This is a genomic window from Saccharopolyspora sp. NPDC045839 (assembly GCF_056431645.1).
On record NZ_JBWKKH010000010.1, the window covers coordinates 109,693 to 166,673 of the forward strand.

49 protein-coding genes, 1 pseudogene and 2 riboswitches (1 of these 52 running past the window's edge) are annotated in these 56,981 nt (G+C 71.7%); of the genes and pseudogenes, 22 read left to right on the forward strand and 28 right to left on the reverse strand.

Annotated features, from left to right (window positions below):
- Positions 1-133: 133 nt before the first annotated feature.
- The 7 genes from AC07EQ_RS16700 to AC07EQ_RS16730 form a co-directional block, all read right to left on the reverse strand.
- The gene (locus AC07EQ_RS16700; protein ID WP_478388823.1) at positions 134-988 is read right to left on the reverse strand and encodes an FAD binding domain-containing protein; all 855 of its coding nucleotides are present in this window, start codon (positions 986-988) and stop codon (positions 134-136) included.
- Complete coding sequence (locus AC07EQ_RS16705) at positions 985-3,417, reverse strand: xanthine dehydrogenase family protein molybdopterin-binding subunit (protein ID WP_478388824.1); 2,433 nt, start codon at positions 3,415-3,417, stop codon at positions 985-987. Before AC07EQ_RS16705 ends, AC07EQ_RS16700 begins: the two co-directional genes overlap by 4 nt.
- Positions 3,414-3,980, reverse strand: a complete 567-nt coding sequence (locus AC07EQ_RS16710; RefSeq protein WP_452616925.1) for a (2Fe-2S)-binding protein — start codon at positions 3,978-3,980, stop codon at positions 3,414-3,416. Before AC07EQ_RS16710 ends, AC07EQ_RS16705 begins: the two co-directional genes overlap by 4 nt.
- A 398-nt stretch (positions 3,981-4,378) precedes the next feature.
- Positions 4,379-5,497: an XdhC family protein gene (locus AC07EQ_RS16715; protein ID WP_478388825.1), complete on the reverse strand. Its 1,119-nt coding sequence runs from the start codon at positions 5,495-5,497 to the stop codon at positions 4,379-4,381.
- 95 nt (positions 5,498-5,592) lie between these two features.
- On the reverse strand, positions 5,593-6,741 hold the full coding sequence (locus AC07EQ_RS16720) for a vWA domain-containing protein (protein WP_358580582.1): 1,149 nt from the start codon (positions 6,739-6,741) through the stop codon (positions 5,593-5,595).
- 83 nt (positions 6,742-6,824) lie between these two features.
- The gene (locus tag AC07EQ_RS16725; RefSeq protein WP_478388826.1) at positions 6,825-7,712 is read right to left on the reverse strand and encodes an AAA family ATPase; all 888 of its coding nucleotides are present in this window, start codon (positions 7,710-7,712) and stop codon (positions 6,825-6,827) included.
- A gap of 45 nt (positions 7,713-7,757) precedes the next feature.
- Positions 7,758-8,336, reverse strand: a complete 579-nt coding sequence (locus tag AC07EQ_RS16730) for a TetR/AcrR family transcriptional regulator (RefSeq protein WP_478388827.1) — start codon at positions 8,334-8,336, stop codon at positions 7,758-7,760.
- A 61-nt stretch (positions 8,337-8,397) separates the two neighbouring features.
- Here AC07EQ_RS16730 and AC07EQ_RS16735 point away from each other — a divergent pair, with 61 nt between their 5' ends.
- The 3 genes from AC07EQ_RS16735 to AC07EQ_RS16745 all read left to right on the forward strand — a co-directional run bounded on the left by AC07EQ_RS16735 (position 8,398) and on the right by AC07EQ_RS16745 (position 9,822).
- Positions 8,398-8,910: an SRPBCC family protein gene (locus AC07EQ_RS16735; protein ID WP_478388828.1), complete on the forward strand. Its 513-nt coding sequence runs from the start codon at positions 8,398-8,400 to the stop codon at positions 8,908-8,910.
- A gap of 29 nt (positions 8,911-8,939) precedes the next feature.
- Positions 8,940-9,497 (forward strand): suppressor of fused domain protein, encoded by a 558-nt coding sequence (locus tag AC07EQ_RS16740; protein WP_478388829.1) that lies wholly within the window; start codon positions 8,940-8,942, stop codon positions 9,495-9,497.
- A gap of 88 nt (positions 9,498-9,585) precedes the next feature.
- Positions 9,586-9,822, forward strand: coding sequence for a PspC domain-containing protein (locus tag AC07EQ_RS16745; RefSeq protein ID WP_132487160.1), 237 nt, complete (start codon positions 9,586-9,588; stop codon positions 9,820-9,822).
- A gap of 299 nt (positions 9,823-10,121) precedes the next feature.
- Here the strand turns inward: AC07EQ_RS16745 and AC07EQ_RS16750 are convergent, their stop codons facing one another.
- The 6 genes from AC07EQ_RS16750 to AC07EQ_RS16775 all read right to left on the reverse strand — a co-directional run bounded on the left by AC07EQ_RS16750 (position 10,122) and on the right by AC07EQ_RS16775 (position 17,623).
- A complete protein-coding gene (locus AC07EQ_RS16750) occupies positions 10,122-12,122 on the reverse strand; it encodes a beta-N-acetylhexosaminidase family protein (RefSeq protein ID WP_478388830.1) in 2,001 nt (666 codons plus the stop codon).
- Positions 12,123-12,279: 157 nt separating this feature from the next.
- Positions 12,280-12,939, reverse strand: a complete 660-nt coding sequence (locus AC07EQ_RS16755) for a copper homeostasis protein CutC (RefSeq protein ID WP_478388831.1) — start codon at positions 12,937-12,939, stop codon at positions 12,280-12,282.
- Positions 12,940-13,188: 249 nt separating this feature from the next.
- A complete protein-coding gene (gene groL, locus AC07EQ_RS16760; RefSeq protein WP_093268687.1) occupies positions 13,189-14,817 on the reverse strand; it encodes a chaperonin GroEL in 1,629 nt (542 codons plus the stop codon).
- A gap of 221 nt (positions 14,818-15,038) precedes the next feature.
- Complete coding sequence (locus tag AC07EQ_RS16765) at positions 15,039-16,262, reverse strand: serine/threonine-protein kinase (protein WP_478388832.1); 1,224 nt, start codon at positions 16,260-16,262, stop codon at positions 15,039-15,041.
- 203 nt (positions 16,263-16,465) lie between these two features.
- A complete protein-coding gene (locus AC07EQ_RS16770; RefSeq protein WP_132623257.1) occupies positions 16,466-16,669 on the reverse strand; it encodes a cold-shock protein in 204 nt (67 codons plus the stop codon).
- A 270-nt stretch (positions 16,670-16,939) separates the two neighbouring features.
- Positions 16,940-17,623 (reverse strand): TIGR00266 family protein, encoded by a 684-nt coding sequence (locus AC07EQ_RS16775; RefSeq protein ID WP_358580603.1) that lies wholly within the window; start codon positions 17,621-17,623, stop codon positions 16,940-16,942.
- 87 nt (positions 17,624-17,710) lie between these two features.
- On the opposite strand from AC07EQ_RS16775, the gene moeA reads away from it, so the two are divergent.
- From moeA to AC07EQ_RS16800, 5 genes are all read left to right on the forward strand, one after another.
- Positions 17,711-18,955: a molybdopterin molybdotransferase MoeA gene (moeA, locus tag AC07EQ_RS16780; protein WP_478388833.1), complete on the forward strand. Its 1,245-nt coding sequence runs from the start codon at positions 17,711-17,713 to the stop codon at positions 18,953-18,955.
- 100 nt (positions 18,956-19,055) lie between these two features.
- Positions 19,056-21,023 (forward strand): M48 family metallopeptidase, encoded by a 1,968-nt coding sequence (locus AC07EQ_RS16785; RefSeq protein ID WP_478388834.1) that lies wholly within the window; start codon positions 19,056-19,058, stop codon positions 21,021-21,023.
- Positions 21,024-21,524: 501 nt separating this feature from the next.
- Entirely contained in the window at positions 21,525-22,247 is a 723-nt protein-coding gene (locus AC07EQ_RS16790; RefSeq protein WP_478388835.1) for a phosphatidylserine decarboxylase, read from the forward strand.
- Complete coding sequence (gene pssA, locus AC07EQ_RS16795; RefSeq protein ID WP_478388836.1) at positions 22,244-23,185, forward strand: CDP-diacylglycerol--serine O-phosphatidyltransferase; 942 nt, start codon at positions 22,244-22,246, stop codon at positions 23,183-23,185. Before AC07EQ_RS16790 ends, pssA begins: the two co-directional genes overlap by 4 nt.
- Positions 23,186-23,571: 386 nt before the next feature.
- On the forward strand, positions 23,572-25,770 hold the full coding sequence (locus AC07EQ_RS16800) for an AAA family ATPase (protein ID WP_478388837.1): 2,199 nt from the start codon (positions 23,572-23,574) through the stop codon (positions 25,768-25,770).
- Between the two features lie 61 nt (positions 25,771-25,831).
- Here the strand turns inward: AC07EQ_RS16800 and AC07EQ_RS16805 are convergent, their stop codons facing one another.
- The gene (locus AC07EQ_RS16805) at positions 25,832-26,473 is read right to left on the reverse strand and encodes a LytR C-terminal domain-containing protein (RefSeq protein ID WP_478388838.1); all 642 of its coding nucleotides are present in this window, start codon (positions 26,471-26,473) and stop codon (positions 25,832-25,834) included.
- Positions 26,473-26,922 carry a DUF3263 domain-containing protein gene (locus tag AC07EQ_RS16810; protein WP_478388839.1) on the reverse strand — a complete coding sequence of 150 codons (450 nt, stop codon included), beginning with the start codon at positions 26,920-26,922 and terminating at the stop codon, positions 26,473-26,475. Before AC07EQ_RS16810 ends, AC07EQ_RS16805 begins: the two co-directional genes overlap by 1 nt.
- Before the next feature lie 172 nt (positions 26,923-27,094).
- Here AC07EQ_RS16810 and AC07EQ_RS16815 point away from each other — a divergent pair, with 172 nt between their 5' ends.
- Positions 27,095-27,676, forward strand: a complete 582-nt coding sequence (locus tag AC07EQ_RS16815; RefSeq protein WP_358566931.1) for a peptide deformylase — start codon at positions 27,095-27,097, stop codon at positions 27,674-27,676.
- A 3-nt stretch (positions 27,677-27,679) separates the two neighbouring features.
- Here the strand turns inward: AC07EQ_RS16815 and AC07EQ_RS16820 are convergent, their stop codons facing one another.
- Positions 27,680-28,336: a Uma2 family endonuclease gene (locus tag AC07EQ_RS16820; protein ID WP_478388840.1), complete on the reverse strand. Its 657-nt coding sequence runs from the start codon at positions 28,334-28,336 to the stop codon at positions 27,680-27,682.
- 86 nt (positions 28,337-28,422) lie between these two features.
- Positions 28,423-28,544, forward strand: a riboswitch (TPP riboswitch).
- Here AC07EQ_RS16820 and thiC point away from each other — a divergent pair.
- The 5 genes from thiC (at position 28,532) to AC07EQ_RS16845 (ending at position 34,589) form a co-directional block, all read left to right on the forward strand.
- The gene (thiC, locus tag AC07EQ_RS16825; protein ID WP_478388841.1) at positions 28,532-30,181 is read left to right on the forward strand and encodes a phosphomethylpyrimidine synthase ThiC; all 1,650 of its coding nucleotides are present in this window, start codon (positions 28,532-28,534) and stop codon (positions 30,179-30,181) included. Its footprint overlaps the riboswitch before it by 13 nt.
- A 160-nt stretch (positions 30,182-30,341) precedes the next feature.
- Positions 30,342-31,208, forward strand: coding sequence for a bifunctional hydroxymethylpyrimidine kinase/phosphomethylpyrimidine kinase (gene thiD / locus AC07EQ_RS16830; RefSeq protein WP_478388842.1), 867 nt, complete (start codon positions 30,342-30,344; stop codon positions 31,206-31,208).
- Between the two features lie 173 nt (positions 31,209-31,381).
- Complete coding sequence (locus tag AC07EQ_RS16835; protein ID WP_478388843.1) at positions 31,382-33,367, forward strand: FUSC family protein; 1,986 nt, start codon at positions 31,382-31,384, stop codon at positions 33,365-33,367.
- A gap of 261 nt (positions 33,368-33,628) precedes the next feature.
- The gene (locus tag AC07EQ_RS16840; protein WP_478388844.1) at positions 33,629-34,081 is read left to right on the forward strand and encodes a hypothetical protein; all 453 of its coding nucleotides are present in this window, start codon (positions 33,629-33,631) and stop codon (positions 34,079-34,081) included.
- The gene (locus tag AC07EQ_RS16845) at positions 34,068-34,589 is read left to right on the forward strand and encodes a DUF3995 domain-containing protein (protein ID WP_478388845.1); all 522 of its coding nucleotides are present in this window, start codon (positions 34,068-34,070) and stop codon (positions 34,587-34,589) included. Before AC07EQ_RS16840 ends, AC07EQ_RS16845 begins: the two co-directional genes overlap by 14 nt.
- Before the next feature lie 21 nt (positions 34,590-34,610).
- Here AC07EQ_RS16845 and thiG read toward each other — a convergent pair whose 3' ends face one another.
- The 3 genes and pseudogenes from thiG to thiO all read right to left on the reverse strand — a co-directional run.
- A complete protein-coding gene (gene thiG, locus AC07EQ_RS16850) occupies positions 34,611-35,375 on the reverse strand; it encodes a thiazole synthase (RefSeq protein WP_478388846.1) in 765 nt (254 codons plus the stop codon).
- 92 nt (positions 35,376-35,467) lie between these two features.
- The gene (gene thiS / locus AC07EQ_RS16855; protein WP_358566952.1) at positions 35,468-35,668 is read right to left on the reverse strand and encodes a sulfur carrier protein ThiS; all 201 of its coding nucleotides are present in this window, start codon (positions 35,666-35,668) and stop codon (positions 35,468-35,470) included.
- A pseudogene (thiO, locus tag AC07EQ_RS16860) lies at positions 35,656-36,786 on the reverse strand (glycine oxidase ThiO); the annotation flags it as partial. The pseudogene thiO and the gene thiS, both read right to left, overlap by 13 nt.
- A riboswitch (TPP riboswitch) is annotated at positions 36,774-36,879 on the reverse strand. Its footprint overlaps the pseudogene before it by 13 nt.
- A 343-nt stretch (positions 36,880-37,222) precedes the next feature.
- On the opposite strand from thiO, the gene thiE reads away from it, so the two are divergent.
- Entirely contained in the window at positions 37,223-37,894 is a 672-nt protein-coding gene (gene thiE, locus AC07EQ_RS16865; RefSeq protein WP_397527495.1) for a thiamine phosphate synthase, read from the forward strand.
- A 54-nt stretch (positions 37,895-37,948) separates the two neighbouring features.
- On the opposite strand, the gene AC07EQ_RS16870 is transcribed toward thiE, so the two are convergent.
- The 3 genes from AC07EQ_RS16870 to AC07EQ_RS16880 form a co-directional block, all read right to left on the reverse strand.
- A complete protein-coding gene (locus AC07EQ_RS16870) occupies positions 37,949-39,076 on the reverse strand; it encodes a S1 family peptidase (protein WP_478388847.1) in 1,128 nt (375 codons plus the stop codon).
- A 159-nt stretch (positions 39,077-39,235) separates the two neighbouring features.
- Positions 39,236-40,168: a hypothetical protein gene (locus AC07EQ_RS16875; RefSeq protein ID WP_478388848.1), complete on the reverse strand. Its 933-nt coding sequence runs from the start codon at positions 40,166-40,168 to the stop codon at positions 39,236-39,238.
- Between the two features lie 174 nt (positions 40,169-40,342).
- Positions 40,343-41,098, reverse strand: a complete 756-nt coding sequence (locus tag AC07EQ_RS16880) for a GntR family transcriptional regulator (RefSeq protein ID WP_093268739.1) — start codon at positions 41,096-41,098, stop codon at positions 40,343-40,345.
- Positions 41,099-41,421: 323 nt separating this feature from the next.
- Here AC07EQ_RS16880 and AC07EQ_RS16885 point away from each other — a divergent pair, with 323 nt between their 5' ends.
- From AC07EQ_RS16885 to AC07EQ_RS16905, 5 genes are all read left to right on the forward strand, one after another.
- On the forward strand, positions 41,422-42,690 hold the full coding sequence (locus AC07EQ_RS16885) for a sugar ABC transporter substrate-binding protein (RefSeq protein WP_478388934.1): 1,269 nt from the start codon (positions 41,422-41,424) through the stop codon (positions 42,688-42,690).
- Positions 42,691-42,692: 2 nt separating this feature from the next.
- A complete protein-coding gene (locus AC07EQ_RS16890) occupies positions 42,693-43,658 on the forward strand; it encodes a carbohydrate ABC transporter permease (protein WP_478388849.1) in 966 nt (321 codons plus the stop codon).
- A complete protein-coding gene (locus tag AC07EQ_RS16895; protein WP_132487115.1) occupies positions 43,655-44,476 on the forward strand; it encodes a carbohydrate ABC transporter permease in 822 nt (273 codons plus the stop codon). The genes AC07EQ_RS16890 and AC07EQ_RS16895 overlap by 4 nt, the downstream gene beginning before the upstream one ends.
- 31 nt (positions 44,477-44,507) lie before the next feature.
- A complete protein-coding gene (locus tag AC07EQ_RS16900; protein WP_478388850.1) occupies positions 44,508-45,557 on the forward strand; it encodes an SIS domain-containing protein in 1,050 nt (349 codons plus the stop codon).
- Between the two features lie 201 nt (positions 45,558-45,758).
- A complete protein-coding gene (locus tag AC07EQ_RS16905; protein WP_478388851.1) occupies positions 45,759-46,316 on the forward strand; it encodes a hypothetical protein in 558 nt (185 codons plus the stop codon).
- A 129-nt stretch (positions 46,317-46,445) separates the two neighbouring features.
- Here the strand turns inward: AC07EQ_RS16905 and AC07EQ_RS16910 are convergent, their stop codons facing one another.
- Positions 46,446-47,288 (reverse strand): amidohydrolase family protein, encoded by an 843-nt coding sequence (locus AC07EQ_RS16910; RefSeq protein ID WP_478388852.1) that lies wholly within the window; start codon positions 47,286-47,288, stop codon positions 46,446-46,448.
- 217 nt (positions 47,289-47,505) lie between these two features.
- On the opposite strand from AC07EQ_RS16910, the gene AC07EQ_RS16915 reads away from it, so the two are divergent.
- The gene (locus tag AC07EQ_RS16915) at positions 47,506-48,486 is read left to right on the forward strand and encodes an N-acetylglucosamine kinase (protein ID WP_478388853.1); all 981 of its coding nucleotides are present in this window, start codon (positions 47,506-47,508) and stop codon (positions 48,484-48,486) included.
- Between the two features lie 172 nt (positions 48,487-48,658).
- Here AC07EQ_RS16915 and dapA read toward each other — a convergent pair whose 3' ends face one another.
- From dapA to AC07EQ_RS16935, 4 genes are all read right to left on the reverse strand, one after another.
- On the reverse strand, positions 48,659-49,501 hold the full coding sequence (gene dapA / locus AC07EQ_RS16920; RefSeq protein WP_478388854.1) for a 4-hydroxy-tetrahydrodipicolinate synthase: 843 nt from the start codon (positions 49,499-49,501) through the stop codon (positions 48,659-48,661).
- 29 nt (positions 49,502-49,530) lie between these two features.
- Positions 49,531-50,193: a DUF3159 domain-containing protein gene (locus tag AC07EQ_RS16925; protein ID WP_478388855.1), complete on the reverse strand. Its 663-nt coding sequence runs from the start codon at positions 50,191-50,193 to the stop codon at positions 49,531-49,533.
- A gap of 71 nt (positions 50,194-50,264) precedes the next feature.
- Positions 50,265-51,005 (reverse strand): ESX secretion-associated protein EspG, encoded by a 741-nt coding sequence (locus AC07EQ_RS16930; protein WP_478388856.1) that lies wholly within the window; start codon positions 51,003-51,005, stop codon positions 50,265-50,267.
- 112 nt (positions 51,006-51,117) lie between these two features.
- Positions 51,118-53,178, reverse strand: a complete 2,061-nt coding sequence (locus AC07EQ_RS16935; protein WP_478388857.1) for a hypothetical protein — start codon at positions 53,176-53,178, stop codon at positions 51,118-51,120.
- Between the two features lie 492 nt (positions 53,179-53,670).
- Here AC07EQ_RS16935 and AC07EQ_RS16940 point away from each other — a divergent pair, with 492 nt between their 5' ends.
- Positions 53,671-54,474 (forward strand): SGNH/GDSL hydrolase family protein, encoded by an 804-nt coding sequence (locus AC07EQ_RS16940; RefSeq protein WP_478388858.1) that lies wholly within the window; start codon positions 53,671-53,673, stop codon positions 54,472-54,474.
- A gap of 389 nt (positions 54,475-54,863) precedes the next feature.
- Here AC07EQ_RS16940 and AC07EQ_RS16945 read toward each other — a convergent pair whose 3' ends face one another.
- Positions 54,864-56,981, reverse strand: partial view of an AfsR/SARP family transcriptional regulator gene (locus AC07EQ_RS16945; protein ID WP_478388859.1) — the 3' portion only. 717 nt of this gene lie beyond the right edge of the window; 2,118 of the gene's 2,835 nt are visible here — the last part of the coding sequence; the start codon falls outside the window, past its right edge; the stop codon is at positions 54,864-54,866.

A 56,981-nucleotide genomic window follows, 5' to 3' on the forward strand; every position in this document is an offset into this window, starting at 1 on the left:
TCCGCTACCCCGTTGGAATCATCGGGCCCCACCACCACGCGGTCGCGGCGGTTTGGGGAGAAATCGCCGTTCCCCACGCCTGGCGGGTGGCGGTTTCGCGCGAAATCGCCACCCGCTCGGTCCGCGCGACCGCCTAGCCGCCCGCCGCGGCGAGCACCGCGCGGCCGGTGAGCACCTCGGCGAGGTGCTCGCGGTAGTCGACGTCGGCGCTGGCGTCGGCCGCCGGGCTGGTGCCCTCGGTGGCGTGCCGGGCCGCCGCCCGGACCGCCTCAGCCGTGGCCGGCTGACCGACCAGCGCCTGCTCGACGCCGCGTGCCCGGACCGGCGTCGGGCCCATGTTGGTCAGCCCGATGCGGGCCTCGGCGATCGTCCCGCCGGACACCCGCACCGCGGCGGCCACGCCGACGATCGACCAGGCCTGGGCGACGCGGTTGAACTTCTCGTAGTGCGCGCTCCACCCCGTCCACTTCGGCATCCGCACCTCCACCAGCACCTCGTCCGGTTCCAGCGCGGTGGTGAAGTAGTCGACGAAGAACTCCGCCGCCGGCACCACGCGCCGTCCGGACGGCCCGGCCAGCACCATCTCGGCGTCCAGCACCAGCGCCGGGGCCGGCAGGTCCCCGGCCGGGTCGGCGTGCGCCAGCGAGCCGCCGAAGGTGCCGCGGTGGCGCACCTGCGGGTCGGCGACGGTGCGGGTGGTCAGCGCGAGCAGCTTCGCGTGCTGCTGCACCAGCGGATCGCGCAGCACGTCGTGGTGCGTGGTCATCGCGCCGATCACCAGCGCGTCGCCGTCCTCGCGCACGCCGCGCAGCTCGGCGATGCGGCCGAGGTCGACGACCGTTCCCGGGTCGGCCAGCCGCATCCGCAGCACCGCCAGCAGGCTCTGCCCACCGGCCAGCACCTTGGCGTCCTCCCCGGCCGCCGCGAGCGCGGCAACCGCTTCCTCCACAGTGGAGGGTGCGACGTATTCGAACTGCGCGGGAATCACCGGTTTCCTCCCTGTGCGTCCATCGAGCCGAGCCCGCCGCCGGCTTCCGGCGCGGTGGCGCCGCTTTCGCGGGCACCGGTCACGGCCCGCCACACCCGCTGCGGCGAGCACGGCATCTCCACGTCGTTCACACCCATCGGCCGCAGCGCGTCCACGATCGCGTTCACCACCGCCGGGGTCGAGGCGATGGTGCCCGCCTCGCCGACGCCCTTGACGCCCAGCGCGTTGGACGTCGCGCGGGTTTCGGTGCGGTCGGTGACGAACTCCGGCAGGTCGGCCGCCGACGGGATCAGGTAGTCGGCCAGCGTCCCGGTGGTCAGCGTGCCGGTCTCGTCGTAGACGGCCTCCTCGTACAGCGCCTGCGCGATGCCCTGGGCGAGCCCGCCGTGCACCTGGCCCTCGACGATCAGCGGGTTGATCACGCTGCCGATGTCGTCGACGCACACGTACTTGCGGATCTCGACCCGCCCGGTCTCGGTGTCCACTTCGGTCGCGCACAGGTGGGTGCCGTGCGGGAACGAGAAGTTCTCCGGATCGAACGTCGCTTCGGCGTCCAGGTTCGGTTCCACGCCGTCCGGCAGGTCGTGCGCGGCGAAGGCGGCGAGCGCGACCTCGGCCAGCGCGGTGCCCCGGTCGGTGCCGCGGACGCCGAACCGCCCGGAGGCGAACTCGACGTCGTCCTCGGCGCATTCCAGCAGGTGCGCCGCGATCTTCCTGGCCTTCTCGACGACCTTGTCCGCGGCGCTGACGACCGCCATGCCGCCGACGGTCAGCGACCGCGACCCGTAGGTGTCCATACCCTTGGGCGCGACCTGGGTGTCGCCGTGCAGCACCTCGACGTCCTCGAACGCGACGCCGAGCCGGTCGGCCACGATCTGGCTCCACGCCGTCTCGTGCCCCTGCCCGTGCGGCGAGGAACCCGTGACGACCTCCACCTTCCCGGTCGGCAGCACCCGGATCGAAGCGTGCTCCCAGCCGCCCGCGCCGTAGGACAGCGAGCCCAGCACCCGCGACGGCGCCAGCCCGCACATCTCGGTGAACGTCGAGATGCCGATGCCCAGCTGGACGGGATCGCCGGAGCGCCGCCGCTCCTCCTGCTCCGCGCGCAGGGCCTGGTAGCCGAACAGCTCCATCGCCTTGTCGGTGGCGGCCTCGTAGTTGCCGGAGTCGTAGGTCAGCCCGGCGACCGTGTCGTACGGGAACTCCTCGTGCGCGATCCAGTTCTTGCGCCGCAGCTCCATCGGGTCCATGCCGAGCTCGTTGGCGAGCTCGTCCACCATCCGCTCGATCGCGAACGTCGCCTCCGGCCGCCCGGCGCCGCGGTAGGCGTCGGTCGGCGTCTTGTTGGTGAACACGTTGGTGCAGGTGAAGTGGTAGGCGGGGATCTTGTAGATCGAGTTGAACATGAACGCGCCGAGGATCGGGATGCCCGGCGTCACCAGCCGCAGGTAGGCGCCCATGTCGGCGAGCAGCTCCACCTTCAGCCCGGTGATCCTGCCGTCGCGGGTCGCCGACATCGACAGCTTCTGGATCTGGTCGCGGCCGTGGTGCGCGGAAACCATCGTCTCGGAACGGGATTCGGTCCACTTCACCGGCCGCCCCAGCCTGCGGGCGAGCACGAAGGTGATGAACTCCTCCGGCGTCACCTGGAGCTTGCCGCCGAACCCGCCGCCCACGTCCGGCGCGATGACCCGGATCTTCTGCTCCGGCACGCCGAGCGACATCGCCAGCATCAGCCGCAGGATGTGCGGCACCTGGGTGGCCGACCACATGGTGATCTGCTCGCCGGTGGGGTCGACGACCACCGAACGCGGCTCCATGAACGCGGGGATCAACCGCTGCTGCCGGAAGGTGCGGTCGATGCGGACCTCCGCGCCGCTCAGCGCCTGCTCGACGTCGCCGCCGGTGCCGGCCTCGGCCGAGTCGAACGTCCAGGTCGCGTTGCGGTTGGTACCCAGGTCGTCGTGCACCAGTGGCGAGTCCGCCTGCAGCGCCGATTCCATGTCGAGCACGACCGGCAGTTCGTCGTAGTCGACGTCGATGGCGTCCAGCGCGTCGCGCGCTTCGGCCGCGCTGCGCGCCGCCACCACCGCCACGGCTTCACCGGCGAAGCGCACCTCGTCCACGGCGATCGGGGGTGCCGCCGGGGCCTTCATGTCCTCGGTGATCGGCCATGCGCACGGCAGGCTGCCCTGCTCGTCGGCGATGTCCCGGCCGGTGATCACCGCCTGCACTCCCGGCATCCGGCGCGCCTCATCGGTGTTGATGGACGTGATCCGGGCGTGCGCGACGGGACTGCGCAGGATCGCCAGGTGCAGCGTGCCCGTCGGCGCCAGGTTGTCGGTCCAGCGGGTGCGGCCGGTGATCAGCCGCGCGTCCTCCTTGCGCTTGCGGGCGCGCCCGAGTTCGGGCTCCAGGACCGATGTCATGACTGCCGACCTCCCTTCACCTTCGTCTCGACCTGCTCGTCGGCGGGCGTTCGCGGCACCGGGGTGTCTTCGGTGTGCTCGACGGCCGGACCGGCGCCGGGCTGCATGCGCTGCGACGCGTCGCGGACCGCGCGGACGATGTTCTGGTACCCGGTGCAGCGGCAGAGGTTGCCCTCCATGCCTTCCCGGATCTGCTGGTCGTCGGGGTCGTTCACCTCGGCGAGCAGGTCGAGCGCCTGCATGATCATCCCGGGGGTGCAGAACCCGCACTGGAGGGCGTGGTTGTCGTGGAACGCCTGCTGCACGGGGTGCAGCCGGCCGTCCTGGGCGAGGCCCTCGACGGTCGTGACGTCGTGCCCGTCGGCCTGCACCGCAAGCACCGAGCACGATTTCACGCTGTGTCCGTCCATGTGGACGGTGCACGCGCCGCAGTTGCTGGTGTCGCAACCGACGACGGTGCCTACCTTGCCGAGACGTTCGCGGAGGTACTGGACGAGCAGCATGCGCGGCTCGACCTCATCGGTGTAGTGGGTGCCGTCGACGTTGACGGTGATGCGCGGCATTTGGGCGGCCTCCTCGGAGGAACTGGCCCGCGGTGCGCGGACGGTCGGGAACGGACTGGTCCGCCTGGGTGACGGAGGTCACTCCGAGAGCCTGCTACGCCGATCGAACACGAGCAAGCGCTGAAAGCGTTGTCCCGACCTCGCGTTCCGCAACGGGGCAGGGCGACCGCGACTCCTAACGGCCACGGCTCCAACGAGGGCCCCACACAGCCCCACCTGCCACCTGGCCCAGCACGGCCCCCGCCTCGCCCAGCACGGCCCCCACCGCGCCCCGAGGGCCGGTCCGTCCGCAATTTCAATGGAAATCGAAGGTCCGATTTCCATTGAAATTGCGGAAGTTGTCCACAGCCGGAGGAGGTTGTCCACAGCCGTCGGCGTGTCGTGGCGTCGAACACGCCTTACGAGTGGTGGTGGATCGGTCCCTCGACGTCGGAGAGCCGCACCCCGCGGCCGCCCCAGCGCAGCGCGATCAGCTCGGCCGCGATCGACACCGCCGTCTCCTCCGGGGTCCGCGCGCCCAGGTCCAGGCCGATCGGCGAGGACAGCTTCGCCAGCTCCGCCTCGCTGAGGCCCTGCTCGCGGAGCCGCCGCAGCCGGTCCTCGTGGGTGCGGCGGGAGCCCATCGCGCCGACGTAGCCGAGGCCCTGCCGCAGCGCCGCCTCCAGCACCGGCACGTCGAACTTCGGGTCGTGGGTGAGCACCATGACCGCGGTCCGCTCGTCGATCCGCCCGGCCTCCGCCTCGGCCGCCAGGTAGCGGTGCGGCCAGTCGACCACCACGTCGTCCACGCCCGGGAACCGGCTGTGCGTGGCGAACACCGGCCGCGCGTCGCAGACCGTGACCCGGTAGCCGAGGAAGGCGCCCATCCGGGCCATCGCGGCGGCGAAGTCGATCGCGCCGAACACCAGCATCCGCGGCGGCGGCTCGAAGGAGTTCACGAACACCCGCAGCCCCTCGCCGCGCCGCTGCCCCTCCGGGCCGTACTCGATGACGCCGCTGCGGCCGCTGGCCAGCATGCCGCGCGCGTCGTCGACGACCGCGTCGTCGATCCGCGTCGACCCGAGGCTGCCGCTGGTGCGCTCGCGCCACACCAGCAGGTGCGAGCCGACCTTCGACTCCTCGGGGTGCTCCAGGACGGTCGCGACGGCGACCGGCTCCTCCGCGCGGACCGAGGAGGCGACGGAGTCGAGCTCCGGGAAGGTCTCGCGGTCCACCCGCTCCACGAAGACGTCGAGGATCCCGCCGCAGGTCAAGCCGACCGCGAACGCATCGTCGTCGCTGACGCCGTAGCGCCGCAGGACCGGATCGGCGCCTTCCAGGACGCCGGTGGCCTCCTCGTAGACCGCGCCCTCGACGCAGCCGCCGGAAACGCTGCCGACCGCCTCGCCGCCGGCAGTCACCAGCATCGACGCCCCAGGCGGCCGCGGGGCCGACCGGAACGTCGCGACCACGGTGCCCAACCCGACGGCCTCGCCCGACTCCCACCGCTTGGTCAACTCGTCCAGCACGTCACGCACAGCGCACCTCCGCTTTCTCAGCGCCTCCCGGCGCCGCACACCTTCCACCGGGCCCCGGGGCAGGACGAACGGCCTGCTCACCTCGCCGGGCCCGGTCAGCTCTGCCCGAAAACCGCACTTCGCTCCTCCGGCGCCGGCCCCGGCTGGGACAACCGGCGCACCCACGACCACACGTCCTCCAGCGAGCGCAGGCTGTGCCCCGCCACCATCCGGTCAACGTGCGGCAGGGCCGCGACAATCCCGGACTGCACCGGTTGGTACCCGTCGTGCCCCGCGTGCGGGTTGGCCCAGACCACCGCCCGCGCCAGGCGCCGCAACCGACGCATCTGCTCACCCAGCTCCGCCGAGTCGCCGCGCTCCCAACCGTCGGAGAACAGCACGACGACGGAACCCCGCGCGATGCCCCGCTGCCCCCACCGGTCCAGGAAGACCCGCAACGTCTCGCCGAGCCTGGTGCCCCCGGAGAAATCCGGCACGGCACGGGAAGCCGCCAGCAGAGCGGCCTCCGGATCGCGCTGCCGGAGCTGCCTGCTCACCCGGGTCATGCGGGTGCCCAGCGTGAAAACCTCGGTGCTGGCGGGCGAACGCCGCACCACGACGTGCGCGAATCGCATCAGCGCATCGGCGTACGGGCTCATCGAACCCGAGACGTCGATCAGCAGCACCACCCGGCGCGGCCGCCGAGAACGCTTCTGGCGGCGCAACCGCAACGGCTCGCCGCCGGAGCGCAGCAGCTCGCGGAGCGTCGCGCGCGAACTGAGCGCGCCGCGCTTGCTGCGGCGATGCCGCAGCGCGGGCCGCGTCGGCGGCTCGGGCCGCAGCACCGCGAGCATGCGCCGCAGGTGCTCGCGCTCCGCCGTACCGAGCTCCGCGAGGTCGCGACGGCGGAGCACCTCCGCGTCGCTGGCGGCGGCGGCAAGCGGCTTGTCCGCGTCGCCGTCCTGGTCGCCGCCATCGGCCGCGGAGAGCGCAGCGATCCGCGCCGGACGCGGCAGCGGACGGCCCGGCGACTCGGCGGACAGCGCAGCGCCGCCGAACCAGCTGCCGAAGGCAGCGTCGTAGCGGGGCACATCGTCCGGCTCGGAGCACAGCGTCAGCCGGCCGGCCCAGTAGACCGCGGAGCGGTCGAGGCCGACGTGCTCGGTGGCGGCTAGGAAGGCTTGGACCCGGGTGGGGCCGCAGGCCATCCCGGAGTGCCGCAGGGCGCGGGCGAAGCCGACCAGACCGGTCGCGGTGTGCTCCATCGCCCCCTCCTCGACGTTCGGGTCCGGTGGTCCGCAATTTCCATTGAAATCGAAGGTTCGATTTCAATGGAAATTGCGGACGGTCACGGCGCCACGATGCCCGCGGCGCGGACCCGTTCGGCGTCCTCGCGGTACTTCAGCACCGCTCCCAGCGTGGTCGCGGCGGTCTCCGTGTCCAGTTCGTCCTGGTCGAGCGCCTGCAGCGCCTGCGCCCAGTCCAGCGCCTCCGCCACCCCCGGCGGCTTCAACAGCTCCATCTGCCGCATCCACTGCACCGCCGCGGCCACCTGCTCCGCCAGCCGGGCGTCCAGCCCCGGCAGGCGGCGCCGCAGGATCGCGACCTCCCGCTCCAGGCCCGGGTGCTCCAGCCAGTGGTAGAGGCAGCGGCGCTTCAGCGCGTCGTGCACCTCGCGGGTCCGGTTGGACGTCAGGATCACGATCGGCGGCTGCTGCGCCCGCACCACTCCGAACTCCGGAATGGTCACCGCGTATTCCGACAGCACCTCCAGCAGGAACGCCTCGAACTCGTCGTCGGCGCGGTCGATCTCGTCGACCAGCAGCACGCAAGGCGACTCCTGCAACGCGCGCAGCAGCGGCCTCGCCAGCAGGAACCTCGGGGTGTACAGCGAGGATTCGGCGGCGTCGGCGTCCAGCTCGCCGCCGGAGGCCGCCTCCAGCGTGCGCAGGTGCAGCAGCTGGCGCGGGAAGTCCCAGTCGTAGAGGGCCTGCGCGGCGTCGATGCCCTCGTGGCACTGCAACCGGATCAGGTCGACCCCGAGCGCCGCGGCCAACGCCTGCGCCAGCGCCGTCTTGCCGGTGCCGGGCTCGCCCTCGCACAGCAGCGGGCGACGCATCCGCATCGCCAGGAACGCCGCCGTCGCGATGCCCTCGTCGGGCAGGTACCCGGTGTCGTCCAGCGCCGTCGCGACCTCGGCCGGGGACTTCATGTCGAGCGCGTCATCCACCGCCATGCCGCCGAGCGTATGCGAACCACCTGTCCCAAGGCGATCATCCGATCATCCGGCGAGCAGGTCCCGAACCGCCTCGCCCACTGTGCCAACCTCCAAGGCGGGGATCGGCTCGCCGCGCACCAGGTACCGCCGGACCACGGCGTAGGGCAGATCGACCACCGCGAGCCGGACGCGGGACCGCCCGCGCTCGTCGGTCTTCCCGAGCCGCCGAGCCAGGTCGGTCAGGGCCTCCTCCAGCTGCGCATTGCCCGCGGCCAAGCGTTGGCGGGCCTCCTCGGGCCACTCCGCCAGGCCGAAGTCCCCAGGCCCGGCGAGCAGCACCCTCGCCTCGTCCGGGTGCTCGCGGCACCACTCGACGGCGTGGCGCGCCATCGCGACGGCGGCGTCCTGCGGCGAGCCGTCGAGCGCCGCGAAGACGCCTTCCTGGAACCGGGTCACCGTGCGCAGCCACAGCGCCGACAGCAGCGCGGTCCGGTCCGGGAAGCGGTGGTAGACCGAGCCGCTCGGGGCACCCGCCGCCCGCGCGACCGCGGCCATCGTCACTCCTCGGGGTCCGGTTTCGGCGGCGAGTGCGACGGCGGCGTCGAGGAGTCGGTCGGCATCGTGCCGGGCGGGCCTTCCCATGAATTGGAGGATATGCTCCAATAACGTTGTAGAGAGAACCCTCTAAAAAAGGAGGACCGCGATGGCCATCCGGAATCTGCACATCAGGCGGCTGCCGGTCGACGAGGACACCACCGGAGCGCTGATCGACTCGCTGGCGAGCCCGCACGACGAGCTGTGGGCGCACGACACCTGGCCGCCGATGCGTTTCGACCGCCCGCTGGAGATGGGCGCCGAGGGCGGGCACGGTCCGATCCGCTACCGGATCGTCGGCTACACGCCCGGCCGCTGGATCCGGTTCCGCTTCACCGCACCGCGCGGCTTCGACGGTTTCCACGAGTTCACCGTGCACCGCGAAGGCGACCGCACCGTGCTGCACAACCTGCTGTCCATGCACGCCCGCGGCCTGGCCCGGATCACCTGGCCACTACTGTGGCGCCCGCTGCACGACGCAGCGCTGGAGGACGTCCTCGACCGCGCCGAGCAAGCGACCACCGGCACGGTGCGGAAGCCGGCCCGCTGGTCGTGGTGGGTGCGCCTGCTGCGCGCGCTGATCTCGGCACGGACCCGCCGAGCGCCGAACGGCACGATCTAGGATCGCCTGGGTTTCCGAAGGGGTGACGCATGAGCCGGTTCAGCGGGTTCCCCGCACACGTTGAGACGCACATCGGCCGGGTCCGCGGCGCCGACAGCCGGCTGGCGGACGGGCGCGATCGGGGCTACCACCTCGTCTACTGCGACCACCCGGACGGCGCGCACGTCTCGGTGCTGACCAGCGGCCTGCGCGACCGCACGGCGGGCGCGCCGCTGCCCCAGGAGCTCATCTGCACGTTGCAGTCGGAGCAGGAGATCCACGCGCGGCACCTGACGGGCGTGATCGCCGAGCTGCTGACCGAGAGCAACAGCCGGGTCGGCTACGGCGCGCTCATCATGAACGACCGGATCCTGTTGCCGGACACCGAGATCTGCGGCGCGCTCGCCGCCCCGCACCCCTACCTCGGCGACTCGTTCGACGTCCTGCTCGACGAGGCGGGCGAACCGGTCCTCCAGCTGATCACGCTGGTCCCGATCACCCGCGAGGAGGGCCAGCTGGTGGCCCGCTACGGCCGGGACGCGCTGTACGACTGCTGGGAACGGGAGAACTCCAACCTGCTCGACATCCACCGCCCCTCGGCCGCCTGACGCCCCAGGGGTCGGCGGCCGGGGAATCCGGGTCGGGTCGGGGTCGTACCCCGAGGCCCCCGGCCCCTCCGGGGCCCAAGCTGGAGGCATGACCGAGAACTTCGCCACCACCGGCAGCACCCAGACCACCACCGAGTCCCCGGTCCGGAAGTTCCGCCGCAGCCGGGAGGACGCCATGATCGCCGGGGTCTGCGCCGGCGCCGCCAAGGGGCTCAACGTGGACGCCACGATCCTCCGCGTCCTGCTGGTCGCCGCCACGCTGCTCGGCTTCGGCGCCGGCATCGTCATCTACCTCGTCTGCTGGGTACTCGTCCCCCAGGAGTGACGACCGGTTTCAATGAGGTTTTTCCAACCTCAATTTGCGTGGCGGTGCGGGTGGCGGAACCTCAGAGGCTTCCTGGACTGTGGGTGCCCCTCCTGATGTATGTCCAATACACGGCGGAGGGGCCGTCCTCGCCAGGAAACCTCTGAGAACCCGCGGCGGTGCCAGTTGCGAGGGTGGGCTATGCGCCTGCGGCGCATGCGACACCCCATCCGGCGTGCGGCTTTGCTACCCGCGGCTGCGGGCCGACCAGGATGAAAAAGGCTCAATTGAAACTCACGGTTTCAATTGAAACTGCAGCGTCAGCGGATGCCTGGGGCCTGTTCGATGAACGTGTCGAGCACCCCGTCGGCGACCAGCACTTGCCCCTGGGGCAGGACCTCGCCGGGCAGGGTGCGGATCTGCTTGGCCTGGTCGGCGAACTGCCGCGCCGCGGTGAAGTGCTCGAAGGTGCTCGCCTCGTCGCCGTTCGCCCGCGCCCGCAGACCGTCCACAGTGGCCACCAGCGCGTCGCCCCACAGCTCGGTGGCCGTCAGCCACGGCTTCGCGTCGGCGACGAAGTCCGCAGGCACACCCCGCCCGATCTGCTCCGGCGCACCCGCGATCGCCTGCGCGTAGCCGCGCAGCGCTTCCACCGCGCCCGCGCGGTCGCCGCGCTCCCAGCCGTCGCGGAACTCCTGGATCCGCCGCGCCAGCTCCGGCGCCGGCGGCAACCACGGCCGCCCGCTGGCCAGCGGCGCCATGTGCTCCAGGTCGAAGAACACCATCAGCGCGTCGACGGTCGCCTGGTCGGCGACCAGCCCCGGCTCGCCGGCCGCGCGCTTGCCCGCCAGGTGCTCGGCCGCCGCCCGCCAGGCCCGCTGCGGGTCGAAAGCCGCGTCGTTCCAAGCGAAATCGGCCGCACCGAGCTCCACGACCTTGCTCGCCGCCGCCAGGTTCATCGGGTTGGACACATCGCCCACGAGCTGCCCGCTCAGCCCGCGCTCGCGCTTCTCGTACGGTCCGAGCAGCAGCCGCCCGACGGAGCCCTCGAAGTCGTTGACCGGGTAGTTGTCCCACAGGAAGAGCTTGCGGCCCCAGACCTTCTCGGCCTGCTGCGCGTCGGAAACGGTGATCTGGCGCGGAATCACGCCGTCGCCGGTCCACATCACCAGCACGCGCGGGTCCAGCGCCGTGCGGATCGCCGTCTTGTAGGCCGAATCCTCCACGTCGGAGTACTCGGTCGGCACGAACTGCAGCGGCGCCACGCCGGGATGGGTGTCGACGAACTCGCGCTGCACGCGGTTCAGCAGCTCCGCCTGCGCCTGCCCGGCCGCGCCCTCGGACGGCTTGCCGTACTTCGCCTGGTCGCCCGCGCAGTTCCAGCGGGTGTAGGAGATGTCGTCCAGCGGCACGGAGAAGTCGCGCACGCCCTCGTCGTACACCGTCTGCAGCTTCGCCAGCAGCGCGCGGACGTCCGCGTCGTCGCTGTAGCAGATCGAGGTGCCCGGGGAGAGCGCGAAGGTGAACTTCACGTGGTGCGCCGCGGCCTGCTGGATCAGCTCCTTCACCCGGGCCAGGTCGTCGGCCGGGTACGCCTCGCGCCACTTCTCCCGGTGGTACGGGTCGTCCTTGGGCGCGTAGATGTAGGTGTTCATCTTGACGTCGCCGTAGAAGGCCAGCTGGTCCATGCGCTCGGCGTGCGTCCAAGGTGGACCGTAGAAGCCTTCGACGGTGCCGCGCAACGGCATCGCCGGGTGGTCCACGATGCCGACCCCGGCGAGGCGGCCCGGCGAGGCGATCTGCCGCAGCGTCTGCACGCCGTAGTAGGCGCCGGCCGCGTCGGAAGCGCCGATGAAGACGACCGGGGTGCCGCCGCCACGGCCGGCCAGCACGTAGCCCTCGGGCGGCAGCGGCGCGGGCGCGGCGAAGCCCAGCTCCTGCAGGCCCTTCACCACCGACGGCGAGGTGCGCTCACCGATGCGGATGCTCAGCGTGGCCCCCTCGGGCGGCGGACCGGGTTCGCGCACCACGACGTCGCTCGCCCCGGCGAGCCGCAGCACCTGGGCCGCGAGGTCGCGGGTGGGCTGGTCGACGAGCGGATCGACGATCACGTCGACCTTGCCCTGCACCGGGATGTCGTCGCCGAGCCGCTGCATCTCCTGCGGCTGCGGGGTGACCTGCGGCAGCCCGGTCGCGGGCAGCGACTGCGGCGGCGGCGCTGTCGGCGTCGGCTCCTGCGGCGTGGTGTTCGTGCAGGCCGCCAGCACCGCGCACATGAGCGTCGCGACCACGGCGGACCACCGGACGTTTCGACCGAGCATGACTCCTACCTCACCTGGACTGCCACCGGTCCACAGGACATCACACGCCGCTTCCGGCCGCCGCCGCGCCCGGGAGCCCCGTGATCATTCGCACTGCAAGCAACGAACAATATCAACGGCGCTCGTCGCACCCGGCCGATCGCGGTGGCGCTGCTGCTCAGGATAGGAGCTCGCGCCAGCTCCGGACCCGCTCCACCTGCACCGATCCGCCCTCGCGGGCGCCGGTGCCGATGTGGAAGGCGCGGGCCCCGGCGGCCCGCAGGTCGACGACGTGCTCCTGGCGCAGGCCGCCGCCGACGAGCAGCGCCACGCCGTCGGCGTCCTGCCGTTCGGCGCGTTCTCGCAGGTGGGAAAGGCCCTCGTCGACGCCGCCGGGGGCGCCTGCGGTGAGCACGGTGTCCGGGCCGAGCGACACCGCTTGGTCCCAGGCGAGCCGGTAGTCGGCGGCGTGGTCGACCGCGCGGTGGAAGGTCCACGGGCACCCGTCGAGCTCGGCGACCACCTCGCGGGTGGCGCCCACGTCCACCTGCCCGTACGCGTCGAGGAACCCGAGCACGAACTCCCGCGCCCCGGCCTCCCGCAGCTCACCCACTCGCCGCCGCAGCGCCCCGGCATCGGCGGCGAAGTCGGCTTGGTCGCGCGCCATGACCCGCACCGGCAGATCGGTGGCCGCGAGCACGCTGCGCACGGTCGACGGCTCCGGCGTGAGCCCGTCGGCGGCCAGGTCCCGCACCAGCTCCAGCCGGTCGGCACCACCGGCCTGGGCGGCCTCGGCCTCGGCGGCGTCCAGCACGATCACTTCCAGCAGCGCTCCCACACCCGCACCGTAACCGGGCGGCGGGGGCCCAGCGAGGCCCGCCTGCGCCACCGGCCCGGAGCCGCTGCTCGAGCGCTCGTGCTGCGCCGGCGGCCCCACGGCAGCTGCGCCGTTTTCGCGCGAAACCGGCGTTTCCCAGGCACGCGGGGCGCCGGTTTCGCGCGAAAACGCCGGGTTCACCCACCCGGGAACGACCGAAGGGCCGCCCCCAGCGGGGACGGCCCTTCGAAAAAGCGGCAGCAGCGTGGATCAGAAGTCCATGCCGCCCATGCCACCGGTCGGGTCCGGAGCGCCGGCCTTCTCCTTCTCCGGCTTGTCCGCGACCACGGCTTCGGTGGTCAGGAACAGCGCGGCGATGGAAGCGGCGTTCTGCAGCGCCGAACGGGTGACCTTGGCCGGGTCGAGGACGCCGGCCTGGACCAGGTCCTCGTACTCGCCGGTCGCGGCGTTGAGGCCGTGGCCGGAGGTGAGGCCCTTCACCTTCTCCGCGACGACGCCGCCCTCGAGGCCGGCGTTGATGGCGATCTGCTTCAGCGGCGCCTCGACAGCGATCTTCACGCTGTTGGCACCGGTCGCCTCGTCACCGGTCAGGTTGAGACCGTCGAAGGCAGCCTGCGCGGCCTGCAGCAGCGCGACGCCGCCACCGGCGACGATGCCCTCCTCGACCGCGGCCTTGGCGTTGCGGACCGCGTCCTCGATGCGGTGCTTGCGCTCCTTGAGCTCGACCTCGGTCGCCGCACCGGCCTTGATGACGGCCACGCCGCCGGCCAGCTTGGCCAGCCGCTCCTGCAGCTTCTCGCGGTCGTAGTCGGAGTCCGAGCGCTCGATCTCGGCGCGGATCTCGTTGACCCGCCCGGCGATCTGCTCGTCGTCGCCGGCACCCTCGACGATGGTGGTCTCGTCCTTGGTGACCACGATCTTGCGGGCGCGGCCCAGCAGGTTCAGGTCCGCGTTCTCCAGCTTGAGGCCGACCTCTTCGCTGATGACCTGGCCGCCGGTCAGGATCGCCATGTCCTGCAGCATCGCCTTGCGGCGGTCACCGAAGCCGGGGGCCTTGACGGCGACCGACTTGAAGGTGCCGCGGATCTTGTTGACGACCAGCGTGGCCAGGGCCTCGCCCTCGACGTCCTCGGAGATGATCAGCAGCGGCTTGTTGGCCTGCATGACCTTCTCGAGCAGCGGGAGCATGTCCTTGACGTTCGAGACCTTGGAGCTCAGCAGCAGGATGTACGGGTCCTCCAGGACCGCCTCCATCCGCTCCGAGTCGGTGACGAAGTAGGGCGAGATGTAGCCCTTGTCGAAGCGCATGCCCTCGGTGAGCTCCAGCTCCAGGCCGAAGGTGTTGCTCTCCTCGACGGTGATGACGCCTTCCTTGCCGACCTTGTCCATCGCCTCGGCGATGAGCTCGCCGATCTGACGGTCGCCGGCCGAGATCGCGGCCGTGGCGGCGATCTGGTCCTTGGTCTCGATCTCCTTGGCGTTCTTGAGCAGCTGCTCGGCGATCGCCTCGGTGGCCTTCTCGATGCCGCGCTTCAGGGCGATCGGGTTGGCGCCGGCCGCGACGTTGCGCAGGCCCTCGCGCACCAGCGCCTGGGCCAGGACGGTGGCGGTGGTGGTGCCGTCACCCGCGACGTCGTCGGTCTTCTTGGCGACCTCCTTGACCAGCTCGGCCCCGATCTTCTCCCACGGGTCTTCGAGCTCGATCTCCTTGGCGATGGAGACACCATCATTGGTGATCGTCGGCGCGCCCCACTTCTTCTCGAGCACGACGTTGCGGCCCTTCGGCCCGAGCGTCACCTTGACGGCGTCAGCGAGGGTGTTCATGCCGCGCTCAAGACCGCGGCGGGCGTCCTCGTCGAACGCGATCATCTTGGCCATTGCGGTGTGGTCCTCCACCTGTCTGGACGCCGCGGTGGTGGGTGCACCCCACGGCAGGACTCGTGCTCGGCCAGGCTCGGTGCCCGCGACGGACGACCGTGCGGCGGCGCCGTCGGGTGGCACCGCCGGAGACGGCCTCACCGTCCCGACCTGGCACTCAACCTCGCTGAGTGCCAATACCGTGTTTAGCACTCTCACCAGTCGAGTGCAAGCGAGGCGCGTCAGCGGGTGGGCACCGACGTGGGCAGGTCGCTGTTGTTGTACGAGGAAGTTTCCGTCGCAGTCGGGTCGCTGCCGCCGCCGGAACCACCGAGCGAGGTGGCCATCACAACGAAGATGACCACGATCACCACCAGCGCGACGCCGGCCAGCACCGGCACGATCCACTTCGCCGAGCTGCCGGACTTGGTCGCGAACGCCGCCGAGCCTGCCGGGATCGGCGGCCGCAGCCGCACGGGGTCGTTGCCGGGCGGCGGCAGCGGGCGCGGCGGCTGCTGCTGGTAGGGCGGGTAGCCGGGCGGCGCGGGCGGCGCGTACTGAACCGGCATCGGCCCGGACATCGGGGCCACGGGCGGGGCCACCTGGCGGGGCGGCGGTGGGGTCTCGCCGCCGGCTGCCGGGCCGAGCGCGGCGCGAGCCGCCGCGATCAGCTCCTTGCAGTTCGTGAAGCGCTGGTCGCCCTTCTTCGCCATGCCGCGGCGCAGCACCTCGTCGATGCTGCCGGGCAGCACCACCAGCGACGTCGCCGGCGGCGGCTCCGCGCCCAGGTGGCCCTGGATCACCTCCTGGACCTGCCCCTGGAACGGCGGCCGCCCGGTCAGGCAGGCGAACAGCATGCAGGTCAGCGCGTACTGGTCGGTGCGGCCGTCCACCGGTTCGCCGCGCAGGTGCTCGGGCGCCGCGTAGGTCGGCGAGCCCAGGAAGTCGCCGCTGGCGGTGCGGTGTCCGGTCGCGCCGCGCCTGGTGAGGCCGAAGTCGGCGAGGTAGACGTGCTCGTTGACGGACTCGCGCGAGGTCACCAGCACGTTGGCCGGCTTCAGGTCGAGGTGCACCAGGCCGCGCTCGTGCAGCATGTCCAGCGCCTCGGAGACCTGGGAGAGCAGCTCCAGGGCTCGCTTGGGCGAGATCGGCCCGTCCTTGATCAGGCTGGCCAGGTCGGACCCGTCGACCAGCCGCATCGCGATGTAGAGCATGCCGTCGACCTCGCCGAAGTCGTACAGCGGCACGATGTTGGCGTGGTCGATGGCCGAGGTGTTGCGGGCCTCGTCGACGAACCGCTCGCGGAACTCCGCGTCACCGGTGATGTGCTCGCCCATGATCTTGAGCGCGACCTTGCGCCCGAGCCGGGTATCGGTGGCGCGGTACATCACGCTCATCCCGCCGCGGCCGAGCACTCCGTCGATCTTGTAATGGCCGAGGCGCTGCCCGGTGAGGTCTGCCGACACGCGGAGCAGCCTAACGTTTCGGGATCACGCACGTCCCCGGGTTCGGCAACACCGTGATGACATCGATTCCGCACGCGCCGCGGCCCGGCTCCCGCGGACGGGAACCGGGCCGCGCTGACGTTCTCGACGCCGTGACATGCAATGTTCTTCATGAAGCGGCGGCAGCCGCTTGCGACGCTGAGCAAGCTGTTTCAGCTGCTTCTTCAGACCTTGCGGACACCGTCTGCTTGGGTGCGGCCGTCGCGTCCCGCTTTCACTTCGAATTCGACCCGATCCCCTTCGGAAAGGGTTCGGAAACCAGACATGTCGATCGCGGAGTAATGGACGAAAACATCAGATCCACCGTCTGTCGCAATGAATCCGTAGCCCTTCTCCGAGTTGAACCATTTGACCGTGCCGACCGCCACGGCGTCCTCCTCTAAAAAGTGATGCACGGCACCCAAAGCGCCGCTGGAGCAACGGCAACGCTACCCCAGAAAGCAGGTCTCGTCGCGGGTTCGGCAATGCAACTTTTCCGTTAAACGCTGGGCCGAACGGGTGTCGTTGATGGCCACGTTCAGTTATCGGAGTGGAGTTGACTCGGGAATTCGTCCGAATGCATGAGCCCATTTGCGCTCTCGGCGAAATTCGCGCCACCAGTTTGAAGCGACGGCTATGCGCACCCGCGCAACTCGCGCTCAGGAACGAGCGCCGAGCCCATTTGCCTGCAACCAGGTGACGAGTCCTCGCGGATTGCGGGTTTGGGTCAGCACCTGGCCGGGACCGGCGAAATCGAACACCAGGCCCTCACCGCTCTTGAGCGACTGGGCGACGCCCTGGTTCATCTGCCGCAGCCGGCTCTGCACCGTGTCGGCGTAGGCCACGACGTGCCCGGTGTCGATCGTGACGTACTCGCCGGGCTGGAGCGTCACCACGTCCAGCGCGCCGTAGCAGGAGACCACCACCGGGCCCTGGCCGCCGACGTGGGTCATGAAGCCGCCCTCGCCGCCGAAGAGGTTCTGGAAACCGCCCCACTGCGTCTCGACCTGCACGGTGCTCGCGGACGCGAGCCAGCAGCCCTTCGTCACGCACCAGCCGACCCGGCCGTCGAGCTCCAGCACGTTCAGGTCGCCCGGCAGGTTCGGCGCCACGTCCACCCAGCCGCCCTGCTGCGGGGCCGTGTAGGTGGACACGAAGAAGGACTCGCCGCCGAGCGCGGCGCGGGCCAGCGACTTCAGGAAGCCGCCCTGGGCGCGCGCCTCGACGGTCACGCCGAAGCTGGTGGCGAGCATCGCACCGGACTCGACCTGCACCGGCTCGCCCGGGGCGAGCATCAGCCGGGCCACCCCGAACGACGGCGTGTGACGGGTGCGAACCTGCACGGTTACCTCCTAGACGAGCCCGGGGACGAGTTTGCCACGTTGATCGGTGCGACTATTCGCACGCCGGTGGGGACAACAGGGGTGTCGATGACCGATGATCTGGGCGTGTCGCACGGAACCGGAACACCCGCTCTGACCGCGGTCGCAGATCACCAGTCGAAGATCGCCGCCCTGCTCGCCCCGACGCCGGTGCTGGTCAAGCCGCTGGCGGACTGCCTCGGGCTGGCCCTCGCCGCGGACCTGACCGCGCCGATCTCGCTGCCGCCGTTCGACAACTCCGCGATGGACGGCTACGCCGTCCGCTCCGTCGACCTGGCCGGCGCGACGCCGGAGCAGCCGGTGCTGCTGCCGGTCCACGAGGACATCCCGGCCGGCCGGGTGGACGTGCCGCCGCTGCAGCCGGGCACCGCGCACCGCATCATGACCGGCGCCCAGATGCCGCCGGGCGCGGACGCGGTGATCCCGGTGGAGCGCACCGACGGCGGCACCGAGCAGGTGCGGATGTTCTCCGCCGTGCAGCCGGGGGCGCACGTGCGGCGCGCGGGCGAGGACGTCACGGCGGGCGCCACCGTGCTGACGACGGGCACCGCGCTGGCGCCGTCGCAGCTGGGCGTCGCGGCCGCCGTCGGGGCCGCGGAGCTGCCCGTGCACCGGCCGGTCCGGGTGCTGGTGCTGTCCACCGGGTCGGAGCTGGTCGCGCCCGGCACCGCACTGCAGCCGGGGCAGATCTACGAGTCCAACGGCCTGATGCTGGCCGCCGCGGTGCGCGAAGCCGGCGGCGAGGCGACGCTGCTGCGGTTCGTGCCGGACGACGTCGATGCCTTCCACGCCGCGCTCGCCCCGCACCTGGCCGACACGGATCTGCTGATCACCTCCGGCGGCGTCAGCGCCGGAGCCTACGAGGTCGTCAAGGACGCGCTCACCGGCACCGGCGTCGAGTTCACCAAGGTCGCGATGCAGCCCGGGATGCCGCAGGGCTGCGGCCGGTACCGGGACGGCGTCGCCGTGGTGACGCTGCCGGGCAACCCGGTCAGCGCGATGGTGTCGTTCGAGGTGTTCGTGCGGCCCGCGCTGCGCGCCGCGGCCGGGCACCTGACCACCCGCCGCCCGGTGCGGCAGGCGACGCTGGCCGAGCCGCTGTCCGCGCCCGCGGGCAAGCGCCAGTACCGCCGGGGCCGGTTCGACCCGGCCACCGGCGGCGTGACGCTGCAGGGCGCGCCCGGCTCACACCTGCTGGCGGGCCTGGCCAAGGCGAACTGCCTGCTGGAGATCCCCGAGGACGTGACCGAACTCGCCGCCGAGTCCACAGTGGACGTCATGCTGCTCGACTAGCACCGCCCGGGAAGCTCGGAAGATCATCTGGTTGACGGATGGCACCGGCGTCCCCAAGACTGCACCACCATTACCGACCACCCCTCCGGAGTTCTGCACCGTGCGTGGCCCCTGGCGCGCCGCCCTGGCGCTGGCGTTGCACATCGGCTTCTTCCTCGCGCCGATCGCGCTGGTCCTCGGGCTGCTCGCGATCTCGGCGTTCACCTTCCGATACGACCAGTCCAGCGGGGTGAAGGCCGCGCTCGCGGCGGTCGCCGTCGGCGCGCTCTTCGCGATCGGGCTGCGCGCCGTGCTGCGCAGCCGGGTGCGGCCGCGCGGCGTGCGGCTGGACCGATCGGAGCAGCCGCAGATCTGGCGGATGGCGGAGTCGATCTCCGCCGATGCGGCCGCCCCGCTGCCCGACGAAATCCGCATCACCTCCGACCCGGCCGCGAACATCCGCGAGGACACCGCGCTGCTGGGCCTGCGCACCCGGACCCGCTACCTGGAACTCGGGCTGCCGCTGCTGGCCGCGCTCAACGTCAGCGAGCTGCGGGCCGTGGTGGCGCACGAACTCGGCAGGCTGACCGGGCGCAACAAGCTGACGGTCACCGCCTACCGGGCGTCGGCGAGCGTCGAGCGCACCGTCGACAGGCTCACCGGCGGCCCGGTCAAGTGGCTGTTCACCGGCTACGCCCGGCTGTTCACCGCGATCGCGGCCACCACCGGCCACGACCTGGAGCTCGCCGCCGACGCCATCGCGGTCCGGGAGGCGGGCACCCGAGCGGCGGCCACCGCGCTGCGGAAGCGGATCGCCATCGAGCTCGGCTGGCAGGAGTACGCCGACGAGTACCTCAGCATGGCCAAGGCCGTCGGCCACACCCCGGACGTGCTGCTGGGCTTCCGCAACTTCATGGAGCACCCGACCCGCAAACCGGAGCTCGCCGAGCGGGTCAAGAAGGCCATCGCCGAGGGCGAGGACGGCAGCCGCACCCACCTGCCGGCGCGCCGGCGCATCGAAGCGATGAAGCGGATCAAGGTCACCGGCCGCGACGCCGACGACCGGCCCGCGTTCGCGTTGCTGCGCAACCCGCGCAAGAGCGTGCCGGACCTCGAAGACCGCCTGATGGTCGACGGCCTCAAGCGCCGGCTGGGCTGGCCGGAGTTGGCCCGGCTGGCCGGCGCCGCGCACGTCGCCGAGCGGGCCGCGCTGCTGAGTTCCGCCACGGCGCAGAGCGGACTGCCGGTGGAGCCGACGATCGCGGGCATCCTGCCCGCCATCCACCGCGGCCAGGGCCACGACCTGGTGAACCCGGTGCTCAACCCCGGCCTGTGCCCGGAACGCATCGACGAGGCCGTCGTCGACACGCTCACCGAGCTGCTCGGCTGCGCCGTGGTGGACGCGCTGATCTGCGCCCGGCGGGCGCACCACGAGCTGGACTGGGGCGGCCCGTCGACGGTGCGGCTGGCCAACGGGCAGCCGCTGGACCCGGACCGGCTGGTCCGCCCGGCGGTGGCCGATCCCCGGCTGATCCCGGGCCTGCACCGGGCGCTGGTCGACCTCGGGGTGCCGATGACCCACGCGCGCCGCCCCGCCGCCGAGCCCGAGCCCGCGCTGGCCGGGATCGTCAGCCCGGTGCAGTGCCCCGGCGGCAACTACGACCTGCTGGTCACCGATCGCGGCCTGGTGCTGCTGCCCAGCTCCGCCAGCACCACGAAGCGCCTGCTGGCCGGCACGCTCGCCCGGTTCCGCAAGGCGGAGCAGGAGCAGCTCGCCGAGCTGGCCGCCACGCCGATCGGCGAGCTCCGGGAGCGGCCCGGCGCGCAGTGGGTGGACAGCCGGGACGTGGCCCGCGCGCGGCTGGACCAGGACCGCGCGGGCTGGTCGCTGTCGCTGGAGCTGTACCTGGACGAGTACGCGGTGTCCGAGCTGGACGACATCGGCGTGCGCGACGGCGAGGACGGCGTGTCCGAGCTGGTGCTGCGCAGCACGGCCGACGGCGTGGAGCACGGCGACCCGTACCGGGGCCTCGGCGAGCTGATGGGGGCGCGGATGAACCTCGACGAACCCGCCTACACGAATGAGTGAAAGCGAGCGGGGTTCTGATGACTCTTCGTCATGTAACGGCGCCGTGGGGTCCTCCAAAAGCGGCTACGGACATTTTGTGAACTCAATTACACTGGAAACCGCGTAACGAACCGTCGCCCATATACATCTCTTAGACGTCCGCACAAACCCACTACCGCTTGCCAGTGGGGAGCGGACACACCGAGGACCGTGCGCCGTCGGGGGGTGCACGGACCACACCGGGGAGGCCGTCCGACGTCTACGGGGAGACGTCGAACGGCCTCCTCGCTTTCTCTCACCCGACCGGGTTACCTGGGCGGCGCGTTGGCGGTAGCATCCCGGGATCGGATAGACGCAGGTCAGCAGAGTAGTTCTTGATCAACTACGCCCCCTGGCGTCGGTTGACGTGAGGCGTCCGCGATGCTGTACCGACGACGGCACCGGTCGGCGCTCGGCGTTCGCGCCGGGAACCCGGCCGAACCGCCGCACCATAGACCGCCGACGCAGGGGCGTAGCACCTCGATGAGCACCGCCGAAGAACCGAAGAAGAACCTGCTGGCGCACCTCGCCGCGCTGGCCCGCGACACCATCCCGCCGATGCACCCGGCAGGCCGGCCGTTCGTGCTCGGCGCCGCCATCGCGACCCTCCTGCTGCGCCGCCGCTGGCGCCCGGCGGGCGTGCTCGGTGGCATCGTCACCGCTTGGTGCGCGTGGTTCTTCCGCGAGCCCGCCCGCACGACGCCCAGCCGCGAGGGGCTCGCCGTCGCGCCCGCCGACGGCACGATCTCGCACATCGAGCCCGCGGTGCCGCCGGCCGAGCTCGGCCTCGGCGACGAGCCGATGACCCGCATCAGCGCGTTCCTGACGATCTTCGACGTGCACGTCCAGCGGATCCCGCTGAGCGGCAAGGTCGAGACCATCGCCTACCGGCCGGGCAAGTTCCTCTCCGCCGACCTGGACAAGGCCAGCGAGGACAACGAGCGCAACTCGATGGTCATCCGCGCCGACGACGGCTCCCAGGTCGCCGTGGTGCAGATCGCCGGCCTCGTGGCCCGCCGCATCGTCTGCTCCGTCTCCGAGGGCGACGTGCTGCAGGCCGGCAGCACCTACGGGCTGATCCGGTTCGGCTCCCGGGTGGACCTCTACGTGCCCACCGGCAGCCGGATCCTGGTCGAGCCCGGCCAGCGCACCATCGGCGGGGAGACCGCCCTCGCCGAGCTGCCTCGGGGGACGCATTCCTCATGAGCATGCACAGCGCCCCCGGCATCCGGCTGCTGCCCAACGCGATCACCGTGCTGGCGATGTGCGCCGGGCTGTCGGCGGTCCAGTTCGCGCTCAACGGCCAGCTCACCGGCGCGGTCGCGGCCGTCGCCGTAGCGGCGGTGCTCGACGGCCTGGACGGGCGGATCGCGCGGCTGCTCGACGCCACCTCCAAGATGGGCGCCGAACTGGACTCGCTGTCGGACGCGATGTCCTTCGGCGTCGCCCCGGCGCTGACGCTGTACGCCTGGCAGCTGCAGGACAACCGCGTCGGCTGGGTGGTCTCGCTGATCTTCGCGGTGTGCATGGTGCTCCGGCTGGCGCGGTTCAACACGCTGCTCGACGACGCCGAGCAGCCGCCGTACGCCAAGGAGTTCTTCGTCGGGGTGCCCGCCCCGGCGGCCGGGCTGCTCGGGCTGCTCCCGATCGTCCTGACGGCGCACTTCGGCTACCCGGGCTGGTGGGCGAACCAGAACGTGGTGATGGTCTGGATGGTGCTGGTCGCGGCGCTGATGGTCAGCCGGGTGCCGACGCTGTCGCTGAAGACCGTGAAGGTGCCGCCGAGGGCGGCGGCGCCGCTGCTGGTGCTGGTGGCGCTGCTGGCGGCGGGAATAATCATGTTCCCGCTGATCTCGCTGGCGATCGCCATGGTGATCTACCTCCTGCACATCCCGTACGCGGTCTACCGGCACAACTGGCTGGCCAAGCACCCGGAGGCGTGGAGCGCACCGCCGCGAGAGCGGCGCGCGATCCGTCGGCGCACCCAACGCCGGCTCGGCCTGCGCCCACCGCTGCGCCGCAGCGTGGCGGGCGCCGCCAGGCGCGTCCGCCTACCGCGACGCCACAGCCACCCGGACGGACCCCGCCGCAGCTGGCGACGCCTGGAGTTGCGGCGCAGCCGCAACGACGGCCCCCGCCGCTAACGGCCCACGCCCAAAGGCACGGCCAGGGCCGCCCGCCGCCGGAGGCACGGCCAGGGCGCGGTGAGGCTTGGCCAGGGCGCGGTGAGGCTTGGCCAGGGCGCAGTGAGGCTTGGCCAGGGCGCAGTGAGGCTTGGCCAGGGCACGGCGCGCGGGGCCCCTCCCGGCGGGGTTCCGCAATTTCAATGGAAATCGAAGGTCCGATTTCCATTGAAATTGCGGAAGTTGTCCACAGGCACCCCCGGGTTGTCCACAGCCTGCGGCGTGTCGGGGACATGACACACCGGTGGACCCGCAGTTTCCATTGAAACTGCGGGTCCACGTTCGTCCGGGCCCTGCGCCGGGCGTTGAAGGCGTCGGTGCCGGTTCCGCGCGGTTAAGCTCGCGGCGTGCCGTCGATAACGCTGACCGCTCGACTCTCCCCGTCCGCCAAGGACACCCGGCGCGGCGTCGTTCGCCTGCATCCCGAGGTGCTCGACGCCCTGGGGTTGCGGCCGTGGAACGCCGTGCAGCTGACCGGCGCCCGGGTCACCGTGGCGCTGGCCGCCGCGGCCGCGCCCGGCAGCCCGACCGGGGTGCTGCTGCTCGACGACGTGGCGTTGATGAACCTCGGCCTCACCGAAGGCGCCGAGGTGGGCGTCGCGCCCGTGCAGGTCGCCGCCGCGAAGCGGGTGAGCATCGCGGGTTCGCAGCTCGCCCGCGCCACCGTCGCGCCCGAGACCGTGCGGATGGCGTTGACCGGCAAGGTCTTCGGAACCGGCGACACCGTGTCGCTGCTGCCCCAGGACGTCGCGCCCGCGACCACCGCGAACGCCGGCGAGGTGCGCCGGAAGCTCTCCACCGCCATCGGCATGACCTGGACCAACGAGCTGATCACCATCGCCGCCACCGAACCGCCCGGCGCGGTGGCCGTGCAACCGTCCACAGTGGTCGAATGGCGGGACGGCGCCGCAGCGGCGGACTCCCCCGCCGCACCGGCCGCGCCGCAACCGGCGCCGGTCGAACCGGCCGAGCACGCGGTCCCGGTCGCCGACCTGGTCGGCTCCCGCGACACCGCGAAGCGGCTCACCGAATGGCTGCGGCTGGCCTTCGAGCAGCCCGGGCTGCTGCGCCGCCTCGGCGCCGAACCGCACCTCGGCGCGCTGCTCAGCGGCCCGGCCGGCGTCGGCAAGGCCACCCTCGCCCGCGCCGTGACGAGCGCGATCGGCGCGGAGCTCGTCGAAGTCGCGGCGCCCAGCGTCGCGGCGCTCGAACCGCGCACCGCCGCCCAACGCCTCCAGGACGCGATCAACCGGGCCACCAGCGCAACCGGCAACTGCGTGCTGCTGCTGACCGACGTCGAGAGCCTTCTGCCTGGCACCGAACCGCCGCCGCTGGCGACCGTGGCGCTCGACGCGATCCGCGGCGCGATCGGCACCGACGGGCTCGCCGTGGTCGTCACCAGCTCACAGCCGCAGGCGATCGACCCCAGGCTGCGGGAGCCGGGCCTGGTGGACCGGGAGCTCACCCTCGGCCTGCCCGACGACACCACCCGCGCGGATCTGCTGCGCGTGCTGCTGCGCAACGCGCCGCTGGCCGAGGACGTGCAGCTCGCCGAGGTCGCCGAGCGCGCCCCGGGGTTCGTCGTCGCCGACCTGGTGGCGCTGTGCCGGGAAGCGGCGGTCGGCGCGGCGTTGCGGCACCAGGACGACACCGCCGATCCCCGCATCCGGCAGCAGGACCTCCTCGACGCGCTGGCCTCGGTCCGCCCCATCTCGATGTCCACATCGGACAACCTGCAGACCGGCGGGCTGACGCTGGACGACGTCGGCGACATGACCGAGGTGAAGCAGGCCCTCACCGAGACGGTGCTCTGGCCTCTGCAGTACCCGGATTCGTTCACCCGGCTCGGCGTCGAGCCGCCGCGCGGCGTGCTGCTGTACGGGCCGCCGGGCTGCGGCAAGACGTTCCTGGTGCGGGCCCTGGCCGGCAGCGGGCGGCTGAACGTGCTCGTCGTCAAGGGCGCGGAGCTGATGGACAAGTGGGTCGGCGAGTCCGAGCGGGCGGTCCGCGAGCTGTTCCTGCGGGCCGCCAACGCGGCCCCGACGCTGGTGTTCCTCGACGAGGTGGACGCGCTGGCGCCGCGCCGCGGCCAGTCCTCGGACTCCGGCGTGGCGGACCGGGTGGTCGCGGCGCTGCTGACGGAGCTCGACGGCGTGGAACCGATGCGCGACGTGGTCGTCCTCGGCGCGACGAACCGCCCCGAGCTGGTCGATCCGGCCCTGCTCCGCCCCGGTCGCCTGGAGCGCCTCGTCTACGTCCCGCCGCCGGACGCGGAGGCCCGCGAGGCGATCCTGCGCGCGGCGGCGAAGAACACCCCCTTGGCGTCCGATGTGGACCTTGCCGCCCTGGCCGCCGAGCTGGGCGGCTACTCCGCCGCCGACTGCGCGGCCCTGATCCGCGAAGCGGCCCTGACGGCGATGCGCGAATCCCTTTCCGCGGCGGAGGTTTCGGCCGCGCACCTCGCGACGGCCCGGAAGGCCGTCCGGCCCTCCCTCGACCCGGCCCAGCTCGCGTCCCTGGAGGCCTACGCCACCCATCGCTCCTGACCGCGCGACTTCGCGTCACCCAGGGCAGCGCGATTCGCGCCGTCCCGGGTGACGCGGCGGGTCACTTGGCGGCTACCGCGCCCTTGTAGTCGTTGGTGATGATGGCGATCAGGCCCGGCGTGGCGTCCTGGATGCCGTCGAAGCGGGCCTCGGCGCGCGCCCCGAAGTGGGCCGCCATGTCCTTCGCCTGCTGCTCCTCGACCGTGCCCGGCCGGAAGTAGATCGTCGTGGTGGGGATGCGCCCCGCCGAGTAGTTGCCGACCTCCGGAACCTCGTAGCCGGTGCCCCGGAAGTCCTCCGCGGCGCGGTGTGCCAGCCCGCCGATCGTGCTGTTGTTGTAGACGCGCACCAGGATCTTGCCCGTCGCGTTGCCGGAACCGACCGGCACGTCCTGGTTCTGGTTGCCCTGCGGCGGCACAGGCGGCGGAGTGTCCTGTGTGGCCGGTGGCGGCGCGACCGGCGGTGCGACCGGCGTCGTGCCGGCGGGCGGCACCGCGGAGGAATCGGCGGGCGGGTTCTGCGCCAGCGAGGTGACCGGCGGGTTGTTGCCCGGTTCCGGGGGCAGCGGTCGGGCCGTGTTCGACGTGTTACCGCCGGAAACCAGCGTGGTGATGCCGATGACGCCCGCGATCGCACCGACGCCGATCAGCCCGAAGCCGATGATCTTGGCCTTGGCCGGTCCGGTGGGTTCCCCTGAAGCCATCAGTGCAACTCGATTCCCAGTCGTTGGGCGGCCCGTGCGCGCTGCCGTCCCGCCCGTGCCTTGCGCAGCCGCTTGATCAGCATAGGGTCTGCCCGCTCGGCGACCGGACTGTCCAGCAACGCGTTCAGCAGTTGGTAGTACCGCGAGGGCGACATGTCGAACAGCTCGCGGACCGCGAGCTCCTTCTTCACACCTTCCCGCTTCCACCACTGCGACTCGAAGGCCAGGATGCCCCGCTCCCGGACGGTGAGCTCGCCGTCCGGCGGTAAGGGCTGGGGCGGCACCGGCGGCGGCTCGACGATCCGCTCGATCGGCTGGGTGATCGGCTCGGCGAGGCGCAACCGCCGACCGGGTGCGGGATCGGATTCCGGCTTCCGCTGTTGCAGGCGCGCCAGCTGCTCGCACTGACGAGCGATCTCCTGCGCGGTCAGCATTTGGGCGGCGTCCATCTGGCTCCTCGCCTCGCGATTCGGGACTTCCCGCGTTCGCTGGAATCACACAGCTGTGATTCCTCCTCAATTACACCATGCCCGGAATCCCGGCGGGAGCGGATCACACCGGCGAGTACCGGGCCCGGAACACCCCGACGCCCCGACTGCCCAAACCGCTAAAGTCCCGCTCATGGCTGTTCACCCGATCTGCGTCGTCGGCGACCCGGTGCTGCACAACCCCACCCGCCCGGTGGAGCACTTCGACGACGAGCTGCGCACCCTCGTCGAGGACATGTTCGAGACGATGGCCGCCGCCAACGGGGTCGGGCTCGCGGCCAACCAGATCGGCGTCGACCTGCGGGTGTTCGTCTACGACTGCCCCGACGACGAGGGCGTCCAGCACCGCGGCGTAGTGGTCAACCCTGAGCTGACCACGTCCGAGATCCCGCAGACCATGCCGGATCCGGACGACGACTGGGAGGGCTGCCTGTCGGTGCCCGGCGAGTCCTACCCGACCGGCCGGGCGAGCCGGGCGAAGGTCACCGGGTCCGATGTGGACGGAAAGCCGATCGAGGTCGAGGGGACGGGTTTCTTCGCCCGCTGCCTGCAGCACGAGACCGACCACCTGGACGGCCACCTCTACCTGGACCGCCTGATGGGCCGCCACGCGCGGGCGGCGAAGAAGATGGTCCGCCGCAACGGCTGGGGAATCCCGGGCCTGACCTGGGACCCGGCGGAATCCGGCGACCCCTTCGCCGAAGACGAAGACTGAACCTCAGAAATCCCCGGTTTCAAGCGTCAAGTTGAACGGATCGGGCAACTCGACAGGTTTACCGAAAGGCACGCAGGACATCTCTCGATAACTGCCGGACTCAGGGTTGGAGTAAAGCAATACCGATGGCCCACCAGACCGGAATCGGTCGATCAGGAGATAGAGCGGCACACCACCAAGTGCGTACCCCCTGAGCTTCGTTTCCCGATCTGTCTTGGCATTACTCCACGATGTGATCTCGACAGCGAGCAGCAGTTGATCCGCTACAACAGGATCACCCGGCGGATCTGCATCCAACACTTCACGTGAGACCACCGCGAGATCAGGTTCGTAGGTTTCACCGGTTGCCGGGATCACGACCCCCAGCGCCGTAGCCAACTCCCACTCATCCAGGATCACCCGGGCCAACGCCTTGATTACACGGGAATTGACCTTGTTGTGCGGCTTTCCGGGCGGCGGCGTCATCACGATCACTCCTTCGATGATCTCCGCGCGCCAGCCCTTGCCCGGCAGCTGCACATTCCGCCAGGCTTCCACCAGCTCGTGCCACGTCGAGGGCTCGAGCGCCGGGGCAGCAGTCAAAGCGCGATCACCTCCTGTATCGATGTCATCACGCACCGTACTCACCACCCCTGACAACGTCGCGATCGCCCTGGTCATGAGCCTAACGGCAAACCAGCCTGCCGTCATCGGGGTGAATCGGGGTTGGCAGGCCGCGGTCTCCCGGCTAGCCTCGGGCAGCGACAAATCAACACCGCGGGAGCTCGCACCAAGAGCGGGCTGAGAGGGCGGCTGGAGAACTCCGGGGCCGCCGACCGCATGAACCTGACCGGGTAATGCCGGCGTAGGGAGTGGATGGCAGTGGCCGACGTGCGTCCGAACGCGTCCGAAAGCGGAACCCAGATCACCACCGGGCCGATCAGCGGCTCGCGAAAGGTGTTCCGGAACACCGAATCCGGCCTGCAAGTGCCATTCCGCCGCATCGAGTTGACCAACGGCGAGCACCTCGACGTGTACGACACCTCCGGGCCGTACACCGACGAGAACGCCATCGTCGACGTCCATAGTGGACTTCATCGGATGCGGGCGGGGTGGACCGACGGGCGGGAGCACCGGACCCAGCTCGGCTGGGCCAGGGCCGGCGTGATCACGCGGGAGATGGAGTACATCGCCGTCCGCGAGGGCGTGTCGCCCGAGCTGGTCCGCGACGAGGTGGCCGCGGGCCGGGCCGTGATCCCGGCCAACCGCTGCCATCCGGAGAGCGAGCCGATGATCATCGGCAAGAAGTTCCTGGTGAAGGTCAACGCCAACATCGGCAACTCCGCGGTGACCTCCTCGGTCGAGGAGGAGGTGGAGAAGATGGTGTGGGCGACCCGCTGGGGCGGCGACACCGTCATGGACCTGTCCACCGGCAAGCGGATCCACGAGACCCGCGAGCGGATCCTGCGCAACTCGCCGGTGCCGATCGGCACCGTGCCGATCTACCAGGCGCTGGAGAAGGTCAACGGCGATCCGGCCGCGCTGACCTGGGAGATCTACCGCGACACTGTCATCGAGCAGTGCGAGCAGGGCGTGGACTACATGACCGTGCACGCCGGCGTGCTGCTGCGCTACGTGCCGCTGACCGCGAACCGGGTCACCGGCATCGTGTCCCGCGGCGGCTCGATCATGGCCGCGTGGTGCCTGGCGCACCACCGCGAGAGCTTCCTCTACACGCACTTCAGCGAGCTCTGCGAGATCCTGCGCGACTACGACGTCACGTTCTCCCTCGGCGACGGCCTGCGGCCGGGCTCCATCGCGGACGCCAACGACCGCGCGCAGTTCGCCGAACTGGAGACCCTCGGCGAGCTCACGCACATCGCCCGCGAGCACGACGTGCAGGTGATGATCGAGGGCCCCGGCCACGTCCCGATGCACAAGATCGTCGAGAACGTGCGCCTGGAGGAAGAGCTCTGCGGCGAGGCGCCGTTCTACACGCTCGGGCCGCTGACCACCGACATCGCCCCCGCCTACGACCACATCACGTCCGGGATCGGCGCGGCGATGATCGCCCAGGCAGGCACCGCGATGCTCTGCTACGTCACGCCCAAGGAGCACCTGGGGCTGCCGAACCGGGACGACGTCAAGACCGGCGTGATCACCTACAAGATCGCCGCGCACGCCGCCGACCTGGCCAAGGGGCACCCGCGGGCGCAGGAGCGGGACGACGCGCTGTCCAAGGCGCGGTTCGAGTTCCGCTGGACCGACCAGTTCAACCTCTCGCTGGACCCGGACACCGCGCGGGCCTTCCACGACGAGACGCTGCCCGCCGAACCGGCCAAGACGGCGCACTTCTGCTCCATGTGCGGGCCGAAGTTCTGCTCGATGAAGATCACCCAGGACGTCCGGAAGTTCGCCGCGGAACGCGGCCTGACCAGCGTCGAGGCGATCGAGGCCGGGATGCAGGAGAAGTCGGACGAGTTCGCCGGGGCCGGCGGCAAGGTCTACCTCCCGCTGGCCGACTGACCCCGGGCAGGTCGTCAACATCCTCCGGCGTGTCGTGGCCCGACACGCCGGAGGACCGCAATTTCCATTGAAATCGAAGGTCCAATTTCCATTGAAATCGCGTTCCCGGCCGGTCCGCGCCTTGGAAGACCGGTAGGAGCGGGGCCGTAACATGAAGTGGATGCACGAGATCTCGGCCGGGCACGAACGCCGGCCCGCGAACAACACCGCTCCCCCGACCGCGCTGACCATCGCCGGGTCGGACTCCGGCGGCAGCGCCGGGATGCACGCGGACCTGCGCACCTTCTTCGCCTGCGGCGTGCACGGCATGACCGCGGTCACCGCCGTGACGGTGCAGAACACCGTCGGCGTCACCGGGCTGGTCGAGATCCCGCCGGAGACCGTCGCCGCGCAGGTCGACGCGGTCGCCTCGGACATCGGCGTGGATGCGGCCAAGACCGGGGTGCTCGCCTCGGCCGCCACCATCGAGGCCGTGCTGGACGTCTGCGACGAGCACGGCATCGGCCGCGGCGGTCGCACGCCGTTCGTCGTGGACCCGGTCGCCGCTTCCCGCAGCGGCGAGCCGCTGCTGCGCCCGGACGCGTTGGACGCCCTGCGCCACGAGGCCTTCCCGCGCGCGACGCTGGTCACGCCGAACCTCGACGAGGTGCGGCTGCTGACCGGCATCGACGCGCGCACCCGCGCGGACCTGCTGGACGCCGCGAAGGCCGTCTTCGACTTCGGCCCGCAGTGGGTGCTGATCAAGAGCGGCCACCTGGCCGACGACCCGGAGTGCATCGACCTGCTCTTCGACGGCAACGAGGCGATCCCGCTGCCCGGCCCCCGCTACGCGACGGTGCACACCCACGGCGCCGGCGACGTGTTCGCGTCGGCGATCACGGCCGCCCTGGCGAAGGGCGCTTCGATGCCGGACGCGGTGCGCAGCGGCAAGCGGTTCGTCACGCGCAGCGTCTCTGACGCCTACCCGCTCGGCGCCGGGGTCGGGCCGGTGTCGACGTTCTGGCGCATCAGCCCCCGGTCCATCTGAACCCCCCAATCAGGCCCCTAATAGAGTGATTTTCGTCCCGGATCTGTAACCCGAATGGCGTGCCCGATCGACACAGGGGTTGAGAAGCGCGTATTTCCCGAGATCGTGGGCCAGCGGCGGCCCGCGGTCTGTTGCGCGCTGCGCGCATGACGATGACAGGGGTTTGCAACAGCGTGGCTAAATCGGTGTGGACGCGAGTGCGGGGACTGCTGGCCACCGAGGCCGGGGCGCCGGATCCCCGGCAGCGCCAGTACGCGGTGCTGGTGCTCGTCGCCGTGGTGGCCGGCACCGCCATCGGCTGGATCTTCGGCCTGCAGACCCCGGCGCTGATCGCCGGCCTGACCGCGGTGCTCGCGCTGATCGCCACCGGCGGCCAGTCGCTGCGCTCGGACCTGCAGCGGTTCGTCTGGTTCACCCCGGCGCTGGTGCTCGTGATGACCGTCGGCCCGCTGCTGAGCAGCATCCCGGTGCTCGCCGGGCTCGCGGTGGCGGTGGTGGTCTTCGGCGCCGGCATGCTGCCCGCGCTGGGCGAGCACTACCGCATCGGCGGGCAGACCTTCGCCGCGGCGACGCTGGTGTCCACCACCACCGGCATCGGTTCCGACCAGCCGGTGCTGGTGCTGCTGGCGGCGAGCGCCGCGGGCGCGGCGTTCGCGCTGGTGCTGCGGGTGATCATCGGCCTCGGCGATCCGACCAGGGCCACCCGCGTGGCGGTCGCCCGCACGCTGCTCGAACCCGGGCCGGGCGTGGTCGAATCCGCCGCCGCCGCGTGGCGAGCCGACGGGTCCAGCACCTGGCTCGGTCAGGTGCTCGCCGGGGCTGCCCGCTTCCGCGCGGCTCGGGAGACCCTGCTCGCGCAGGCCCAGCAGAGCGACCGGGCCGAAGCCGCGCGCCTGGAGCAGATCATCGCGGAGGCCGATAAGGTCGCCGCCGAGCTCGCCCGGGCGGTGCGCTCCCGCGCCTGCACCGGACTGCCCGCGGCGGCCCGCCGCGACCCGGCGCTGGCGGTCGTGGCACGCGGCGGACGGCAGGACCTGCCGGACGCGGTGCAGGGCCTCAACCAGGGGCTGGACCGGATCCGAGGTGCCGTGGTGCGGCGCGTCGAAACGCCGCTGCCGCCGTCGGCTCCCGGCGCGCGCCGCGAACGCGTGCTGGGCGCGATCCGCGCGCACCTCTCGTTCCGCTCGTCGCTGTTCCGGCACGCGCTGCGCTGCACCCTCGCCGTCGCATTCGGCATGGTGATCGTCCTGCTGCTTCGCGACCCTTCGGCGTCGAGCCTGCTGCTCGCGCTCTACGTGGTGCTGCAGCCCGCGGCCCGCGACAGCATGACCGGCGCGCTGGAGCGCACCGGCGGCGCGGTGCTGGGTGTGACCGCGCTGGCCGTGCTGATCACCCTGCTGCCGGGGGCGTTCTTGCTGGTGCCGCTGGTGATCGGCGGCATGCTGCTGAGCATGCCGCGGCTGCGCACCGACTACCAGGCGCTGCTCGGTTGCCTGATCGTCGTGACCGTCGTCGACCAGGCGATGCGGCTGGACCGGCCGCTGGTGAACGTGGGGATCAGCTTCGCGGCGAACACGGCGGTCGGCGCGGCGATCGCGCTGAGCGTCGGCTACGTCAGCTACCTGGTGCTGCCCAGCAGCATCCTGCCCGATGTGCGCGGCGCGGTGCGGTCGACGGTGTGGGCGGTGTCCGAGCTGCTGCGCAGCGTGCGGGCGGCCGGGCAGGGCGTCGATCTGCCCGCGGCGTTGCAGGCCGCGAACGTGCTCGCCCTGCGGCGCACCCAGGACCTGCTGGGCATGCCCGCGCTGCTCGACGGCACCGGCGAGGAGACCGACGACGACCGGGCGACGCGCGCGGCGGCGATCGCGCTCGACGCGTTGCGCCAGGATGTCGCGACGCTCGCGTTCCGGCCGGAGTCCGAGCAGGCGATCGCGGTGCCGGCGCTGCGCGCGGTGGACGACCTGCTGGGCGGCAAGCCGACGGCGAAGATCCCGGACGTGCCCGAGAGCAGCGCCCCGGCGACGGAGCTGCTGGCGAGCTCGCTGGTGGAGAACGCCCTGCACGCCCGCCAGGCGATCGACCGGACCTTCGGTTACGACAACCCGTGGAAGAGCTACACGATCAGCTTCGTCCGCACCGAACGCCTCCACATCCGCTGACTCCGGCGAGCACCGAAGCTCGGCAGGCGCACGGTGCGGCGTTTTCGCGCGAAACCGTCACTTGCAGGCGTGGCAAACGCCGTTTTCGCGCGAAAACGGCGCAGGAACAAGTTCCCGAACAGCCCGCAGAAACGTTCCTCAGGGCCGGGCCGGCAGCGTTGCCGGCAGCCCGGCGCGCTGCCGGTGACTCCCTCCTGCGGGGGAGGAATCTCCAGCCGCAGCGGGAGTTCTTCGCAGCGGGACGTGCTTATCGTCGCTCGCATGGTTGATTCTGATGTGCCGCGGCGCTGGCCTGGTTCAGCGGTGGCGGTGCTGCTCTTCGGCTATGCCGCGGGGAAGGCCGTCTTCGCGTCGCAGGGCCGACTCGGATTCCCGGGCGGGCCGACCGTGCCGGAGGCCGTCCGCGAGGGCTACTTCATGGATGCCGCCGGTGCGCAGTGGCTGGCCAGCGCGACCGGGATCGTGGGCGCCTGCGTGGCCCTCGCGACGGTGACACCGCTGGGACGTCGCGTGCCCAGGTCGTTGATGCTGCTGGTGCTGACCGGGATGCTGCTGGCCGTCGGCGCCGGCGCGGCGATCATGATCGTGGACGGCTTCATCGGCATCGGGGTGGGCTGGCAGTGGCACCACGGGGTCCTCGGGATCGTCGTGATCGGGCTGCTCGTGGCGATGATCCGGTCCTACGCGAAGGCGACGCAGCATGTCGTGGGCTGACCGGACGCGGGCCGGCGCGTACGGGGCGGCGGCCTGCGCCGCGGCCTACGGGTCGATGAAGCTCGCGCAGGCGCTGGGGGCCAATGCGCTGGCCGACAAGGACCCGCTGCGGCCGGACCTGCGCGAACGGATGCTCGCCCGCGATCCGCTGTTCGTGGCGAGCCACTGGGTGCTGGCCGCTGCCGCGGTGGTCGGCATCATCGTCGCGCTGGCGACCACCCGGCCCTGGCGCGCACCCCTCCCGCGCCGGCTGTTGCTGACGATCGCCTGGACGCTCGGGATCCTCATGATCGTCCGGTCGATCGGGCCGCTGGGCATCGGCTTCGTCTCGGACACGTTGGTGCTCACCGGGATCGACGTGCCGCCGCCCGAGCACGCCGCTCTGGCCCACGACCTGGCGCTCTGGGACCTGCTGCTGTGGTCGCCGTTCTTCCTGCTCTGGGGCGTGTGCTGGACGTTGGCCGGCTGGCGGCTGGGCAGGGACCGCCCGGCCCCGACGGTCCGCTGAGGACTCGTCGGGGCGGTCGGCTCACTCCAGGGGACGGCCGGGGCTGGATGCCTGCGCCCAGAAGCGCTTGGGGATCCGGCCCGCCAGGGCCGCGAGGCGGCCGCCCTCGACCGCCGCCCGCATCGCGGCCGCCATGCGCTCCGGGTCCTGGGCCCGGGTGACCGCCGTGGCCAGCAGCACCGCCGAGCAGCCGAGCTCCATCGCCAGCGCCGCGTCCGAGGCCGTGCCGATGCCCGCGTCCAGCACGATCGGCACCGACGCGCGGGAGACGATCATCTCGATGTTGTGCGGGTTCCGGATGCCCAGGCCGGTGCCGATCGGCGAGCCGAGCGGCATCACCGCGGCGCAGCCGGTCTCCTCCAGCTTCAGCGCCAGCACCGGGTCGTCGTTGGTGTAGGCCAGCACCACGAAGCCCTGGTCGACCAGTTGTTCCGCGGCGTCGAGCAGCTCCACCGGGTCGGGCAGCAGGGTGTCCTCGTCGGCGACGACCTCCAGCTTGACCCAGTTCGTATCCAGCGCCTCCCGCGCCAGCTGCGCGGTCAGCACGGCCTCCGCCGCGGTCCGGCAGCCCGCCGTGTTCGGCAGCGCTTCGATGCCGAGCTTGCGCAGCAGGTCGAGCACCCCGGTGCCGCCGCCGGCGTCGGCGCGGCGCATCGCCACGGTCGTCAGCTCGGTTCCGGACGCGATCAGCGCGCGCTCCAGGACCGCGAGGTTCGTCGCCCCTCCGGTCCCGGTGATCAGCCGCGAACCGAACTCGCGGCCGGCGATCACCAACGGGTCGTCCATGACTCTCCTAACAACGGGTCCACCGAATCCGGGTAGCACGGGATCCGGTGTGCTTCTGTTGCCCCGCAAGGGGGTTCGGGCCGGAGGGGGCGTCAGCCGCCCTGCACTGCGGTGAGGACCTCGATCGCGGCATCGGGGCGCAGCGCGGTGCCCGGCCACAGGGCGCGCGGCACCACGGCGCCGTCCAGCGCCACGGCCACGCCACGCTCGGGCACCCCGAACTCCCGCAGCACCGCCGCGAGCGTTGCGTCGGCGGCGACCTGCCGGGTCTCCCCGTTGATCACGACGTGCACTGCTGTCCTCCCCATCGGCTCGGATCGGCGGCCTTGATCTCGACGGCGGGCTCCTCGTCGCGCAGCAGCGCGAGCACCGCCTCGACCGTCACCGGGGCGAGCAGGAAGCCGCCGCGGTGGTGCCCGGTGGCCGCCAGGACACCGGGTTCCAGCCAGCCGAGCACCGGCAGGTTGTCGTCGGTGCTCGGGCGCAGCCCGGCCGCGGCCTCGACCAGCCGGTATTCGGCGATGCCCGGCATCAGCCGCTCGGCGTCGGCGATCAGGTCCCGCACCCCGCCCACGGTGACCTCGGTGTCGAACCCCACCTCGTACTGGGTGGCGCCGAGCACCAGGCCGCCGTCGTCGCGCGGCACCAGGTAGGTCTGCCGGCCGCGCACCGGGCCGCGGATCGTGCGGCTCGGCGGCGGCAGCGCCGTGGTTCGCGCGCGCAGGCGGAGGATTTCGCCCTTCACCGGCCGAATCCGGTCCCGCAGCGCGGGATGCAGCGCGCCCGAATGCACGCCCGCCGAGATCACCGCGACATCGCAGTCCACAGTGGAATCTTCGAGCTCCACCGCGCCGGGCCGGACGTTCTTCGCGTTCGCCGCGACGAACTCGACGCCCGCCGCGGTCGCGGCCGCGCGCAACGCGGCCAGCGCGAGGCGGTTGTCGACCGCTAGATCGCCCGGCACTTCGAGCCCGCCGCGCACCGCCGGACCCAGCGACGGTTCGAGCCGCCGCACCTCCCGGCCGGTCAGGCGGGTGACGGCGCGGCCGAGCCGCGCGAGGTAGTCGACCAGGTTGTCGAGCTCCGCGCGGTCCGCGCTGTCGACGCCCACGACCAGGGTTCCCTCGCGGCGCAGCCCCGAAGGCAGGCCCGAGGCCCGGGCGAGTTCGTCGGCGAACTCGGGCCAGAGCCGCAGCGATGCCGCGCCCAGTTCCAGCAGTTCCTCTTCGCCGGGCCACGCCTCGGCGAGTGGCGCCAGCATCCCGCCGGCCACGTTCGACGCCCCGGACGCCGGTTCGGCGTCGACGAGTTGCACGCGATGCCCGGCGGCGGCTGCGCGCCACGCCACGGACATGCCGATCACGCCGCCGCCCACGACGACGACGCGTTTGTTCCGTTCTTCAGACACTCCACGCTCCCTGCGCCGGCATGACCCGGATCAGGTTCGACGGTCGGGGCCAACGCCCCCTCTCAGCCCGGCACCCGGGCTCCCGTGCTCACCAGCAACCACCGTACCCGTCGAGGATCGCCACGTCGTTACCTGTCTTGAACTCACTTTGCGTAGCGGTGCAGGTAGCGGCCCCCCTGCGGGAATTGCTGTCGCCGCCTGGACTGTGGGAGCCCCGACTTGCGTATGACCAATACGCGGCGCTGGGGCTGTCCTCGCCAGACGACGCCTGAGAACCCGCGGCGGTGCGAGTTGCGAGGGTGGGCTAAGCGGCTGGCGCCGCTTCAAAGACAGGCGGTCGAGCAACTTTCACAAATTTCGGGCGCCGAATGGGAACGCGCGCCCGTGCCCGCGTTCACGCGGTCCGGCGGCGGCGTCGCGGGAGGCTACCCTGTGGGGCATGCCTGGATTGGACGGCTTCGGCATCCGCGCTCGCCTCGACGAGGCGCGGCTGTACCTGTGCACCGACGCGCGCGCCGAGCGCGGTGATCTCGCGGAGTTCGCGGACGCCGCCTTGGCCGGCGGCGTCGACATCATCCAGCTGCGGGACAAGAACCCGAACGGCGCCCCGCTGGAGGCCCGCCACGAGCTGGCGGCGCTGGAGGTGCTGGCCGAGGCGTGCCTGCGGCACGGCGCGCTGCTCGCGGTCAACGACCGCGCCGATGTCGCGATGGCCGCCGAGGCCGACATCCTGCACCTCGGGCAGGACGACCTGCCGGTGGAGATCGCCCGGCGCATCGTCGGCGAGCACGTCGCGATCGGCCGGTCGACGCACGACGTGGTGCAGGCGGACGCCGCCGCGATCGAGCCCGGCGTGGACTACTTCTGCACCGGCCCGGTGTGGACGACGCCGACCAAGCCGGGCCGCTCGGCGGCCGGGCTGGAGCTGGTGGAGCACGCCGCGGAGCACCGCGGCCACGGCAGGCCGTGGTTCGCGATCGGCGGCATCGGCCCGGACAACCTGGACCAGGCCCTCAAGGCCGGCGCGGAGCGGGTCGTCGTGGTCCGCGCGATCACGGAGGCCGAGGACCCGCGCGCCGCGGCCCGCGAGCTCCGCGACCGCCTGCCGTAACGCTCGGACGCGACGCAGCCCCCGGCCGGGTGCCGGGGGCCGGTCTGGTGGCGCTTACTGGGTGAGCAGGGTCAAGCCGTAGGCCTGCAGGATCTCGTTCACCGGCTGGAAGTAGGTCGTGCCGCCGGAGCTGCAGTTGCCCGAACCGCCGGAGGTCACGCCCTGGGCCTGGCTACCGGACAGCCAGGAGCCGCCCGAGTCGCCGGGCTCGGCGCAGACGTTGGTGCGGGTCAGGCCGGTCACCGTGCCCTGCGGGTACTGCACGGTCTGGTTCTTGGCCTGCACCGAACCGCAGTGCCAGCCAGTGGTGGAGCCGGAGCGGCAGATGGACGCGCCCACGGCGGACTCGGTGGAGCCCGCGACGCCGACGGTGCTGCCGTCGTACCGGTTCACCAGCGGGCGCGGGGTGTCGGCGGAGCCGACCCGGACCCAGCCGTAGTCGTTGCCCGGGAACTCCGAGCCCTCGAACCGGCCGGTGGGCTGCGAGGTGGAGTCGCCGACGTTGCCGCAGTGCCCGGCGGTCACGAATCCGCCCTGCACCGAGAATCCGACGGAGCAGCGGGAGCCACTGCCGATGTAGTAGGCGTTGCCGCCGATGACATCGGCGTAGGTGCGGGGGTTCTCCAGCGATTCGGTGACGCGCACCGCATCCGTGAGGACTCCGGAGGTGTGCACGAACCGCGCCGCGTCGGGGGCGGTGCCCGGCCTGGTGGTGACGACGACGGAGTTCACCTTGCCGTCGACGTACCAGCCGGAGACGCCCTTCGGGGCGACCGCGCTGCGCAGGTTGAGGCCTTCGACGACCCCGTTGAGCTGCTCGATGCTGTAGATGACGAGCTTCGGCTCGGCGCCGGCCGCGCGCACCTCGTCGAAGCGGGCCTGGTCGGTGACGCCGACGACGAGCTTGCCGAGCGCCGGGTCGAAGTAGGACCCGCCGTAGGTGCTGCCCAGCGCGGCGCTCAGCCGCTGGTCGGCCTGGGCTGCAGCGGCTTCCTGGTCGAGCCGCTGGAGGGCCTGGTCCCGGTCCAGGCCGAAGTCGCGCTGCATCGCGTCGAGCAGGGTCGCCGCTTCTGCCGCGGGCGGCGCGGTTTCGGTCGCGGTGGCGGGCATGGTCAACGCGGCCACCGTTCCCGCCGCCAACATCACGGTCCCGGCCACCCGGGCCGCGAGTCTGCGCTTCATCTGATGTCTCCCTCTTCGTGAGCTGGATCTCATCGCCCCGTCGCCGATCCAGTATCAGAGGAGAACATCAGTCCCACATCCGCCTTTCGCCCCATTCGCCCAAAACGCCTCCTGCGCAACTCGATTGAGCTAGCGCAGGAGGCGTTTGGCCTGGATTTCCTATCCCCCAGAAGAAGACTGACGCGGCTCGCCGGTTTCGAGGGGGATCTCGGGGCGGCCCGATTCCGGCGCCTGGCTGGGCCGTTCGGCCGTGGTCGACGGCTGCGTCGGCTGCTCCCGGGTGGGCGTCGGGGTTTCCGCGGTCGGCTGCACCGTCGGCTGCTGCGTCGGCGTCACCTCGGTCGTCGGCTGCGGCTGCTGGGTCGGGGTCTCCCGCGGCTTCGTCGACTCGGCCGGGACGCTGGGCGCGCGCTGCTCGTCGCGGTGCAGCACCTGGCCGAGCGTCGTGCCGCGGTCACCGCCGGAGAGCGGTTTTCCGGTCACGCCTTCGAACCCGGTGACGATCAGCATGCTCAGCGCGAACACCCCGGCGCAGCTCGCGGCCACCATCGCCCACCGGACGTGGCGCTTGCGCGGGTCCGCGGCCGGCTTCGCGGGCGCGACGACCTCGGTCGCCTGCCCCGCCTCGGCCACGTTCAGCATGCGGGTCGCCGCGTCGGTGTCGATCTTCGCCGTGCGGTCCTCGTCCACGACGGTTTCCCCGCCCGGCCAATGCATTCCGGGCGCCAGGCGGATCCGCCGCGTCGCCTCGACGGTTTCGTCCTTTTTGGACACGTAGCGCGCGACGGTGGTCCGCCGGAGCTTCAGCACCGAGGCCTTCGCGGCGGCGTGCACCGCCTTCTCCTTCGCGCTGTCGAACGACCGCTGGTAGAGCGCCCCGCCCACGGTGATCACCACGCTCGTCAGCGCGGCACCGATCAAGGTGCCCGCCACGCCGAGCCGGGATCCCAGGAAGGCCGCCGTCACCGAGGCCAGCGCCGCGCCCGCGACCTGGGTCGGCGCCACGTCGATCTTCTTGGACTTCTTGGCCTCCTCGTCCGGCTCCTGGTCGTCCGACTCCTCTTTCCGCCTGACCTCTTCCTGCCTGCCCATCGCTCCCACGCTCTTGAACGCACTCTCCCTGAACGGTCCAACGGGCGAGCACGAGCGTTTTCTCCAGATCGTTGCCGAACCGTGAGGACTCCCACTTCGCGTAACGCGGCCGGCAACGACGAAGGGCACCCCGATCCGGGGTGCCCTTCCACGGGAAACGGGCTGCTCAGGGGTTCAGTTGGGTGGGTTGAGGCGGGCGACGAACTTGTAGCGGTCGCCCCGGTAGATGGAGCGGACCCACTCGACCGGGCGTCCCTCGGTGTCGAAGGAGTGCCGGGACAGCAGCAGCATCGGGAGGCCGACGTCGGAGCCGAGGAGCTCGGCCTCCTCCGGGCTGGCCAGCGCGGTCTCGATGGTCTCCTCCGCGTGCCCCAGCTCGACCTCGAAGCTCTCGCGGAGCACCTGGTAGAGCGAGCCGCCGGACTCCAGCCGGGTGGTCAGCCCGCGGAACCGGGTCAGCGGCAGGTGGGTGGTCTCGATGGCCATCGGCTCGCCGTCGGCCAGCCGCAGCCGGCGCAGGCGCAGCACGGTCGAACTCGGCTTGGTCCCGAGCAGCTCGGCCAGCTCCTCCGCGGCCGGTTCCTCGACGACCTCCAGCAGCCGGGAGGTGGGCTGGCGGCCCTGGGCGCGCATGTCCTCGGTGTAGCTGCTCAGCTGCAGCCGCTGGGCGACCTTCGGCTTCGCCGCGAAGGTGCCCTTGCCCTGGACCCGCAGCAGCCGGCCCTCCACGGTCAGCTCGGCCAGCGCTTGGCGCACCGTGGTGCGCGAGACGTCGAACTCGGCGGCCAGCGAGCGTTCGGTAGGAATCGGCGCACCGGGCGGCAGGGATCGGAGCATGTCCAACAGGTGCTGCTTGAGCCCCCAGTACTTCGGTTCGCGTTGTGCGCGTCCGGGCGAGTCCGCCCCACCGGACACGGACGTTTCGAGCATCGTTCCTCCTACCACCGCAACCTTGCCGCCGTTGTTCCGCTCCCCGAGGCGTCGAGTCGCCGGCCTGCCGAGTCCTGATACCTCAGCATGCCCGAAAGTCGGCCGCCCGAACGCCGGCGGCGGCGACGTGCTGCCGCGACGAGCCGGCGCCCGAAGATCAAGCCAGCCTTATGCGTGCCTGAACAGTAGCGCCGAAAAGTCTTGACATCGCGTGCCCCGCACCACAATCTTCATCGCATTGGTCTACACCAAAGATATGCGGGCGCCCGGCCCCGATGGCGAGCACCCGCGGCTCCGCGCCGGCGCGGAGGAAGGGGCGAATGTTGAAGACCTGGAAGGCGCTCGCGGCAGCAGCCGCGCTGTCGTTGACCCTCGCTGGTTGCGGCGGCGGAGCCGGCGCGAGCGACAACAAGCTGACCGTCTGGCTGATGGACGGCTCGGCGCCCGACGTACTGATCGAAGAGCTCAACAAGGAGTTCGAGCAGAGCCACCCGGGCATGAAGGTGGACTACCAGATCCAGCAGTGGAACGGCATCCAGGACCGCCTGACCACCGCTCTGACCAGCAACGACCCGCCGGACGTGATCGAGCTCGGGAACAGCCAGACCGCGCAGTTCTCCTCCGAGGGCACGCTGCTGGACCTCACCGCCGACGCCGACGGCATGGGCAAGTCGCAGTGGGTACCCGCGCTGGCCGAGTCCGGCGCATGGGAGGGCAAGCAGTACGCCGTGCCGTTCTACGCCGCCAACCGCGTCGTCGTCTACAACAAGGAGCTGTTCCAGCAGGCGGGCATCACCCAGCTGCCGACGAACCGCGACGAGCTGCTCGCCACGATCACCAAGCTGGAGCAGACCCACGGCGCGGACCCCGACTTCCAGTCGCTCTACCTGCCGGGCCAGTCCTGGTACGCGCTGCTGTCGTTCATCTGGGACTCCGGCGGTGACATCGCCACCGGCCAGGGCGCGGAGTACAAGGGCTCGCTGGACACCCCGCAGACCCGCGAGGGCGTCGAGTACTACCAGCAGCTGGTCAAGACGTCGGCCACGTCCGCCCCGGCCGACACCGACGAGGCCGAGCCGCAGCAGGCCGAGGTGTACGCCAAGGGCAAGGTCGCGATGATGATCGCGCTGCCGTGGGAGGTGCAGACCGCCGCGAAGACCAACCCGGCGATCTCCGGGCTGTCCAGCGCCTTCCCGATCCCGTCGAAGTTCCCGGGCAAGACCGCGCCGGTGTTCCTCGGCGGCTCCAACCTGGCGATCCCGGGCGGCAGCGCCGACGCCGACGCCGCCAAGGACTGGCTGAAGCTGCTGACCAGCCAGAAGTACCAGACCAAGCTCGCCGACAGCGGCGTCGTGCCGGGCGCCTCGCAGGACACCAGCGCGCTGGAGAAGAACCCGGTCAGCGCCGCGATGGCCGTCGCCTCGAAGGACGGCAAGGTGCCGCCGCCGGTGCCGCAGTGGGCGGCCATCGAGTCCGGGCAGAACCCGCTCAAGGACATGATGACGGCCGTGCTGACCGGCCAGAAGACGGTCGTCGACGCCACCTTGGAGGCGAACGACAAGATCACCCGATTGCTGGCGGCGAACAACTGATCATGACCGCTACGCACACCCGCCCGGCGCCGGGCACCGCGGGTTCGCCCGTGGTGCCCGGCGCTCGGCGCCGCCCGCGAGTCCGGGAAGCGATGCCGTACCTGCTGCTCGCTCCCGCGGTGCTCGCGCTGATCGCACTGCTCGGCTGGCCCGCGGTGAACGTGATCGTGACCAGCTTCCGCAAGCTCGATCTCGGCGAGCTCACCCGTGGCGAGTTCACCTGGATCGGCTTCGACAACTACGCGCAGATCCTCGGCAACCCCGAGTTCTGGACCGTCACGCTCCGGACCGTGGTGTTCACCTCGTCCATCGTGGCGGCCACCGTGCTGACGGCACTGCTGCTGGCGCTGCTGATGAAGCACGTGCCGGTGGTTCCGCGAGTGGTGCTGCAGGTCAGCCTGCTGCTCGCGTGGGCCATGCCGCAGCTGGCCGCGACCACGGTGTTCCAGTGGATCTTCGACCAGCAGTACGGGATCCTGAACAAGACGCTGGTGCTGCTCGGCTTCGACTCCTTCGCCGGGCACTCCTGGTTCGCCACCGGCGCGAGCACGCTGACCGTGGTCGGCATCCTGATCACCTGGCAGGCCGTGCCGTTCGTGGCGATGACGCTGTACGCCGCGCTGCTCGGGGTGCCCAAGGACCTCTACGAATCCGCCGGGATCGACGGCGCCAGCGGCTGGCAGACGTTCACCGCGATCACCTGGCCGCAGCTCAAGCCGGTGCTGATGATCGTGACGTTCCTGTCGGTGCTGTGGGACTTCAAGGTGTTCTCGCAGGTGTGGGCGATGCGCGAGGGCGGCCCGAGCGGCGGGAGCACGACGCTGCCGGTCATGCAGTACCTCGAGGGCATCGCGGGCAAGCACTTCGGCGCCGCCGCCGCGGTCAGCGTGCTGATGGTGATCGTGCTCGTCGTGGTCTGCGCCCAGTACCTGCGCCTGCTGCTGCGCTCCCAGGAGGTCGAGCTGTGAGGATCCGCCGGATCGGGTTGTCCGCGCTGGCGCTCGCCATCGCGGTGATCTTCGTGTTCCCGACGTACTGGATGTTCGCCAGCTCGTTCAAGCCGCGCGGCGAAGTGCTGTCCACGTCCTACGACCTGGTGCCGAGCGCGGTCACGCTGCAGAACTACGCGACCGCGCTGTTCGGCTCGGACTTCCTGCGCTACCTGGGCAACAGCCTGCTGGTCACGCTCACCGCGGTGGCGTGCTCGCTGGTCGCGGGCACGTTGGCGGCGCTGGCGATGAGCCGGTTCCGGTTCCGCGGCCGCAAGGGCTTCCTGATGCTGGTGCTGGTCGCGCAGATGGTGCCGTTCGAGGCGCTGATGGTGCCGATGTTCCTGTTCATGCGGGATCTCGGGCTGCTCAACAAGCTGCCGTCGCTGATCCTGGTCTACTGGGTCACGACGCTGCCGTTCACCATCTGGTCGTTGCGCGGCTTCATCGACGGGATCCCGATGGACCTGGAGGAGGCCGCCATGGTGGACGGCTGCGGGCGGGCCGAGGCGTTCCGCCGCGTCACGCTGCCGCTGCTGGGGCCGGGCCTGGTGGCCACCTCGGTGTTCGCGTTCATCACCGCGTGGAACGAGTTCCTGTACGCGCTGATCTTCATGCGTTCCCAGGACCTCCAGACGCTGCCGGTGTTCCTGCAGAGCTTCCAGAACGCGTTCGGCACCGACTGGGGCGCCACGATGGCGTCCGCGACCCTGTTCACGCTGCCCGTCCTGGTGTTCTTCCTGGCGGTTCAGCGGAAGATGGTGTCGGGCGTCACTGCGGGCGCCGTCAAGGGCTGAGTAAGATTGGTCTAGACCTAAACCTGAAGGGATGGACCCGATGACCGCCACCCCCGGTCGCCACATGACCGACGAGATCAGCCAGCAGCCCGCGATCTTCGCCGACCTGCTGGCCGGCCGGGACGCGATCGCGGAGGTGGCCGCGAAGATCGCGGAACGCCGACCGCGCTTCGCGCTGCTGGCCGCCCGCGGCTCCAGCGACCACGCCGCGCTCTACGCGAAGTACCTGCTGGAAGTCCTGCTCGAAATGCCCGTCGGGCTGACGTCGCCGTCGACGACGACGCTCTACGGCGCGCAGCCGGACCTGACCGACGTGCTGCTGGTGTCGGTCAGCCAGAGCGGCGGGTCCCCGGACCTGCTGGAGGTCACCGAGTCCGGCCGCAAGCGCGGCGCGCTGACGGTCGCGGTCACCAACACCGCCGACTCGCCGCTGAACTCCGCCGCCGAGCTGTCGGTGGACATCCGGGCGGGCCGCGAGCAGGCGGTGGCCGCGACCAAGACCTACAGCGCGACGCTGCTCGCCCTGTACCTGCTCGTCGACGCGGTGCGCGGCGGGACCGGCGCGGACGCCGAGCCGATCCCCGAGCTGGCCGCGACCGCCCTGGACGCAGGCCAGAAGATGGTGGACGACGCGGTGCGCCGGTACCGCTTCGCGGAGCGGATGGTCACCACGGGGCGCGGCTACTCGCTGGCCACCGCCTCCGAGGCGGCGCTGAAGCTCGCCGAGACCAGCTATCTCTCGGCCCGCGCCTACAGCGGCGCCGACCTGCTGCACGGCCCGGTCGCGGCGGTCGACACCGACACCGCGGTGCTCGCGCTGTGCAGCAACGGGCGCGGCGGTGACGCGATGCGCGAGGTGCTCGACGTGGTCCACGAGCGCGGCGCGGACATCTGCGCGATCGGCTCGGCGGCCTCGGACGTGCACGCGTCGCACCGCATCCCGGTGCCCGCCTGCGCCGAGGAGCTGGCGCCGGTGCTGGAGGTCCTGCCGGTCCAGCAGCTGGCCCTCGGGCTGGCGCTGGCCCGGGGCTTCGACCCGGACAGCCCGCGCGGCCTGAAGAAGGTCACCCGCACCCGGTGACCGACGGCGGCCGTTCCCGCGGTGAACGGGGCCGTGAGTCTTTTGGGTTGCTATGCCAGGCGAACGCTGAGAACCCGCAGCGGTGCCGGTGTCGTAGGTGGGCTATGCGCCTACGGCGCATGCGACACCCCATCGACGTACGGCTTTGCGACCCGCGGCTGCGGGCCGACCAGGATGAAAAAGGCTCAATATAATGCCACCATGGAAGGTGACTCCATAATTTCGGAAAAGTTCGATTTCGCACTGACTATCAAGAATGGATGGTGTGAGCTCTCGGTCGAAACTGACGAGCAAACTCATTCATTTAAGGCCACGTTCATGCGGAATGCTCTGAATAATCTCGTCGAGGCGACGCTCGCCTTGGCAGAGGGTGCCGATGTTGCGTGCGTCCTGTGGGGGGGAGAAGGGAACGCCCCCGGGGCAAATGCCTTTCTGGATATGTCGTTGGACCACTACGGCAATATGGGAGTTGCCGTACACGAAGCCGAGCACTGGACGTGGCTTCAGCCGACGACGAAGTGGACGCCGCGCAGGGGAAAGTGCTTGCTTGAAGCATACGTACCCTTCTCGGGCTTCCTAGTTGGACTCACGCGAGAGCTTCAGCGCATTCGAGTCAATGATACGGACGAGTCCGCCTTCATCACGCAATGGCGTCACTCGTTTCCTGCGGCCAAGTTCGAAGCCCTCGAACGCATTGGTGGACGCCATGGCTATATTCCGCGTTCCAAAGAAGAGTTGAACAGGCTCGGCAAACCATAAACAGAAGGAGTTAACGCAAGTAAAAGCCCGCCTCACCGAGGGGGCGGGGTGAGACGGGCACCGCCAGGTTACGCCGAACGGAGCACACCGCAAGCCTCGGGGCAAGCCGAACGGCAGAGTCCAAAGACCCTAAAAGCCGTACACCTCGCGCGCCGTCGCGCCGAACACCGCCGCGCGCTGCCGATCGTCGAGCCCGGCGGTCAGTTGCCGGGCCACGCCCATGACCTGCCCGTAGTCGGCGGCGAGCAGGCACACCGGCCAATCCGAACCGAACATCAGCCGGCCCGGCCCGAACGCCTCCAGCACCACGTCCACGTAAGGCGCAAGCCTCACCGGATCAGGTTGCCGGGCCCAGTCGTCCTCGGTGACCAGACCGGACAGCTTGCACACCACGTTCGGGTGGGCGGCCAGCGCCCGGACGCGGCTCGCCCACGGCTCCAGCTCACCGGTGGCCACGGGCGGTTTCGCGCAGTGGTCGAGCACGAAGGTCAGCTGCGGGAACTGCCCGACGGCCTTGATCGCGGCCGGCAGCTGGTGCGGCCGGACGAGCAGCTCGTACACCAACCCGGCGTCCTCGACCGCGGCCAGCCCGTTGAGCACCTCCGGGCGGACCAGCCAGTCCGGGTCCGGCTCGTCCTCGACCTGGTGCCGGATGCCCTTCAGCCAGCCGCCGGACGGGTGCGCCTGCAGGCGGCCGATCCGCTCGCGGGCGTCCCGCGCGGTCAGGTCGACCCAGCCGACCACCGCCGCGATGCGGTCCACGGTGTCGGCCAGCACCAGCATCTCCGGCGTCTCGTCCGGGTCGGCGGCGGTCTGCACCAGCACCGTGGCGGTCACGCCGGAACCCTTCAGCGCGGCCTGCAGGTCGGCGGGCCGGAAGTCGCGGCGCAGCGGCTCCATCGCCTCGCCGACGATCCACGGTTGGTCCCGGACGTCGAGGTCCCACAGGTGGTGGTGGGTGTCGACGGTCATCGAGCTGCACCGCTCGCGCCGCGACGGCCCGCACCGTCCAAATCGGACATTCGACGTGACCCGGCAAGGTCGTCCATGCTCCAGCTCCCCGACTGATCAAGCAACGCCTCGATGTATAGCCGCTCGCCACGCCGGATGCCAGAGGTTGGCGAGAAGGTCCTGGCCGGTTTTGGTCGCGCCGGCCACGGTGCGCGGCCGCGACGGGTAGAAAGGGCGGATGCACGGCGACGAAGCGGCGCTCGTACTCGGCCTCGACATCGGCGGAACCAGCAGCCGGGCGCTCGTCAGCGACCTGTCCGGCCGGGTGCTGGGCCGCGGCGAAGCGGCCGGCGGCAACCCGAATTCGCACCCGCCCGAGCAGGCGGCGCGGCAGATCGCCGATGCCGCGCGGGCGGCGCTCGCCGGGATCGATCCGGCGGCGGTGCGCAACTGCGTGATCGGCATGGCCGGGGTCAGCAAGATGGCCGATCCCGGGTTCGGCGCGCTGTTCGACCGCACGTGGTCCGGGCTGGGCCTGCGGAGCCCGTGGCGAGCGATCAGCGACTGCGAGGTGGCCTTCGCGGCGGGCACGCCGGATCCCGACGGCACGGTGCTGATCGCGGGCACGGGCGCCATCGCGGCCCGCATCGAGCAGCACCGGATGGTCGCGACCATCGGCGGTCACGGCTGGCTGCTCGGCGACGAGGGCTCGGCGTTCTGGCTGGGCCGCGAAGCGGTGCGAGCCGCGCTGCGCGCGCTGGACCGCGGCGAGCCGCTGCACGGCCTCACGGCGGCAGTGCGCGACCGGCTCCTCCCGGACGTGCCGGACGCGCAGCGCAGGGACCTGATCAGCGCGGTGAACGCGGCGCCACCGATCCGCCTCGCGGAGCTGGCGCCGCTGGTGACCGCGGCCACCGACGAAACGGCGGCCGACATCGTCCGGCGCGCCGCCCAAGTCCTGGCCGACACCGCGGCGGCGACCCGCTGCCACGGCGAATCCAGGACGATCGTGCTGGCAGGCGGCCTGGTGGCGCCTGGCAATCCGGTCCGCGAGGCGCTGCGCGGCACGCTGTCGGCCCGGGGCTTCCAAACCCAGCGCACGGCGGGCCCAGGCGAAGCCGGAGCGGCCTGGCTAGCGGCCCTGGACCTCACGGAGGACCCGCAGACCCTCCACGAAAGCCTGCTCGGCCGGGCCACCACCGCCTCCCGCGAGCCATGAGTCCCGCAATTTCAATGGAAATCAGACCTTCGATTTCCATTGAAATTGCGGAAGTTATCCACAGCCTTCGGCGTGTCACGGCGCGACACGCCGAAGGCGGGCAATTCCGCCACCCGCACCGCCGCGCACAACGAGGCTGGAAAACCTCATTGACATCGGGGGCCAGTCTGCTTCAGGCGAGGCCGATTTCTTGGAGGCCCTTGCGGATCGCCGCCAACTCCGCCTCGTCCGCGTCCACCAGCGGCAGCCGGACCCCGCCGACCCGGTGGCCGACCAAGTTCAGGGCCGCCTTGACCGGGATCGGGTTCGTGGTCGTCGACAGCGCGGCGTACAGCGGCTTCAGCGAGGCGTCGATCTCAGCCCGGCGCTCCGGCTCGTCGACCATCCGCCGCATCTGCGGGCCCACCAGGTGGCTGGCCACCAGGATGCCGCCGAGACCACCGAGGTCCAGGGCCGCGGCGAAGCCGTCGTCGTTGCCCGCGTACAGGCCGAGGCCGTCGATCTGGGCGAGCGCGGCGTTGTCCGCCTGCTTGACGTAGTCGATGTTCTCGACCTGGGCGAGCTCGGCGAGCAGGTCGTGCGTCAGCGACAGCCCGATCCGCGACGGCACGTTGTAGAGCACCACCGGCTTGTCCGTCGCCCGCGCGATCTCGGTGAAGTGCCGGACGAGGCCGCGGCGGTTGGGCCGGTTGTAGTACGGCGTCACCGAAAGCACCGCGTCGGCGCCGAGCTCGGTCGCCCGCGCCGTCATCTCGCAGGCGTGCGCGGTGTTGTTCGACCCGGTCGAAGCGATCACCGTGGTGCCCGCCGGGCGCTCGGCGCAGGCGAGCTCGATGAGCCGCAGGTGCTCCTCGTCGGTGAGCGTGGGCGCCTCGCCCGTCGTCCCGCAGACCACGATGCCGTCCGAGCCGTGGTCGATCAGGTGGCGGAACAGGTCCAGGAAGGCGGCTTCGTCGACGCGCAACTCGTCGTCGAACGGGGTGACTATCGCGGTGATCACGCTGCCGAGAGACATGAGCGCATTCTGCTCCTCCGGCCGAGCGGTCACGACTGCGGATGCCGCAGTCCCGGGTGTTCGGGCGGCAGGGACCGCCGCATCACCCACCAGCTCACCGCCACGCACACCGCCACCAGCGGCCAGGTCAGCACGACCTGCGCGATGGTCAGCGCGCCGGTGAAGCCCAGCAGCCACAGCGGGATGAACACCACCAGCCGCACCACGTACTGGCCGACCCAGACCCAGCTCGCCCGGCTGTACGCCCGCAGCAGCACCGGGTCGCGGCGCCACCGCCGGGCCTGGCCGAGGGCCGTGCCGACCACCACGCCGAGCAGCGGCCAGCGGATCGCGATGCTGGTCATCCAGGCGAGCGCGCTGAGCGCGTTGGTCACCAGCCTGGGCAGGAAGAAGTCCGCGGCATCCCCGGTGTACAGCGCGATCAGCGCGCCGAGCAGGACCGCGAGCAGGCTGATCAGCACCGCCAGCGGCCGGGCTCCCCCGCGCAGCCGCCACCCGGCGATCAACGCGCCCACCACCACCGCCGCGCCGCCGCCGATGGCGATCGACTCGCCGCCGAAGAACCACCCGGCGCCGAACGCGATGGGCGGCAGGCTCGCGTCGATCGCGCTGGTGCGGCCGCCGAGCAGCCGCATGAACGAATCGCGGTCGTCGCGGTCCGCCGCGATCTCCGCCTGCCGGTCCTGCGTCACAGAACCCAGCCTGCCCTAACCAACGCCCGGTCCGCACCTACCAGTGGCACGCGACTCCCCGGTGAGGCGTTTCAGCCGAGCCCCCGGCGGGCCCGGTCGAGGAGGGCGGCGAGCTGGCCGGCGATGCGGGGCTTGTCGGCCGGGCGGCAGGTGACGACGTCCTGGCCGTCGGCGCGCTCGCCCTGCAGCGAGTAGCGGCCCCGGTCGTTGTCGAACCAGATCAGGTTCGGGATCCGGCCGCGCGGCCCGCCGCGCCGGGCGCCGCCGACGACGAAGTGCCCGAGCCGGTACTTCTGCCCCGAGGTGATCGCGCGCAGTTCGGCCAGCCCGTCGATGTCGGCGTCGGTCGGGCGGCCGTGGCTGCGATCGGCCACCGCGCGCACCTCGCCGCCGCTGCCGGGCGGGGCGTCGGGCAGCAGCTCGGCGCACACCCGGGGCAGGGTGTCCGGCGCCAGGAAGCTCATCCGCAGCCCCCGGCCGTCGAGCACGCCGACCACGCCGACCTCGCCGGTCGCCACGACCCGCGCGGCCAGCCGCTGCCCGGCGCGCACGTCCAGCAGCCCGGCGGCCGCGATCGACACCTCGGAGCTGCACAGCAGGTACAGCGCGTCCTCGACCTCGGGCTCCGGGCGGCCGTTGCGGGCCAGGCCGGTCGACTCCAGCTCCTGCCACACCTGGGCGGCCAGCCGGTTGCGGTCCTCCGCGGCCTCGCCGACACGCGGGAGCTCGAACGGGTACTGCCGCACGGTGAGGTTCAGCTGCTCACCGAGCAGGTCGACCGCGGGGATCGACAGGGTGATCGTCTCGACCATCACAGCTCATTTCGAGTCGGGGTGCACCGGCCGGCGCTGAGGTCAGCGCCGCGGGCGGCGCGGGACTCGGCTCGCACCGCACACCCGCGGCGCGAGCCACATCGAACAATCCCTAGAAGTCCCGGTAGCTGGAGGGGGCTTCGCCCAGCACCGGCGGGGCGACGAGGCGGCTCCCGCCGTCGTCCTCCTCGAAGAGTTCGTCGGCTTCGACCAGGAACTGCGGCACCACGCCGCTACCGCTCTCGCCCGGCTTGTAGCCGGCGCCGGCGCGCAGGTCGTCGTCCTCCCGGCGTTCCTCCTTGAAGTCGTCGGCCGACCAGGTCATGTTCCGGCCGTAACCGGCCCGGGACGACGAGGCCCCGCTCCAGGTGCCGGACGATCCCATCGGCCCGAACCCGCCATCGGCGCGCTGCGTGAGCTTCGGCGCCCGCGCGGGCACGGGACGCCGCTGCTCGGGGCGAGGCGGCTCCGGCTGCGGCTCCGGCGGGCGCGGTGGCGCCTGCGGAGCCGGCGGCGGGCCGGCGTTGGCCGGCATCGGACCGCTCGGCGGGCCGTCCGGCCGCGCGGGCGGCGGCCCGACCGGGCGGCCGGCCTGCGGCATCGGACCGCTCGGCGGCCCCTCGGGCGGCGGCCCGGGAGCGACCGGAGGCCGCGGCGGCGGACCACCCAGCGACGGGTTGCCGACCGGAGGCGACGGCGGACCCTGCGGAGCAGGAGGACGCGGTTCGGCCATCGGCGGACCGTCGACGGGCGGTGGCCCGGAGGGCGGTGGCCCGGCGAGCCGGGGACCGGGAGCCTCGTGCCGCGGCGCGCCGTCAGGCGCGAGCGGTGGCGCGTCGGGCCGCGGCGGAGCCTGCGGCGGCGGGCCGCTGAGCGGAGCGGCCTGCGGCAGCGGGCCGCTCGGCGGACCGGGCTGCGGAGGAGGGCCGTCCAGCGGCAGCGGGCCGGGCGGAGGGCCGTCCTGCCGAAGCGGACCGGCCTGCGGCACCGGACCGCTGCTCGGGCCGGCGTCGTGGCGCGGCGGCGGACCGTCCAGCGGAGCGTCGTGACGCGGCGGAGCCTGCGGCGGCGGGCCGCTCAGCGGACCGGCCTGCGGCAGCGGGCCGCTCGGCGGGCCCGACTGCGGCGCCCCCATCGGGGCGGCGTCGGGTCGCGGCGGCAATCCGTCGATCGGCCCGTCGTGGGGCGGCGGCCCGTCCGGCCCTGCCGGCGGAAGGTCGTGACGCGGCGGGCCGACCTGCGGCAGCGGGCCGCTCGGCTGGCCGACCTGTGGCTGCGGCCCGCTCGGCGGACCGGAGTCGTGCCTCGGCGGCAACCCGTCCGGCCCGGACATCGGCCCATCGTGGGGCGGCCGACCATCCCGGACTGGCGGCGGAACGTCGTGCCGTCGCCCGCCGACCTGCGGCGACGGTCCGTCGAACGGCGGAGCGCCGGGCCGCAGGGCATCCGGCTCGGGCAGCAGCCCGTCTTGCGGCAACGGGCTGCTCGGCGGTCCCTGCTGCGGTAGCGGGCCGGAGTCGCGTCGGCGCGGCGGGCCGTCCGGTCCGGTCGGCGGGAGGTCGTGGCGCGGCGGCCCCGCTTGCGGCGGGCCGCTCGGCGGCCCTGCCTGCGGCGGCGGGCCGCCCACCAGGCCGTCGTGGATCGATGGCAGCGGGCCGCTCAGCGGGTCGTCCTGCACGAGCGAGCCGCTGAGACCACCGCTGAACCCGGTCGGGCGCTGCGGTTCTTCGAGCGGCTCGGGACCGAGCGAGCCGGACAGCTCGGCCGGCGGTTCCGGGCGTCCCGGCGGCACGTCGAGCCCGCCGAGGTCGCCGGAGAGCGCCAATCCGCCGCCCGGCGTCTTCGGCGCTTCGGGCCGGTCCGGCGCCGGCCTGGCGTCTTGGGGCTGCCGGCGCTGGTCGTGCTCGAAGCGATCGGGCAGCTGCTCGGCGCGCTGCCACAGCGCGAACGGGTGCGGTTCGGCGGCCAGTGCGGCGAGCTCGCCGCGCAGATCGAGGCGCATCGGACGCGGGGCGGGCGGCCGCGGCCCGCTTGGTGCCGGCGGCACCTCACCGCCGAGCGAGCCGCGCATCGGCGCGTCCGCACGGCGTCGTCCTCCCGGGCCTGCTGCCCGCTGTTGCGCGTCGAAGCCCGCTGGCCCCGGCGCGGACGCCGGATTCTGCGGTGACGTCACGATTCCCCCAGGTATTCGGGACGGTTGCAGCGCCGCGCGACGTCCGGGTGGACCCGAACCGCGGGCGCACTGGAATCGACGCAACGGAGCACGCTGTCGTTCCCCAACTCAACCGCCCGCGATGACGCGAAACGGCGGACGGCGCGGCGTCTCCCCGAACGCACGCCGAGCTGCCACCTGCATCGATCGCAACATCGCGGGCCCCCTCATTGCATCTGCTACCGCCGAAGGACAGTAGCAGCTGAGGTTCACCCGTACCGGTGTTTCGAGGAATAGCCACCCAGTTGCTGCCACGACGCGGGAAAAGCGCAGTGCGACAACGAAATTCGCAAAATCCGAGCAGCTTCCGGGCGAATCGGACAGAAATACTAGACTGTCCAGTGCCGTTAATCACTAGTGCGGAACCGACGGTGGCGTAGGTAGCCGTTCGAGCGCCAATCTGGTTTCCGGTCACCGCGCGTGCGGGAGGAAAGACCAGGAGGGAAAGAGTCAATGGAATCGCAGCGCAACGCCGGCTCGGCGCGCTGGGGCAGCTTCGTCGCGCTGGGGGACAGCTTCACCGAGGGGCTCGCCGACGCGGATCCGAACGGGAGCTTCCGCGGCTGGGCGGACCGGCTGGCCGAGCACCTGACCGCCCACGACCCCGAGCTGCAGTACGCCAACCTCGCGGTGCGCGGCAAGCTGATCCGCCAGATCGTCGACGAGCAGGTGCCCCAGGCGGTGGCGCTGCGGCCCGGGCTGGTCGCCCTGACCGCCGGCGGCAACGACATCATCCGCCCCGGCAGCAACCCGGACGCGGTCGCGGAGCTCTTCGACTCCGCGGTCGGCGAGCTGCGGGCCACCGGCGCCGACGTGCTGATCGGCACCGGCTTCGACACCCGAGGCACCCCGGTGCTGCGGCACGTGCGCGGCAAGGTCGGGACCTACAACTCGCACCTGCGGGCGATCGCCGACAAGCACGGCTGCCACGTGATGGACCTGTGGTCGATGCGGGTGCTGCGGGACAACCGGGCCTGGAGCGAGGACCGGCTGCACCTGTCCGCGGCGGGCCACCGGCGGGTCGCCCTGCGCGCGTGCGAAGCGCTGGGCGTCCCGGTCGCCGCCGACTGGCGCGAGCCCTGGCCCGCGGTCCCCGAAATGCCCTGGCGGGAGCAGCGCGCCCAGGACATCCGCTGGGCCCGCGAGTACCTGGCGCCGTGGATCAGCCGCCGCCTGCGGGGCGTGTCCAGCGGCGACGGCCGCACCGCGAAGCGCCCCCAGCTGGAGAAGCTCACCGCCGGGCACCCCTCGGCCTGAGCTCCGGAACGACGTTTCCCCTGGTCACACCTACCGTGAGTACTTTGTGCTGCTATGGCGACACAAAGTACTCACGGCCCCGACCAGGCGGAACACCCCCAGGTACCCCTTGAAAAGACGAAGTGCGGACCCCCGGCAGGATCACCCACTCCTGGCGCCGAAAGCCCGCACTCACCCCCACGTCCATTCGGGATGAACCCGTCCCGAATGCCAAGCCCCCCTTGCGGCCGCCCCGGCCGGCCACGCGTGCCGACCGGGACGACCGGGCGACAATCCCCCCTGGACTCCCCCCAGAGCCGCCCGTGTGCGAACCATGCACGGCTTGATCCGCACACGATGAAAGTTCCCAGCGGGCGCTACACGGCCGCTAAACGTCGGCTAAACGCCCCTCAGCAGGGCGCAGCGGAGAGGTCTTCCAGCCGCGCGCGGACCTCGGCCGAGCGCGGCGAACCCTCCGATTCGAAGATCGCCAGCGCGGTGTCCCAGCGGGTCCGGGCCACCGCCAGGTCGCCGCGGGACCGGGCGGCGTCGCCGAGGCCCAGGTACGCGGACGCCTGCCGCATCGCGGAGCCGCACTTCAGCGCCATGTCCAGCGCCTCGTGGTGGAACCGCTCGCCGTCGGCGATCCGGCCCAGCTCGATGCTCACCTCGCCGCAGTTGTTCAGCACCATCGCCAGCGTCTCCAGGTCGTCGGCGTCCCGGTACAGCGCCTCGGCCTCGCGCAGGTGCGCCAGCGCCTCCTCCAGCTCGCCGTTGACCTGCTCGACCATGGCGAGGTTGTTCAGCGCCCCCGCCACGAAGTACCGGTCGCCCAGCGAACGGTAGACCCTCAACGCGTCCTGGCAGTGCACTTTCGCCTCTTCGTAGCGCTTCAGGCGGAACAGCACGCTGCCCATGTTGACCTGGGTCATCGCCAATCGCGCGGAATCACCGGTCCGCACCGCGGCCTGGTACGACTCGTCGTAGTGCGCCAGCGCGGCGTCCAGCCGGCCCGACCGCGAGTACGCGACCCCGAGCCCGGCCGGCATCAGCACCTTGCCCGCCGGGTCGTCCACCGCCCGGGCCGAGTCGAGCCCGTCGCGGTAGATCCGGATCCAGTCCTCCCACGGGCAGCGCACCATCAGGTAGTTGAACTGCAGGCGGGCCAGCGGCCAGGCCAGCTCGTGCATGCCCTCGGCGTTCGCGGCCCGGACGGCGGCGACCAGGTTCGTCCACTCCGCGTCGAACCACTCCAGCGCCTGCGACCGGTCGGCGATCTCCGGCCGGGGCACCTCGGGCCCGCTGGAGAAGTCCAGGTCGTCCCTGGCCGGGCGGAGGAAGCGGCGCGCGTGGTCGGCCGTGACGAGGTAGTGGTTCAGCAGCCTGCGCAGGGCCTCGGTGTCGATCGGGGTCGGCTCGGCCAGCAGGTCGCGGGCGTACACGCGCAGCAGATCGTGCATGCCGAACCGGTCCGGCTCGGTCTCGGTGACCAGGTGCGCGAGCGCCAGCGCCCGCAGCCTGCGCTGCGCGTTGGGCGGGTCGGTGCCGCACAGCGCGGCGACGGCGTGCGAGGTGAAGGTGTGGCCGGGCACCAGCCCTAACAGCCGGAACGTGTCGGCGTGCACCGGGTGCAGGCTGCGGTAGGAGATGTCGAACGCGCGGCGGACGCTGGTGTCGACGTCGTCGATGTCCAGCGCGTGCAGCCGGTTGCGCTCGTCGGTCAGCTCGTGCACCAGGTCGGACACGCCGCGCGCCGGGTTCGCCGCGAGCCGCGCGGCGGCGATCCGCAGCGCCAGCGGCAGCCCGCCGCACAGCTCCGCCAGCGCGGCCGCGGCCGCCGGCTCGGAGGCCGACTTGCCGGGCACGCCCGCCCGGTCGAGCAGCTCGATCGCGGTCTCGGTCGGCAGCGTTTCCAGCGGCAGCACCCGCGCCCCGCTGCGCACTACCAGCCCGTCCAGCCGACGTCTGCTGGTGACCAGCACCAGCGACTCGGCGCTGCCCGGCAGCAGCGGCCGCACCTGCTCGGAGTCCCGCGCGTTGTCCAGCAGCACCAGCACCCGGCGCTTGGCCAGCAGCGACCGGTACAGCGCGGTGCGGTCGTCCAGCTCGACGGGGATCGCATTCGCCGCGACGCCGAGCGCTTTGAGCATGCTGGTCAGCACCTCGCCGGGCGTCAGCGGCTCGCGCTCCGAGTCGTAACCGCGCAGCGATGCGTACAGCTGCCCGTCGGGGAACTCGTGCTCGACGCGGTGCGCCCAGGTCAGCGCGAGGGCGCTCTTGCCGACGCCCGCGGTGCCGGTGACCACGGCGAGCAGGCTGGAGCCGCGTTCGCGTTCCGCCAGCATCTCGTCGAGCGCGGCGAGTTCGCCCTGGCGGCCGACGAATCCGGCCGGGGCCGGCGGCAGCTCCGCCGGGATCGGGCGCTTGAGCTCGGGCCCCGGTTCCGGGCGGCGCTGCGGGCTGCGCAGCGCCGGGTCGTCGCGGAGCAGCTTCTCGTAGAGCTCGCGCAGCTCGGGGCCGGGATCGAG

What these genes read in the sequence shown, in the direction of transcription:
- AC07EQ_RS16705 (WP_478388824.1), bottom strand. Translation starts at nt 3,417, where the DNA reads ATGACATCGGTCCTGGAGCCCGAACTCGGGCGCGCCCGCAAGCGCAAG.
- AC07EQ_RS16710 (WP_452616925.1), bottom strand. Translation starts at nt 3,980, where the DNA reads ATGCCGCGCATCACCGTCAACGTCGACGGCACCCACTACACCGATGAG.
- AC07EQ_RS16720 (WP_358580582.1), bottom strand. Translation starts at nt 6,741, where the DNA reads ATGGAGCACACCGCGACCGGTCTGGTCGGCTTCGCCCGCGCCCTGCGG.
- AC07EQ_RS16725 (WP_478388826.1), bottom strand. Translation starts at nt 7,712, where the DNA reads ATGGCGGTGGATGACGCGCTCGACATGAAGTCCCCGGCCGAGGTCGCG.
- AC07EQ_RS16730 (WP_478388827.1), bottom strand. Translation starts at nt 8,336, where the DNA reads ATGGGAAGGCCCGCCCGGCACGATGCCGACCGACTCCTCGACGCCGCC.
- AC07EQ_RS16735 (WP_478388828.1), top strand. Translation starts at nt 8,398, where the DNA reads ATGGCCATCCGGAATCTGCACATCAGGCGGCTGCCGGTCGACGAGGAC.
- AC07EQ_RS16740 (WP_478388829.1), top strand. Translation starts at nt 8,940, where the DNA reads ATGAGCCGGTTCAGCGGGTTCCCCGCACACGTTGAGACGCACATCGGC.
- AC07EQ_RS16745 (WP_132487160.1), top strand. Translation starts at nt 9,586, where the DNA reads ATGACCGAGAACTTCGCCACCACCGGCAGCACCCAGACCACCACCGAG.
- AC07EQ_RS16750 (WP_478388830.1), bottom strand. Translation starts at nt 12,122, where the DNA reads ATGCTCGGTCGAAACGTCCGGTGGTCCGCCGTGGTCGCGACGCTCATG.
- groL (WP_093268687.1), bottom strand. Translation starts at nt 14,817, where the DNA reads ATGGCCAAGATGATCGCGTTCGACGAGGACGCCCGCCGCGGTCTTGAG.
- moeA (WP_478388833.1), top strand. Translation starts at nt 17,711, where the DNA reads ATGACCGATGATCTGGGCGTGTCGCACGGAACCGGAACACCCGCTCTG.
- AC07EQ_RS16790 (WP_478388835.1), top strand. Translation starts at nt 21,525, where the DNA reads ATGAGCACCGCCGAAGAACCGAAGAAGAACCTGCTGGCGCACCTCGCC.
- pssA (WP_478388836.1), top strand. Translation starts at nt 22,244, where the DNA reads ATGAGCATGCACAGCGCCCCCGGCATCCGGCTGCTGCCCAACGCGATC.
- AC07EQ_RS16805 (WP_478388838.1), bottom strand. Translation starts at nt 26,473, where the DNA reads ATGGCTTCAGGGGAACCCACCGGACCGGCCAAGGCCAAGATCATCGGC.
- AC07EQ_RS16810 (WP_478388839.1), bottom strand. Translation starts at nt 26,922, where the DNA reads ATGGACGCCGCCCAAATGCTGACCGCGCAGGAGATCGCTCGTCAGTGC.
- AC07EQ_RS16815 (WP_358566931.1), top strand. Translation starts at nt 27,095, where the DNA reads ATGGCTGTTCACCCGATCTGCGTCGTCGGCGACCCGGTGCTGCACAAC.
- AC07EQ_RS16820 (WP_478388840.1), bottom strand. Translation starts at nt 28,336, where the DNA reads ATGACCAGGGCGATCGCGACGTTGTCAGGGGTGGTGAGTACGGTGCGT.
- thiC (WP_478388841.1), top strand. Translation starts at nt 28,532, where the DNA reads ATGGCAGTGGCCGACGTGCGTCCGAACGCGTCCGAAAGCGGAACCCAG.
- thiD (WP_478388842.1), top strand. Translation starts at nt 30,342, where the DNA reads ATGCACGAGATCTCGGCCGGGCACGAACGCCGGCCCGCGAACAACACC.
- AC07EQ_RS16840 (WP_478388844.1), top strand. Translation starts at nt 33,629, where the DNA reads ATGGTTGATTCTGATGTGCCGCGGCGCTGGCCTGGTTCAGCGGTGGCG.
- AC07EQ_RS16845 (WP_478388845.1), top strand. Translation starts at nt 34,068, where the DNA reads ATGTCGTGGGCTGACCGGACGCGGGCCGGCGCGTACGGGGCGGCGGCC.
- thiG (WP_478388846.1), bottom strand. Translation starts at nt 35,375, where the DNA reads ATGGACGACCCGTTGGTGATCGCCGGCCGCGAGTTCGGTTCGCGGCTG.
- thiE (WP_397527495.1), top strand. Translation starts at nt 37,223, where the DNA reads ATGCCTGGATTGGACGGCTTCGGCATCCGCGCTCGCCTCGACGAGGCG.
- AC07EQ_RS16870 (WP_478388847.1), bottom strand. Translation starts at nt 39,076, where the DNA reads ATGAAGCGCAGACTCGCGGCCCGGGTGGCCGGGACCGTGATGTTGGCG.
- AC07EQ_RS16875 (WP_478388848.1), bottom strand. Translation starts at nt 40,168, where the DNA reads ATGGGCAGGCAGGAAGAGGTCAGGCGGAAAGAGGAGTCGGACGACCAG.
- AC07EQ_RS16880 (WP_093268739.1), bottom strand. Translation starts at nt 41,098, where the DNA reads ATGCTCGAAACGTCCGTGTCCGGTGGGGCGGACTCGCCCGGACGCGCA.
- AC07EQ_RS16890 (WP_478388849.1), top strand. Translation starts at nt 42,693, where the DNA reads ATGACCGCTACGCACACCCGCCCGGCGCCGGGCACCGCGGGTTCGCCC.
- AC07EQ_RS16900 (WP_478388850.1), top strand. Translation starts at nt 44,508, where the DNA reads ATGGACCCGATGACCGCCACCCCCGGTCGCCACATGACCGACGAGATC.
- AC07EQ_RS16905 (WP_478388851.1), top strand. Translation starts at nt 45,759, where the DNA reads ATGGAAGGTGACTCCATAATTTCGGAAAAGTTCGATTTCGCACTGACT.
- AC07EQ_RS16910 (WP_478388852.1), bottom strand. Translation starts at nt 47,288, where the DNA reads ATGACCGTCGACACCCACCACCACCTGTGGGACCTCGACGTCCGGGAC.
- AC07EQ_RS16915 (WP_478388853.1), top strand. Translation starts at nt 47,506, where the DNA reads ATGCACGGCGACGAAGCGGCGCTCGTACTCGGCCTCGACATCGGCGGA.
- dapA (WP_478388854.1), bottom strand. Translation starts at nt 49,501, where the DNA reads ATGTCTCTCGGCAGCGTGATCACCGCGATAGTCACCCCGTTCGACGAC.
- AC07EQ_RS16930 (WP_478388856.1), bottom strand. Translation starts at nt 51,005, where the DNA reads ATGGTCGAGACGATCACCCTGTCGATCCCCGCGGTCGACCTGCTCGGT.
- AC07EQ_RS16940 (WP_478388858.1), top strand. Translation starts at nt 53,671, where the DNA reads ATGGAATCGCAGCGCAACGCCGGCTCGGCGCGCTGGGGCAGCTTCGTC.